Origin of the sequence: Paenibacillus sp. FSL R7-269 (assembly GCF_000517865.1) — a bacterium.
GTDB lineage: Bacteria > Bacillota > Bacilli > Paenibacillales > Paenibacillaceae > Paenibacillus_AQ.
In genome coordinates this window covers 57672-115342 of the sequence record NZ_ASPS01000020.1, presented here as the reverse complement: position 1 = coordinate 115342, position 57671 = coordinate 57672, and the positions used below count along the sequence as shown (strand labels likewise).

Below are 57671 nucleotides of genomic sequence, written 5' to 3'. Positions count from 1 at the left end.
CAGAAGGATGGAACTTATTCAGTGGTACCGAGAATCTACGGCGGGGTCACTTCTCCGGCGGAGCTGATCAAGATAGCGGAGGTCGCGGTGAAATACGATGTGCCCCTGGTCAAGTTCACCGGCGGGCAACGCCTGGATCTGCTGGGCGTGAAGAAGGAGGATCTGCCGAAGATGTGGGAGGAGCTGGATATGCCTTCCGGCCATGCCTACGGCAAGACGCTGCGCACCGTGAAGACCTGCGTAGGCTCCACCTTCTGCCGGTTCGGGACCCAGGATGCGCTGGGGATGGGGATTCGGCTGGAGAAGGCTTTTGAACGGCTGAATGCTCCGGGGAAGGTGAAGCTGGCTGTATCCGGGTGTCCGCGCAACTGTGCGGAAGCGACAATTAAGGACTTCGGGGTGGTGGCGATAGACGGCGGCTGGGAGCTGCATGTCGGCGGCAACGGCGGCGTACATGTCCGGGCGACCGATCTGCTCTGCGTGGTGAAGACCGATGATGAGGTCCTGGAATGGGCAAGTGCGTTCCTGCAGTATTACCGCGAGCAAGCCGGATGGAATGAACGGACTGCACAGTGGATCGAGCGCGTGGGTCTGGACAGCATCAAGCAGGCGCTGGAATCCCCGGAGGAACGGGCGTCGCTGGTGGAGAGAATTCAGAAGACGCTCAGCCTGACTACCGATCCATGGAAGCAGATTGTAAATACGCCGGAGCTGCGAAAGAATTTCGAAGCGATCTCGTTACCCGAGACGGTCTAAGGAGGAACCGAAATGACAATGACCAAACTGCTAATCGGCAATCTGAATGAAGTAGATATCAAAGGATCACGTAAATTGCGGGTAGGCGATACCGAGATTGCCTTGTTCCGGCTAAGCAGCGGAGAGGTGCTGGCGGTGGAGAACCGTTGTCCGCACAAGGGCGGGCAGCTCTCGGAGGGCATGGTCTGCGGTTCCAAGGTGCACTGCCCGCTCCATGACTGGCGGATCGAGCTGCATACGGGTGAGGTGCAGGCCCCCGATACGGGACATGTGACCACCTACGAGGTGGAAGTCGATCACGCCACAGGCAGCTTGTACTTAACGATCTGATTCATTCACACAGGTACACGTATAAAGGGGGATTCATAATGGACTATGTCAAACCAGGCGAAGTGCTAGGCTCCATGATTGAAGCGGGAAAAACCAAAGCAGAACTGGGCATCATGCAGCTCATTGTCCGCGGCGGTCTCGGCGGTGCCATTCTGGCCTGTGCAACTACACTGGCCTTCACCGCAGCGGCACAGACCAAGATCCCTATGGTGGGCGCGATTCTTTTTCCGGTAGGCTTCGTGATGATTATTCTCCTCGGGCTGGAGCTTGTCACCGGCAGCTTCGCCTTGATTCCGCTGGCCGTGCTGGAGAAGCAGACCACCGTCAGGCGCATGCTGGGGAACTATTTCTGGGTCATTCTCGGGCATTTGATCGGGTGTGCCATCTATGCCGCCTTATATGGGCTGACGATCACGAAGATGGGCACTGATCTGTCGAACCCCATGGTACAGACGCTGATTACGGCAAGTGAAGGGAAGACGACGGCTTATCAGAGCCTGGGGGCAGAGGGACTGGGGTTGGCCTTTATCAAGGCGATGCTCTGTAACTGGATGGTTACGCTGGGCGCGGTGATGGCGATGACGTCGAAATCCACTTCCGGCAAAATCCTCGCCATGTGGCTCCCCATCCTGACCTTCTTCGGCCAGGGCTTCGAGCACACGGTTGTCAATTTCTTCGTCATTCCGGCGGGGATGATGCTTGGAGCGAATGTGACTATGGCGGACTGGTGGATCTGGAACGGCATTCCGGTGCTGCTGGGCAACTTCGCCGGAGGACTGTTGTTCACGGGCCTGTTATTCTACTTGTCGCAAAAAAGCAGCAAACCCGGCGCAACTACGGCAGCAGAGCTTCTGGGACGCGGAGAAACGGGGCTCCCGGGCACACCTGTCCTGGAGAAAAGCCTATGAAGCAGGGCAGCATATCCATTGTAGGTGCAGGTCCGGGTGATCCCGAGCTGATTACATTGAAGGCGCTGCGGCGCATTCAATGTGCCGATGTGATTCTGTACGACCGGCTGGTGAATGAGGACCTGTTGGACTATGCCAGGGGTGATGCCGTACGCATCTACTGCGGCAAAGCGCCGGGCCTGCATTCGATGCCGCAAGAGGCGACAGAGCGGCTGATGATCCGCCATGCCGCAGCCGGAAGCCATGTAGTCCGGCTAAAGGGCGGCGACCCGTTCGTGTTCGGCAGGGGCGGGGAAGAAGCGTTGTCCGCAGCCGCAGCCGGTATTCCCTATGAGGTGATTCCGGGAATCACCTCGGCGGTGGGTGCAGCCGCTTCTGCGGGCATTCCGCTGACCCATCGCGGTGTGGCGGCTTCCTTCGCCATCGTGACCGGCAGCCGCTGCCAGACCCAGGATTCGCCGCTGCGCTGGGATGCGCTGGCTCATGGTGTAGATACACTTGTGATTTATATGGGCGTAAGCAAGCTAGGGGAGATCTGCAAGGAACTGCTGGTACACGGCAAAGATTCACAGACCCCGGTTGCATTAATAGAGAACGGAACAACGGTGCGCGAACGGATCGTGACCGGCACGCTTGGCAATATAGACAAGGTCGCCGCCGCGATGAAGATCAGCAATCCGGCCATGATCATTATCGGCGAGGTAGTCCAGGTCAGAGCGGAGCTGCTGAATCTGGAGGAAGTCGTACGTTCGCAGATTGGGTGAAGCAGCATAGGCAGGTGTTGACATCTCCGGGCCGTGGGCCGGGTTATGGCAGCGCCTGTTTCTGTGTTATATTCAGGGAGGCGAATTTATCGATGATGTGGCATGCTGCACTGAAAGTCATATTTTCACATTCACAGTGACTGCTGTCACACGGGTCTGCGCAGATTAGGGACTATACTTGTCGCCTACAGATACAGCATAACGGACAGGTTGTCCTGAGAGGAGTAATTACAGATGCAGATTGAGCTTAATGCAATGACCCGCGAACGCCTGGAGCAGAGTCTGGACGGGAAGCCCGGGCAATTCAAAATGTTCTATGATACGGAGGACTGCGGCTGTAACGGCATGCTGGTCATCCGGGTAGTCAGCGAGCCTTCGCCGACAGATATTGTGTTTCAGACCGAGCCGTTCACCTTCCTGTGTGACCGCCAGCAGGAATTGCTGTTCGATGACGTTATGCGCCTCGAAGCAGAGGCCGGGTATCCTGCCTACAAGCTGACAAGTGATTCCACCTTGTTCGGGAGCAATATCAGGGTGCAGGATGCGCGGGGTTGAAGGAGATTTATAAAAAGGCCATCTACCCGCAGAGGGGAGATGGTCTTTATTAAAGGGAAAACCGAACATATAGGGCATGGCTAAGACTCGTGAGCTGATTGTAATCGAAAAACCGATTACAATTGGACTGGGCACGCCGCGTAGGCCGAATGTAATCGAAAAACCGATTACAATTGGACTGGGAACACCGTGTAGGCCGAATGTAATCGAAAAACCGATTACAATTGGAATGGGCACGCCGCAGCATCTGGCCCTGATGCGGCCCAAAGGTTGCTAATGAGGGTGCTATTTCGCAATAGTGCCCCTCATTTCGCTTGAGGCCCTCAGCTTAATAAGCAGTCCATCCGCCGTCTGCGGTAATGACTGCTCCATTCACAAAGCCTGCTTCCTCTGAAGCCAGGAATAAGGCGAGCTGTGCAATTTCGGCGGGCTGGCCCATCCGTGGATTAAGCGCCATGCCCGGCTGTGTGCGTTCCATGCCAAATGGATTGATATGGGTCATGGTTGAACCAATATTGGTCTCCACACCGCCCGGCGCAATTGCATTGCAGCGGATTCCCTTGGCAGCATACATGAATCCGGTATTCTTGGTAAAGCCGATAACCGCATGCTTCGAAGCTGTATAAGCCGCACCTGCCCGGGCACCGAACAGACCGCCTACCGAGGCAACGTTAATAATTACACCCTGTTGTTTTTCCAGAAAAATAGGCAGTACCTTGCGCGTAGCACGCATCACCGAAGTTGTATTAACGGCGAGCACCCGCTCCCAGCTCTCATCCTCAATATCACCCGCCGGTTCAAAGTTATCCATGATCCCTGCATTATTCACCAGAATATCTACAGTGCCGTAGGTGTTGACTGTACTGTCGATCAGATTCTGGATGTCAGACTCGTCTGCAACATTTGCTTGTACCGCTAGGGCTTCCCCGCCGCCAGCTTTAATGTCACCGGCCACTGTCTCCGCAGCTTCCAAATGAATATCCGCGACTACCACCTTGGCCCCTTCCTTCGCATACAGGACGGCAATCGCCTTTCCCATCCCGGACGCCGCCCCGGTAACTACTGCCACTTTGTTGTGTAGTCTCATATACATGCCTCCGTTTATAGTGATATTTCCTCTGTTCTAAATTGATTGAACTTGAAAATGTACTGTAAGGGAAACGTGACGGAGGAGAATTTTGGAACTGTAGGAGCGATAGCGTCCGCCTTTGTCACCGGATTTCAACCGCTAGGCACGGTTAAATTTAGAAATCTGGGGACAACAGCGGCCAGAGGGCCAAACATTCTCTGAAGTCACGGCAATCCCATAACAGGAAAAAACAAGTGAACCTATTTAGTATCTTTTGCTTCATAGTGTTTTATGCGCCGGGTTGACGCTGTCCTTCGCGAAGGCTTAACATATGGGCTATACAAGAGGGAAGAGGATGGAGCCTATGATTACGGCCGGACTAGATATCGGAACCACTTCCATCTCCGGGCTGCTATACGATCTGGAGAAGCGTACGATTCTGCATAGCCTTACGGAAGCGCAAGCGAGCCGGCCTTTCAGCCTGAATCAGAAATGGGAGCGGCTGCAGGACCCGGAATTGATTATGAAGCAGGTGGAACGTATAGTTGAACGTCTGCTGGCGCACCAGCCGGAAGTAACGGGAATTGGCTTAACCGGGCAGATGCATGGGATTGTCTATTTGGATAAAAGCGGGAGGGCAATAGGTCCGCTGTATACCTGGCAGGACGGACGGGCCGGACAGCTCACCGGAGGGGCGGGCAGTCCTACCTATGCGCAGCAGTTCAGTGACCTTACCGGTTACACTGTAGCTCCCGGCTTTGGACTCGCCACCCATTACTATAATGTGTGCCGACAGCTTGTCCCTGAGCGCGCAGTCGGCTTCTGCACGATTGCGGACTATATCGCGATGAGGCTGGCGAACGGTGATATTCCCCTGATCGATGCAACGCAGGCAGCGGGGATTGGAGGCTTCAGTCTGCGGACAGGAGATTTCGATAGAACCGCGATTCATTTAGCCGGGATCGAGCCTGCGTTTTTGCCGCAGGTCGTATCCTCCGGGACGGCGATCGGTAGCACATCACAAGGCATTCCCGTGTATACCTCGCTCGGGGATAATCAGGCCAGCTTCCTGGGCAGTGTGCCCCAGCTAGGAGATTCTCTGCTGCTGAACATCGGCACAGGGAGCCAGCTTTCGGCCTGGGTACCTGACTGTGATAACGCTCCTTCCGCGATGGAAGTACGCCCGTTCCCTGGCGGCGGGGTGCTGATGGTTGGCGCAGCCTTGAGCGGCGGCAAATCGTATGCCTTGCTGGAGGGATTCTTCCGGCAGGTGATCACCGCATACACCGGAGAAGCGCCGGCGGATGTCTATTCCGTGATGTCCAGGCTGCTCAGTGAACAGGTTCCGGGCAGCGGCAGCACAGCGCTTACGGTGAATACACAGTTCCTGGGGACAAGGACAGCCCCGGAGAAGCGCGGCAGTGTAGAAGGAATCACGCTGGAGAATTTTACTCCCGGCGGGCTGGCCCATGCTTTTCTACAAGGAATGGTAGATGAACTGCACGGCTTCCTGACAGAAATGGAACCGCAGGGTGCGAACACATTCACCCGTCTTATAGGCTCAGGCAATGCGCTGCGGACGAATCCGGTGCTGTGCGCCAAGGCCGAAGCAGCCTTCGGGCTATCGCTTGAGCTTGGTGAACATGCTGAAGAAGCGGCGGTAGGAGCGGCGCTCTGTGCCGCTGTGGGCAGCGGGGAGATCACCAGCTTCAGTGAAGCTGGTGCTTACCTTAGAGCAGAGCCCAGCTGAGTTAACAGGAAGGGGGCGGACCCGAAAGTGATTTACTATGAGCGGCGATAGCCCCTTGCAGAAATCGCCGGAAGCCCTGCTTGTTCTCCAGTTGTCGCAAGTTTTGGTTTGCTTTTAGAGGATGGAAGAGCCAACTCTCGGTTAAACAGTGGAGCGGGCAGAACGATCCGCGGACAAGCAAAGCGTTCGCCTTTGTGTCCGGATTTTCACCGCTAAGGGGGATGAAAAAAATCTGGATACAACAGCGATGGGAACAACGTTCTGTTTGCGGAGCGTCCACCCAAGTGCTCACATAGATTCTACCCATCTTCCCTGACACCGTCTGTCAGGGGAGTTTTACTATAATAGGCTATATCAAATAGTGATGGGAGAGTTGCAATATGCAAAACAGAAAAGCTTACCTATATGTATTCAATACGATGTCAGACTGGGAATACGGGTATTTGACCGCTGAACTGAATACAGGAAGATACTTCAAAAAGGGGACAGCATCATTAAGAGTCATCACAGTATCCGCAACCAAAGAATCGGTTACAACTATGGGCGGACTCACAGTACAGCCGGATTTAACCCTGGATGAGTGTAGATTGGCCAGCGGCGATCTTTTGATTTTACCTGGAGGGAATACGTGGGGAGAGGCGGAGAATCAGCCGGTCTTGGATAGGGCTCACGAAGCGCTCAAGCTCGGAGTGGCCGTTGCTGCTATTTGCGGGGCGACCACGGCGCTGGCGGATAAGGGGTATCTGGATGGTGTGCCGCATACAAGCAACAACCTGGATTACCTGAAAATGGTCAGCCCCGGCTATAAAGGGGAAGCTTATCATGAAGATGGGCCTGTAGCTGTCAGCGGGAAGCTGGTCACGGCATCAGGCATCGCTCCGCTGGAGTTCGCGAGGGAAGTGCTAAGGGTCTTAGAGGTATTTGCTCCAGCAACCTTGGACGCATGGTACAATCTTAACAAGACACAGGAGACCGAATACTTTTTCCAGCTCATGGGCTCGTTAGATCAGGGATAAACAGGAAATATTGTAACATCTATCATTGACAAAAAATATTATATATGCTATAATTTACATATTAATATTTTGTGTATATAATAAGGTTCTCCCGGCCGGGGGAATCTTATTTTTTATGGAGGAACCACCAATGAAGCAGAACGAGTCCAGCATGACTGCCTTAGTGGCCGCTTTTGGCCGAGCTTATCACAGTCAGTATGACAGTCCCAAGATTTTCAATGATGATGTGGTGCAAAAGCTGATATCACCGCAAGAGTTCGCGGATATCCGCGGGCATATGGTGCAGGGAATTGCGTTCTTCAGTCCCGAGATATCGGAGAGGTACCCGGATGATCCTGAAGCCATCTTGCGATGGATTGTCCAGGTTCAGTTATCCCCCATGCCGTTGGCACGTGCTGCCTACTGTGAGGCTATTGTGCTGCATGAACTGAGTCTCGGGCTGAAGCAGTATGTAATTCTTGGTGCGGGGCTGGACAGCTTTGCCTATCGTTATCCTGAACTAGGGGAGCAGCTGGAAATCTTTGAAGTGGACGCTCCTGCTACCCAGGCATCCAAACAGCTGAGGCTTAAGGAAGCACAGCTTGCGGTTCCCGGCAATCTTCATCTTGTTCCCATGGACTTCACGGGCGAATTCTCGTATTCCGGCCTTTATGAGCAGGGGTTCGATCCTGAGGTGAAGACGTTATTTAGTCTGCTGGGGGTATCCTACTACCTCACCAAGGAGGAGAATGCCCGCCTGATTACGGAGCTGCTCGCAAGGGTTCCCTCAGGAAGCTCTATCGTTCTGGATTATGCAGATGAGTATCTCATGGAAGAGCAGGGCGTGTCCGGCCGGGTGGCCAAAATGGTGCAAATGGCTGCTGCCAGCGGCGAGCCCATGCAGTCCTGGTTCAGTTATCCGGAGATGGAGGAGCTGCTGGCCGGGGCCGGTCTGCTGGTTTATGAGCACTTGTCACCGGCAGAGATCAACGAGAGGTTTTTCAGCGGCCGGAGTGATGCGCTATGCGCTTTTGAGACGATTCATTATATTCATGCGGTTAAGCGGTAGCATCCAGATGTCATAATCCTGTATTAAGTCGTCTCTTCATATATAAAAGCTTCCACCGCCGCTACCGCGACATTCCGGTCAGGATGGGAATTGTCGATCTGCGCCACCTGTGCAGGCGGAAGCGGCCAGGCTACGGTGCGGGGGCCTAGCGAAGCGCTGAAGTTCTCCCAATGAGCGAACTTCCAGGCGTCGAGTGCGGAATGTCTGCCTTCAAGCCGTTCACGGAATATGGCCGCATCCGCAAGTCCTACCATGACTACCTTGACCTCAACTTCCTCTAAAGTGCGCCCTACGCGCGCCAGTTCGCGGCCGATCCACTCCGGATCGGCCGCTTCTTTGGTGAAGGGACCCACCACATAGATATCGCTGGACAGGCCGATATTATCGAGCGCGGCATCCATAGTGATGCGGTAGCCAAGATCACGACATAGTCTTTTATACTCATCGGAATCTCTATCGTCAGGATCAAGCCCATACATAGTCATGATCGCGGTTGCTGCCGGACGCAGCAGAATATCCATATCGAACACCGCCGCCGGACGCCTGGCTGCAACAGCCTTGGCTAATGTGGTTTTGCCCGCGCCTCCGGGCCCGAGGAAAAAAACCAGCTTGTTCATCTGTCTCACTCCTTAAATTCCCTATAGTTACGCTGTATACGAATTTTAGTATAGCAGGAAGGGTAGCTTGCAACATTTTAATAATCAGTTTCAAATATTTTTTTGTTTTCAATACTTAAGAAAGTGATTTTTAGCTGAGCAGTAGGGTTCCATATTCTATTATCCTTGATGATTAGATATTTCTCTCCTCCGTATTGATACTCTCTAGTTTTTCCATCTATGAGTACTACATAGGTCTTAGCATCCCTCAAGACTTGTAAATTATTTATAATCAGTCCTATTGAGCCCTTCTCTAGCCCCCCGATGACAATCCCTTCTTTAATTAATCCCGTTGATTTAACATAATCAGAGGAACTTCGAAAAATATAAACATACGGTGAGCTAAAAATATAATACTCGTTGTTATCTAATTTCTGTATCGACACATGATCGAGGTTCTTGCTGTTAATAAATTGATCAATTTCTTTTTGGGTGATATCTTCTCTAACGCTACATCCAACTAACAGTAATAATAAACAAAAAAAGATTAGGTTTCTCCATTTAAAATTCATGTATCCTCCAACTATTTTATTGAATAAATTGTAATTTATTCACCCTTAAAGTATAGACACACAAAGTTGCATTTTACAAGGTTGCCCACTATCACTACTCTCAGCAAGTACTTATCATTGTGACAGCGATACGAAGGAAATGATATGATAGATTAACTATACATTGAAGCAGGAAACGAAGCAGATAGAGGGTAAAAGGAGGACAACTATATGATTACCATCCGTCCCATTGAGCGCAAGGATAATGCGGCCATTGAGGGGATTATCCGGGAGTGCCTGATTGAATTCGGCGGCAACCGCGAAGGGTTGGCCTGGGCAGATGACAGCCTGCATGACTTATATACCTATTATAATAGCGCGGCGAACCGTGCTTATTGGATTATAGAAGTGGACGGACAGGTGCTTGGCGGTTGCGGGATTGCGGCTTTTGATGAAACGCAGCAGATCTGTGAATTGCAGAAAATGTACCTGTCCGCAGCCATCCGCGGCCAAGGCGTTGCAGCAGAGCTGCTGGATACGGCGCTTGCCTTCGCTAAGCAGCATTACCGCAAGTGTTACCTGGAGACGCTGCTGACGATGCAGGCCGCTGGACGCTTCTATGTCAAGCACGGGTTCAGCACGCTCGATGGCCCGCTTGCCGGTTCCGAGCACTATGCCTGCGATGCATGGTATATCCGGGACTTACATGAACTTAATATTCTATGAACACATTTACATTCTATTGAAAAGGTCAATTATGGTGGTCAGATTCTGCCATAGTTGATCTTTTTTTATTCTTGGCTGCTCTCAATGATCACTTTCATTGAATTACCTATCTTTTCCGTAGAAATAGCTATTAAAGAGTGCTCTGCATTAAACCTATAATGAGTGTGTATTGCAGAGAGGGGAGGGTGGAGGCTGAGATATTCTTCGATTTTGTAATAGTTGTAATCGCTATCATTAGAGGGCTGTGAATATCACTGTGTGTCGTTCCACATCAGATTAAGGAGGAATAGAATGCGCAACAAGTATGTTACATGGTCGCTTGTAGTTACACTGCTCATCTCAACACTCTTCATGGCGGCCGGTCCGCTGACCCGTTCGTCGGCTGCTGGCGGAACGAATCTGGTACTCAACAAAACCATTACCGCCAGCGGGCAATCCCAGAATTATACGCCGGATAACATTAAGGACAGCAATCAGGGTACGTATTGGGAGAGTACAAATAATGCTTTTCCCCAGTGGATTCAGGTGGATCTGGGGACGCTCACCAGTATAGACCAGCTTGTATTGAAGTTACCGGTCAGCTGGGAGACGCGGACGCAGACACTGGCGGTACAGGGTGGTACGAATGGCACTAGCTTTACAGATATTGCTGGTGCGTCTGCGTACGAATTCAATCCTTCGGTGGCAGGCAATACGGTCACAATTAACTTCACCGCTGTCAGCACGCGTTATGTCCGTCTGCTGTTCAGTGCGAATACTACATGGCCTGCGGGCCAATTGTCCGAGCTTGAAATCTACGGTGCCAGCAGCCCAACTCCTGCGCCTACAGCCGGGCCTACTGCATCACCGGTTCCAGCGGGCACCTATGAAGCAGAGGCTGCTGCCTTATCCGGCGGAGCGCAAGTGAACACGGACCATGCCGGATACTCCGGCGCAGGCTTTGTTGACAACTATTTGGCTCCAGGTCCGGCTACCACCTTCACGGTCAATGTGCCTGCGGCGGGTACACGGAACGTTACACTGAAGTATGCTAATGCAAGCGGTAGTGACAAGACGATCAGTATCTACGTGAACGGAGTTAAGCAGCGCCAGACCACCTTGCCGAACCTGGCGAACTGGGATACCTGGAGCACGAAGATTGAAGCCCTCCCGCTGAATGCTGGCAGTAATAGTATTGCTTACAAATACGATGCGGGGGATACGGGCAATGTCAATTTGGATCTAATTACGGTAGCGTCTGCAATCATCGCCACGCCCGCACCTTCACCTACAACAACTCCAACACCTGTACCTACAGCGACCCCGGTATCTACTCCGGTCCCTACAGCTACAGTAGCACCTACTCCAACACCAACTCCTACCCCGGTGCCAACAGTAGCTCCAACACCAACTCCAACAGCGACGGCTTCCCCTGGTGGTAATATTGCGCTTGGTAAAATGATCAATGCCTCCTCCAGCACACAGAATTTCGTTGCTGCCAATGCGAACGATACCAACACGGCTACTTATTGGGAAGGCAGCGGGAATCCCAGCGCTCTTACGCTCGACCTTGGAGCCAACTATACAATCTCATCGATTGTGCTGAAGCTGAATCCGGCGGCCGAATGGGCGACCCGGACCCAGAACATTCAAGTACTCGGACACAATCAGTCAACGACGACCTTCAGTAGCCTCGTTTCAGCTCAAAGCTACAACTTCAATCCGGCTTCGGGCAACACGGTGACCATTCCCGTGACGGCAACCGTTAAGCGGCTGCAGCTGTCCATTACTGCCAACTCCGGTGCGCCAGCTGGACAGATCGCTGAATTCCAGGTATACGGCACACCGGCAGCGAACCCGGATCTGACGATTACAGGCATGAGCTGGACTCCTGCTTCTCCGGTAGAGACAGGCAGTGTAACTCTGAATGCAACGGTAAAAAACATTGGCAATGCCGCAGCAGCAGCCACCACTGTCAATTTCTATCTGAACAACGAGCTGGCGGGTTCGGCACCGGTAACGGCTTTGGCAGCAGGAGCTTCGGCATCCGTCTCCTACAATGCAGGGACGCTAACAGCCGGAACTTATCCGCTGAGTGCCAAGGTCGATGAAGCGAGCCAGATTATGGAGCAGAATGAAAGCAATAATAGCTATACTAATCCTGCTTCCTTAGTCATTGCTCCTGTGTCCAGCTCCGACTTGACCGCAGCGACCTCCTGGTCACCGGGAACACCGGCTGCGGGGAGTAACGTGGCCTTCAATGTCAGTCTCAAAAATCAGGGCAACCTTGCTTCCGCAGGCAGTGCCCATGGAATAACTGTAGCCCTGAAGAATGCCGCAGGCTCTACCTTGCAGACCTTCACAGGCTCCTACACCGGCGTAATTGCAGCCGGAGCTTTGGTAGAGGTGTCTTTCCCGGGCACCTGGAATGCAGTGAACGGCAATTACACGGTCACTACAACGATTGCCGCAGATGCGAATGAGGTAACAACCAAGCAGGCCAACAACGTGAACAATGCTAACCTGGTCGTATATGCTTTACGCGGCGCAAGTGTTCCGTACAGCCGGTATGATACGGAGGATGCAACCCGCGGCGGCTCGGCGGCGCTCAGATCTGCACCGAATTTCGATCAGACGCTGACTGCCTCCGAGGCTTCGGGACAGAGTTATGTGGCCTTGCCTTCTAACGGAGCGTATGCCCAGTGGACAGTGAAGGCGGGGCAAGGCGGGGCGGGAGTCACCATGAGATTCACGATGCCGGATTCGGCAGACGGAATGGGTCTTACCGGTGCGCTTGACGTATATGTGAATGGAACCAAGGCCAAGACTATCCCGCTTACCTCTTATTATGGTTGGCAATACTTTTCTGGAGATCAGCCGGGGGATGCGCCGGGTGCCGGACGTCCGCTGTTCCGGTTCGATGAAGTCCACTGGAAGCTGGACACACCGCTTCAGCCCGGGGATGTAATCCGCATTCAGAAGAATAACGGAGACAGTCTGGAGTATGGTGTGGACTTCCTGGAGATTGAACCTGTACCGGCAGCCATCGCCCGTCCGGCCAACTCGGTGTCGGTCACCGATTACGGCGCAGTGGCAGGAGACGGACAGGACGACCTGGCCGCCTTCAACAGTGCGGTTACAGACGCCGTCGCCAGCGGGAAATCTCTCTATATTCCGGCGGGAACTTTTAATCTGAGCAGCATGTGGGTCATTGGCTCGGTCAGCAATATGATTAACAACTTCACGGTCACCGGTGCAGGCTATTGGCACACCAATCTGCAATTTACGAATCCCAATGCAGCTGGCGGGGGCATCTCCTTCCGTGTTCAAGGCAAGCTGGATTTCAGCAATGTCTATATGAACTCGAATCTGAGATCACGGTACAACCAGAATGCCATCTATAAAGGCCTGATGGATAACTTCGGCAACCATTCGGTCATCCATGACGTTTGGATTGAACATTTTGAGTGCGGCATGTGGGTGGGGGATTATGCGCGGACGCCGGCGATCTATGCGAACAATCTGCTTGTAGAGAACAGCCGCATCCGTAACAATCTGGCTGACGGTATCAACTTCTCCCAGGGGACCAGCAACTCTACCGTCCGTAATACCAATGTGCGCAATAACGGGGACGACGGACTGGCCGTCTGGCCGAGCAATACGTTCGGGGCGCCAGATGGGGTGAATAATACTTTTTCGTACAATACGATTGAGAATAACTGGCGTGCTGGCGCTATCGGCATCTTCGGGGGCAGCGGTCACAAGGCGGATCACAACTACATTATCGACACGGTGGGCGGCTCCGGTATTCGGCTAAATACAACCTTCCCGGGGGCGCATTTCAACAGCAATACGGGGATGGTTTTCTCGGATACGACGATTATGAACAGCGGCACCAGCCGTGACTTGTATGACGGAGAACGCGGGGCAATTGACCTTGAAGCTTCCTCTGACCCGATCAAGAATGTAACCTTCACGAACATCGACATCATCAACACCCAGCGCGATGCGATCCAGTTCGGATATGGCGGCGGCTTCTCAGGTATCGTATTTAACAACATTAACATTAACGGCACCGGCCTCGATGGAGTAACCACTTCACGGTTCTCCGGCGCTCATAAGGGAACGGCCATCTACACGTATACCGGCAACGGCTCGGCGACCTTCAACAACCTGACGACCAGCAATATTGCGTATCCAAGCTTGTATTATATTCAGAGCGGGTTTGGACTGGTGATTCAGTAGGCAGGGTGAAGAGTGTAGAGGTGAAGGAGGGGCCCAAACGGGCTCCTCTTTTGGCTTTTGATGAATTGTGACAAAAATACAACAGTACTTCCTTGCTATGGAACGCACTCTAAGATTGTTGTACCTAATACAGACATTAGCGCATATCTATGTTAATATACTGTATGAATGAATATAATATTATTCATTCATAATCAGCGAAGAGAGGAATTGGAGTCACTATTATATATTCTAATCTGGAGGGACAATCATGAAGAAGGTTATCGCAATCATCGGCAATCAGCAAAAGAACAATACGTACAGAGCGGTCTGCGAATTTGAGGCTCAGCTCAGAAACTTTGGGGAGGTAGAGGTTGAGTATATTTTTCTGAAGGATTACAGGCTTGAGTTCTGCCGGGGGTGCAAGGTGTGCTTCAATAAAGGCGAAGAATATTGCCCGCTGAGGGACGACCGGGATGTACTGGTGGAGAAAATGGAGAGCGCGGATGGTGTGATTATGGCGGCTCCCAATTACGCGTTCCATGTTCCGGCAGCGATGAAGAATCTGCTCGACCGGCTGGCGTATGTGTTCCATCGGCCTCAGTTCTTCGGTAAGACCTATACGTCGATCGTCAATCAGGGGATTCACGGCGGGAATGCGATCCGCAAATATCTAAGCAGTATGGGCGAGAACTTCGGGTTCCAGGTGACCCGGGGCTGTGGGCTTAGTACGATGGAGCCAGTTAGCGCGGCAGCCGCGCAGAAGAATGCTGTGAGAATCCGCAAGGCTGCGGCCCGCTTCTACAAAGGCCTGATGCGTCCGGCACCGCCGACTCCGACATTGTTCCGCTTGCTGATGTTCCGGCTATCCCGGACCAGTATTCAGCATATGCTGGATGAGCGGTCGAAGGATTTCCGTCATTACCAGGCTAACGGCTGGTTTGAAGCGGCATATTATTATCCGGTCTCGCTGGGTCCTGTTAAGAGCTTGGCCGGACATCTGTTTGACAGACTCGGTAAAAGAATGGCTAAACGCGCTTAATTATGAATGAATGAAAATATATTCATTCACGTCAAGGAGAGTAAATATGCAAAAAAAGTGGAAACGCAACCTGCTGCTGCTGTGCCTAACCGTGATTCTCGTGGGACTAATCGGTTCAGGCGCGGCCTTGCTCTATACTGAGAAAGAGCGCAGTGAAGCGCGGAACGTAGAGATTGATCAAGTGAACTTCAACAAACTGCATGAGGGTGAGTATACAGGTGAATATGCTGGCGGAATGTATAAATGGAGGGCGAAGTTTCTCAATTAACGTTTTCGCCATTGTATCAATCACATCCAGGCTGATCCCTGCTTCAAGCGGCCCTTTGTCCAGTATAGTGTGCATATTCCCATAAGTATCGTATTTGGTAAGCTGCCCAGAATCAGTTCCATAGTTCCTTGTGTGCCATTTTGTTCATTCGTCATCTTAGTAGTTCCTTAGAATCGTATGTAAAATTAAGCTCTGAGCTTATATTCGGGAAGCATGCGGGTATCCCCTCTATTGACTTACAGATTTTGCTATAACATAATTCTATTGAATAGTTAAAGAATATTTAAAGGAGCAGAGATTTATGCACCCACAGTTATTATATGTTTATATCAAGGATATCGGTAGAGCCTTTGAAGATCAAAGCTTCACCTTAACGAACGATTTCCAAATTGATTATATTCAAGGGAAGCTGACAATTAATACGAAAGAAAATCCGTATGATGATTTGTGGGGAGAAAATATCAATAATATCAATTTAATCGTCGGAAAAAATGGGGCAGGCAAGACAACTTTACTGGAGTTGTTGGGTTCTACAGAATTAAGACGCAGCCGATTGTTTAAACAGCCCGAGTGGTTTGCACTATATTTTCTTGAAGCGAATACATTTGTGATTGAAGGTAATCAAGTATTGCCCAGAAATGTGAGTGGAATTTCCACACCGGTTGACAAGGATTATAGTATCAGTGTGAAGTATAATTACAAAACACAAAATATGCAGTGGGATAATTATATTCATAACCAAATGTACTTATCGGCAGAGGGAAAAGAAACCTTGTTAAATGAATCACTGAGGATACTCTATCAACCGAAAGAGGCAGACCGACTGTGGCTTAAGAATCTTAATGTAATAGATGGCAAAGATAATACTAATAGTTTTAAAAGAAGTTACCTCAATAAACCCACTTTTTCCAGCCTGTATCGGTTTATGAGCAATGAATATAGTCTATTGGAAGATGTATTCACGTTTGATCAGGCGGAATTTGAAATTAGCCAGCATGTTGGTATCAATCCGGATATAGCAAGCAAATATGATATGTTCAATATTCTGGGTTTTGCTCTATATCAAGACCAGCTTGACTTGCTGCTTTTCAGTGAAAGGGACTCCAATTCTTCTCAACGATTAAATCCTTCTTCACCTAAATGGGCTAACAAAGACAAATTCATTCTAGTTTACCTGGAAGCTCTAATTATTGATTTTGCCTATCGGTCTTCTAATTATCCAGCTTCTGACGGCTATTCAGATCATATTGACCTGATACATAAAGAATTCATGGAGAAAAACACTTATCAAGACAGAAAATCCTACTTATTGAAGATTTTAAATATCATTGGAAAAACTATTGCGCCAAAACTGAAAAAACATGAAGCTGTAGATTTTAATGTAGATATATTCACCGCAATTATAATCGCACTTGAAGAAATCGAACCTAGTCTATTTGAATCTCATGCCACAATAAGAATTCCGGTGAGCGGGGGCATTCATCATTCAGTTGAAGATTTCTTAAAGATTTATGATCGTTTCTTTAACAGGTACGGTGTTTCATATAGCTTGGATATTTCTTATAAATATCTTAGTTCAGGGGAAATGGATTTTATCCGTGCTTTTAGCAGTTTACATGACATGATAAATATGTCTTTAGAGGACAAGAAGGCCAAAAGCGTTCTTCTGATTATGGACGAACCCGATGTATCCTTTCATCCCGAGTGGTCTAGACAATACATTTATTATCTCACGAGGTACATTTCAAAGATTAGTATTGGCAGTGACATCCATTATCAAATTCTATTTTCAACTCATTCTCCCTTCATCGTATCCGATATTCCCAAGGAACATATCACTTGTATTAATATCCTTTATAAGGAAGAGAAGCTTTATCGAATCGTTAAGGCAGCTGAATTTGGGCTAATGAGCAATTTTTATGACATTGTTAAAAGCGACTTTTTCCTTGGAGCACCAATGGGGGCGTTTGCGAAGCAACTCTTTTCGGATCTGATGAAGCGGATGAACGACTGGACAGAGTATGACCCTAGCGAGATTAAAAAGGTACATACGATTATTGCCGGTATCGGTGAGGCAGTAATCCGTATAAAACTCCAATCCCATCTTGAAGCACAGGTCATTCGTATACAGGCGAACATGAATTTTAAAGATGAGGTGCGTATCGCTGAACTGGAAAAGGAGCTTGAACTACTTAAGAAAAAAAGAGGTGGAAAGAGTAATGATTAAGATCAGTCCTAACCGAATAACCAGCGTAGCGGATTTGTATCTAGCCGAGATGGAGGACGGGATCAAGAAGCGGTACAAGGATTGTATCCACTCTATTAATACATTCACACAACAGCCTGTATCCGCTTTACTTGAAAATGGGACGGGTATTCTGGACGACCAGCTTGTGCGAAAGCTACTCACAGCCTCTTTGGAAGATATACAGAACCAATATCCTGATATCGATAGTTATATGAGAACCTGTCAACTTGTCTATTACAGCGGCTTTCGAATTAACAAAGAACTTGAACGACGAGAAACATCCTGTAAACAAGTTAAGCGGATGGAATACAGGGAGAAATATGTTGACACTTATCGTTCAGATTGGATAGAACCTATATTGAAGAAACATCATAATTATAGTAAAAGCAAGCTTTTCTTTGACCGTTTCATTGATGAGATAAGAAGAGGTATAGAAGTGTTAAATATTAATCTTAACAATATATTCAATTACGAAAAATATATAAAAGCAGAGTTCCGGCATCATCTTCTGAATCGAATAGGAATCGATGTTTGTCCTTATTGCAATCGGCAATTTATTACTCAATTTTTAGATAAAAACAAATTCAAAACTACAGCAGATCTGGATCACTTTTATCCAAAATCTCAATTCACACTGTTCTCATTATCCATATTTAATTTTGTTCCTTCTTGTCAAATATGCAACTCCAGATTCAAATTGGATAAGGGCATCAAAATTCTTAATCCTTATACTGCTGGTTTTGATCAAGATACTTATTTTCAGATCCTGCTTGGGCCAAATATGAAGATTGATTCATTATTGGGGGAGGATACTGATTTTGAACTGGAATTGGTTACTTCCATAACGGGGCTGGAATCCATCCCTATACATAACAACATTGAATTATTTAATCTAAATAAGGTCTATCAGAGCCATAAAGATTATGTACGGGAATTATTGTACAAGAAGAATGCCTATAGTGAAGCATACAAGGCAGATCTGAAGGAACTTCTAAGCAGTCTTAATCTGAGTGATAAGGAACTAAATCTATTTCAATATGGCTTCGCATTGGAGCCGCACGAATTTGGAAAGAGGCCTTTATCCAAACTAGCATATGACATCATTCATCGAAACAGTTAGAGCCTCACATCTTAATACAATCTTAATGCCACAGCCGAATCCGTAATACTATGCTCATTATGCACATGCTATACTAACGCTAAAGTGTACAATGGCTGCTCTATAGATGGGCTTAGAGGGAAGGAAACCTTCAGATGATAGGGGAAAATACAGCGAAGAAGCAGCGCGGCAGGCTGAGGATATTCTTCAGTTATGTACCGGGAGCAGGGAAGACCCGGGCGATGCTGGAGGCTGCCCGTGCGGAGCAGAAGAACGGCCAACAGGTGCTGGCGGGCTATATGGTAGCCCATGACACAGCAGATATTGCGGAGCTTATTAATGGACTGGAGCTGTTGCCGCCGCTGGACATTCCTGTAAACGGGACCACCCTGCGGGAATTCGATCTTGACCAGGCGATCGGCAGGAGGCCGGACCTGATTGTGCTGGATGAGTTGGCCCACATCAATGCTCCGGAAGTACGCCACAAGCGGCGGTATCAGGATGTGGAGGAGCTGTTGCGCGCGGGAATAGATGTCTATACTTCAGTTAGCATAGAACAGCTGGAAAGCATGACCGATGTTGTAGCATCTATGACCGGAATGCCTGTAACAGCGCGCATTCCCGACAGTGTGTTCGATCGTGCCGACCAGGTCGAGTTCATTGATATCAGTCCGGACATTTGGCTGAAGCGTCTGCATGAGGGGCTAATCTTTTCCACGGAACTACTCCGGCAGGAGGCGGGGGATCTGTACACTCCCCAGAAGCTGAGCGCTTTGCGGGAAATGGCTCTAAGGTACAGGGCTGATCAGTTCAAACGTTTTGAGGGCAGGTTAGGAGAACGGGCAGTGGAGGCCAGCTTGTACAGCAGAGAACATATTCTGGTCTGCCTGTCATCGGCAATATCCAATAAGAAGGTCATCCGCACAGCGGCGAGAATGGCCGAAGCCCTTCAGGGGGAATTCACTGCACTCTACGTGGAGACCTCCCGAACGAAAGAGTTAACGGCAAGGAACAAGTCGGAGCTGCGGGAGAATCTGCGGCTGGCCGAACAGCTTGGTGCGCAGGTTGCCACTGTGTACGGGGAGGATGTGCCGGGACAGATTGCCGAATATGCCAAAACCAGCCGGGTCTCCAAAATCATCCTGGGCCGGTCGCAGAATCGCAGCCATTGGCCGGCCGCTTCCAATTTCATAGACAAACTGACGGCTGCTGCCCCGAATATCGACATGTATATCATCCCGGATCAGGAGTCTGCCTTGCAATCCAAAATTCCGCAATATGCCAGACCTCCGCTTCTCTCCCTGGCTGATACGGGCAAAACCCTGGGGATTCTGCTGGTCTGCACGATCATCGGATTATGGTTCAAGGTTCTCGGCTTCAGTGAAGCGAACATTATCACAGTCTATATTCTGGGTGTTCTGCTCGATGCGATGGTTACAAAAGGACGGCTGTACAGCGCGGTGACATCGATTTTGAGCGTGCTGGTCTTTAACTATTTTTTCACCGAGCCTTATTTCTCGCTTCAGGCCTATGATTCCGGGTATCCGGTGACCTTCCTCGTGATGCTGGCCGCCTCGTTCATCACCAGTACGTTGACGCTGCGGGTGAAGGAGCAGGCCAGAGAATCGGCGCAAAAAGCGTACCGCACCGAGGTGCTCCTGGAGACCAGCCGGAAGCTCCAGCAGGCCAAAGACACACCCGCCATCCTGAGCGAGACCGCGCTGCAAATGCTCAAGCTGCTGGACCGGAGCATCATCATCTATGAGGTTGAGGGCGATGGACTGTCGGAGCCGCTCGTGTACAGCAAGGATGGGAGTGCAGTGAATAACGAAAAGGATAGGCTGGAATCGGAGCGCGAGGTAGCGGAATGGGTGCTGCGGAATAATAAACGGGCTGGAGCGTCTACCGATACCTTCTCGGCGGCCCAATGTATGTATCATGCGGTGCGAAGCGGCGATACGGTGTTTGCGGTGGCAGGAATTGTGATGCAGCAGGAAGAGCCGCTGGAGGTGTTCGAGTCGAGTCTGATGATTGCTATGCTAGGCGAATGCGCCCTCGCTCTGGAGAAAGACAAGCTGAACGAGCTGCAAAAGGAAAGCTCCCTGCAAATCCGGCAGGAGCAGCTGCGCGCCAATCTGCTGCGCGGCATCTCGCATGATCTGCGCACGCCGCTTACCAGTATTTCCGGCAATGCGGGCATTCTGATCGGCAACTCGGCGGTGCTGAGCGAGGAGCAGAAGCAGGAGTTATACAGCGATATCTATGACGATTCGATCTGGCTGATCAATCTGGTGGAGAATCTGCTGTCGATTACCCGGATTGACAATGGGGCGCTTCATTTGAATTTTCAGGCGGAGCTGCTGGAGGAAGTGATCGCGGAAGCGCTGCTGCATGTGAACCGCAACAAGGAGGATCATGTGATCCGGGTGGTGCTCGAAGAGGAGCTGCTGATGGCCAGGATGGATTCACGGCTGATCATTCAGGTGATCATCAACCTGGTGGATAATGCGATTAAGTATAGCGGGTCTGGTTCACATATTACGCTATCTGCCAGACAGGAGCAGGGGCTTGTTGTGGTCGAGGTCGCTGATGACGGGCCGGGAATATCCCCGGAAGCGAAGTCCAAAGTCTTCGAAATGTTCTATACGGCGGATAACGTGCGGGGAGATGGCAGGCGCGGTCTGGGCCTGGGCCTTGCGCTCTGCAAATCAATTATTCATGCCCATGGCGGGCATATTGAAGTACAAGATCATGCACCGCAGGGAACGGTCTTCCGCTTCACCCTGCTGGCAGAGGAGGTGAATGTCCATGAATAAACCCATGATTCTGGTCGTCGAAGACGACAAGCCGATCCGCAAGCTGATTACCACAACCCTGGAGACTCAGGGCTATAAATACCATACCGCAGAGACAGGGGAGGCATCCATCCTGGAGGCGGTATCCAGTCAGCCGGATCTGATGATCCTAGACCTTGGTCTGCCCGATATGGACGGTGTGGATATTATCCGGAAAATCCGGGCCTGGTCGAACCTTCCGATCATCGTGGTCAGTGCCCGCAGTGAGGACCGCGACAAGATCGAAGCGCTGGATGCCGGAGCCGATGATTATCTGACCAAGCCCTTCAGCGTGGAGGAGCTGCTCGCCCGGCTGCGGGTCAGTCTGCGGCGGATCCGGGGGGACGGCGAGAAGCTGATGAAGGATTCAGCCTTTTTTGCGAACGGAAATCTGCGGATTGACTATGCGGCGGGCTGTGTCTGGCTGGAGGGTGATGAGATCCACCTGACGCCGATTGAGTATAAGCTGCTGTGTCTGCTGGCGAAGAATGTCGGCAAGGTCTTGACCCATAATTATATCCTGCATGAAATCTGGGGCAGTCCTACCTATGATATTCCCGCGCTCCGTGTATTCATGGCTACGCTCCGCAAGAAGATTGAGCGCAGCCCTTCCCAGCCCAAGGTGATCCAGACCCATATAGGTGTGGGCTACCGGATGCTGCAAGCGGGAGACGATAGCAGAGTGATTTGAACCGGCTTACGGAAGCCGTATAGCGCGCAAAAGTAATTCATAGTGTTCCTAACCATGCCTGAGCAGGCATGGTTTTTTTGCTGTTCCGGGGGATGCTGCAAGAGCTGCTGGAGCGGCGTGCCGGCGGTATTTTAACGTAATCTTAATCTGCTGAAGCAAACCCTAATCCTGAACTAATGGCGGGAGTGGTACGCTGAATTCTGAAGTTAACCTACTGGAGAGAAGGCTTGGAGATGGATGTGTGGGTGAGGAATATCGGATGGGTGAGCGTGCTGACGGCGCTGCTGGTGCTGATCAAGCGGCATTATGACCGGATCTGTCTGCTGCAAGAGTGCACCTATGAGAATAGCGGGGTGTATGCTGCTGCGGCCCGTTTTGCCGGCGGGGCTTCGGCCCGTGAGGTCAGTGAGCTGCTGGTGATCAGCTTCGAGTTCGATCGTCAGGAGACGGAAGTAATCCTTGCCTGGGCGCTGCCGCACCGGATGGAGGCGGACGGGGGTTATGGTGCTTTTATCGGGGCAGTCAACAGGGTGCTGGGTGAAGAGATTTACCATCCCTCCTAAGTCTTAATACAATCTTAATGCGCCTGAGGAAACCCTTACCCTGAACTAATGGGAGAAATGATACGCTAGACCGGAAGTTACAAGAGAGCGATTACCATAAGGTGAGGAGTGGCAAAGACGATGATGGATGTGTATATGATGGCAATGCTGGCAGCAATATTCACCGTGTTCTACGCGTTTGTACAATGGTGCAGCCGTGTGACCGATGAGCAAGGGGGGACGGAGTAATGGCGGTTGTCCTCGCAGCTACTGCACTGCTGTTTCTGTATTTGGGCTATGCTTTGATTCATCCTGAGAAATTCTAACTACTAAGGAGGGCCATCCGTGGGGATTGTACAGATTCTAGTCGTCATCTTAATACTCGTACTGCTGGTGAAGCCGGTGGGCACTTATCTATATCATGTATTCTCGAATGAACCGAACCGGACAGACCGGGTGTTCGGTGCAGCGGAGAAGGGGATTTATCGTCTGATCGGGCTGAAGCAGCGGGGCGGGATGTCCTGGAAGAAATATGCGCTCAGCTTCATCGTAACGAACATTGTACTGGTGGTATTCAGTTATCTCTTTCTGCGGCTGCAAAAGGGGCTTCCGCTCAACCCGGGCGGGATTGGCAATATGGAAGAGACCCTAACCTTCAACACGGTGATCAGCTTCATCACCAATACGAATCTGCAGCATTACAGCGGGGAGACGGGCGTGTCCTACTTCTCACAGATGGCGGTCATGACGATGCTGATGTTCACCTCGGCTGCCAGCGGCTTCTCGGTCGCGGTTGCTTTTGTCAGAGGGATTACAGGCCGCCGCTCGGTGGGGAACTTCTTCGAGGACTTCGTCAAAGCGCATATCCGGATCTTCATTCCGCTGGCACTGCTTGTAACAATGGCGCTTGTAGCTCTTCATGTGCCGCAAACCCTGAAACCTACGCTGGAAGTGAACACGCTCGAAGGGCAGACCCAGCAGATTGCGATCGGTCCGGTGGCCTCCCTGGAGTCCATTAAGCACATCGGCACGAACGGCGGGGGCTTCTTCGGAGCCAACGCTGCGCATCCATTTGAGAATCCGGGACCGCTGAGCAATGTGCTGGAGATCCTCTCCATGTGGCTGCTGCCCGCATCTCTGCCGTATATGTACGGGAAGTTCGCCGGGAACAAGCGGCAGGGCTGGATGATTTTTGGCGCGATGATGACGCTGTTCGTGGTATTGCTCGGAGTGAATTACGCTGCGGAAAGTGCAGGCAACCCGGCGATTAACGCCATGGGCATAGACGCTTCACAGGGCAGCATGGAGGGCAAAGAGGTCCGGTTCGGCATCGCACAGTCGGCGCTGTTCACCACCGTTACAACGGCGGCCACCACCGGCAGTGTGAACAATATGCATGATACGCTGACGCCGCTCGGCAGTATTACCCCGCTGACCCTCATGATGCTGAATAACGTGTTCGGCGGCAAAGGTGTCGGGCTGATCAATATGCTCATGTATGCGATCCTCGGCGTGTTCCTCTGCGGGCTGATGGTGGGCCGGACGCCGGAGTTCCTGGGCCGCAAAATTGAAGCACGGGAGATGAAGCTGATCGCCATCGCGATTCTGATTCATCCGCTGATTATACTGGTGCCTACGGCTGCTGCTTTTCTGACGGAGCTCGGTAAAGGCAGTATCAGTAACCCCGGCTTCCACGGAATGACCCAGGTGCTGTATGAATACGTATCGGCTGCGGCCAATAACGGCTCAGGCTTCGAAGGGCTGGCGGATAATACCTCCTTCTGGAATATCACCACCGGGGTTGTCATGCTGCTGGGCCGGTATGTCTCGATGATCGCCATGCTGGCGGTGGCCGGTTCCCTGCTGCGCAAGAAGCCGGTGCCTGAGACCATTGGAACCTTCCGCACAGACAACGGCCTGTTCACTGGCATCCTGATTGGTACGGTGCTGATTATCGGCGCGCTGACCTTCCTGCCGGTGATTGTCCTCGGTCCGGTTGCTGAATATTTGACTTTACGGTAGGGAGAGGGAGAGAAGAGAATGAGTACTGTACACAAAAAGAAGCTGCTGACGGGTCCCATCCTGCTAAGTGCTGCCAAGGATAGTCTGGTGAAGCTGAACCCGGTGACGTTAATGAAGAATCCGGTCATGTTCGTCGTGGAGGTTGGGACGGTTATCGTCTTGCTCATGGTGCTTGTGCCCGGGTATTTCCATGCGGAGCATGCGGTGGGCTTCAATATAACCGTGTTCTTCATCCTGCTGTTTACCGTGCTGTTCGCTAACTTCGCAGAAGCGCTGGCGGAGGGCCGGGGCAAGGCGCAAGCCGATTCGCTCAAAAAAACCAAGCAGGACATCACCGCCAATAAGCTGGCAGGACCCTCGGTCAAGCAGGTGCCGGCCTCTGAGCTGCGCAAAGGCGATATCGTAATCGTCAGCCAGGGCGAACTGATTCCCGGCGACGGGGAAGTGACCGAGGGGCTGGCTTCTGTGGACGAATCGGCCATCACCGGGGAGTCGGCTCCGGTCATTAAGGAAGCTGGAGGCGACTTCGGCTCCGTGACCGGCGGTACCCGCGTAGTCAGCGACCAGATCAAGGTGCGGATCACCAGTGATCCGGGGGAATCGTTCCTGGACCGGATGATCTCGCTGGTCGAAGGCGCGAAGCGCCAGAAGACACCGAATGAGATTGCTCTGAACACGCTGCTGATCAGCCTCACGATTATTTTCCTGATTGTCGTCGTCACCCTGCGTCCCATCGCGGATTATATCGGGGTGAAGCTGGAGATTCCGGTCATGATCGCACTGCTCGTCTGCCTGATTCCGACCACCATCGGCGGGCTGCTGTCGGCCATCGGGATTGCGGGAATGGACCGGGTGACGCAGTTCAACGTCCTGGCGATGTCCGGGAAGGCGGTGGAAGCCGCCGGGGATATCAATACGATGATTCTGGATAAGACGGGGACGATTACCTTCGGGAACCGGATGGCCAGTGAGTTCGCTGCGGTAGGCGAAGCAACTGTAGCCGAGCTTGCGTCCTGGGCGGCGGTCAGCTCGCTGAAGGATGAGACGCCGGAAGGGCGCTCTGTCCTGGAGCTGGCGAAGAAGCTGGAACTCCAATATGACAGCAGCCTCGCGGACGGCGGGGAGTTCATTGAGTTCAAGGCAGAGAGCCGGATGAGCGGGATGGATCTGCGGGACGGGCGCTCAGTGCGTAAGGGAGCGGTCGATTCCGTGAAGAAGTGGGTGCTGTCCCGGGGCGGGGCCGTACCGTCCGATCTGGATACCAACTCGGATGCCATTGCACGGCTGGGCGGCACTCCGCTCGCGGTTGCCGTAGACAACCGGATTTATGGGCTGATCTATCTGAAGGATACGGTGAAGCCCGGGATGAAGGAGCGCTTCGACGAGCTGCGCAGCATGGGGATCAAGACGATCATGTGTACCGGGGACAACCCGCTGACCGCCGCTACGATTGCCCGTGAAGCCGGAGTCGATGATTTCATTGCCGAGAGTACCCCGGAAGATAAGATTGCGGTAATCCGCCGGGAGCAGAACGAGGGCAAGCTAGTAGCTATGACTGGAGACGGAACCAACGATGCTCCGGCGCTGGCTCAGGCCGATGTGGGGCTGGCGATGAACAGCGGGACAACCGCTGCCAAGGAAGCAGCCAATATGGTCGATCTGGATTCTGATCCGTCCAAGATCATCGAGGTTGTAGCCATCGGGAAGCAGCTCCTTATGACACGCGGAGCGCTGACCACGTTCAGTATCGCTAACGATATTGCCAAATATTTTGCGATTATACCGGCGATGTTCACGCTCGCTATTCCTGAGATGGAAGCCCTGAACGTCATGGGGCTGGGTTCCCCAAGCTCGGCGATCATCTCGGCGCTGATCTTCAACGCCATCATCATCCCGCTGCTGATTCCGCTCGCTATGCGCGGGGTCTCCTACAAGCCGATGAGCTCCTCCAGGCTGCTGACGCGCAACATTGTCATTTATGGTCTGGGCGGGGTCGCTGTTCCCTTCGCCGGGATCAAGCTGATTGATATGCTCGTCAGTATATGGATCTAGAAGGTGCGGCAGACGATTGACTATACAAGGAGGGCGTAATCATCATGGTACAATCTACTCATGAGACAGACGGAGAGCAGGTCTCCGCTTCAAAAGCTGCTTTTTTCTTCACTACAGTGAGGTTAAGCATCGTATTCATTATTCTCTGCGGAATGATCTATCCGCTGGCTTCCACCGCGCTTGCCCAGGTGCTGATGCCTGCCCAGGCGAACGGCAGCCTGCTGAAGGATGCGTCCGGGAAGGTGGTCGGTTCTGCGCTGATCGGGCAGAGCTTCACGAACCAGGCTATGTTCCAAAGCCGTGTGTCGAGTATCGGGTACAAGGCTGAGGCTTCGGGATCGAATAACTACGGGCCATCGAATCCCGATATGCTTCAGCGGACCAAGGATTCCATTGCCCAGTGGAAGCTGGATAATCCCGGCGTCCCTGTAAGTCAGCTGCCTGTGGATCTGATTTCGAATTCCGGCTCGGGTCTTGATCCGCATATTTCACCGGCTGCGGCGCTCGTGCAGATTCCCCGGATCAGCAAGCTGACCGGCATTCCGGCAGATACCCTTGAAGCGCTGGTGAAGGAGCATACCGAAGGGCGAGATTTGGGGCTTTTCGGAGAGAAACGGGTGAATGTCCTGAAGCTGAATCTGGCGCTGACGGAGATGGGGAAATAAGCAGGAGCGGACTGTCCCCCATATGTGAGCTATGTTGCAGTTCCTTAGCCTTTAGCAGTAAGTGTTATTTTGGGAGAAAGGATGCAAACAAGCCCGGAGCATCACGAGGACACTGCCGGGCTTCCCACATTCTTTTTGGGGATATGCGCTAGCGGATTTTTTTCCAGGTCAAGCCGTTCTCCGAAAGGGAAATTCCGCCCTGATAGCCAATGCCGATAAACCATTGGCCCGCCTGAATGACATTCATGTTATTAGGTACGGTTAAGCCAAGGTCCGTCATCGTCCATTTTACCCGGTCTGACGAAATTCCAGCTTTGCTGCGAATCACACCGGGGCTGTACCAGTACTTAACAAAGGTATAGTATTTGCTGCCCTTCTTATAGATCGGGCTTCGGCCAAACGGATTCACGATAGCGGAGGGAGCCTTCTGAATGGCAAACAGAATTCCGTTCTTGGAGGTATAGGTATTTCGCGCATCATACAAGGTGATGACGCCATCAAGCGTGTATCCTTCCTGATTTAAATTGTAGCTCGTTTGGGGAACGTCATTCACACTAAACTTGTAGTTGAGGTCCTTTTTGACTGTTCCCGTTTGCTGGGTCCAGCTTGCCAAATTGGCCGACGTATACAGAACAAGCTCCGCATAGCGATTGTCATTGGCATCCGTCAGGAACTGGTTGCGGGACAACGTCATGGCCTGTCTTGATAAGAACTCATACTCCCCACAGTAGGCAGAGTATATGTTGCCGTTCCAGGTCAAGTAGTGCACTTCGACGGGCAACAGGCTGGCTTCCTTCCAATTCACTCCATTAGAGGACGTATATATGGGACTGATATCATCCGCTTGGCTGCCGGTCAGCACATATTGTCCATTTAAAAACTGAACATTGCCGATAGTTGTCGCTTTCCCGTTGCTTGATTCTAGGATAAAGGGAGTCCATTTGTCGCCATTCGCAGACGTGTAGTTGCCAATCGCGGAATTGTATGAATTCACATGAATGACGGATAGGAAGAACCGTCCCTTGGCATAAAAAACGTTGTACATGTCACTGGAAGGCAGTTTTCGGGAAACCCACTTTTTCCCGTTGTCGTTTGTGACATTCAAGTAGGACGAGTTGGACACGACGATGATTGTACCTTGTCCATCCGCTGCGATGGCGGTAATTCCATCGCCCGTTGCCCGGTCAAAGGCTAACGGAAACTCCACTTCTTTGGCGGCTGCTTCCGGAGAGGGACTTGTTCCCTCTGCAAATGAAGCCGGGGCCAGCGACACCAGTAAACAAAGAATCAAAAGACCAAATAGCCACTTTTTCAAATTGTGCATGATTTTCCTCCTATGGTTGGTAAAGCGTTCAGAAGAAAATTATAGCATATATGGAGGATGTGCAGAGACTATTGAAAGAAGGTGAGCCGGTGCCAACCTATAAACGCAAGTCCCCGGAGGACATCTTATATTCGATCTACCAGCTCCAGCGGGGGCGGCTGAAGATCATCATCGGCTCCGTTAGCGGCTCCGGCAAAACCTATCATATGCTGGAGGAAGGCAAGCTGCTGAAGCATCAGGGGATTGATGTGGTGATTAGTGCGGTCTCCACTATGGGCCGGGCGGAGACGGTTCAGCAGCTTGGCGATCTGGAGCGCGTGCCCAGTATTCACTGGCTCAAGGACGGCAAGGAGGAGAAGGATCTGCCGCTTGAGGCTCTGGTGGAGCGTAACCCTGAGGTGCTGCTGGTCGATGGTCTGGCCCACCGCAACCGTGCGCAGGCCCGCTTCCCTACAAGGCTTGCGGACATCCGTTATCTGATGGATCAGGGAATCAGCGTAATCACTACTATTAATGTCTATGAGCTGGCCGGTGTGGGGGAGCAAATCTATGAAATGACCGGCATCCGCGCGGAGGAAACTGTGCCGCTGAATACACTGGAACTCGCCGATGAGGTACGGCTGATCGATGTGTCGCCGGAGACTATTCTCAAGCGGCTGGAGGAGGGGGTGCTTGGTGAGGGCGCGCATCCGGCACTATCCCTCAGGGGTAACCTTGGCGTACTTCGTGAGGTGTCACTGCGGCTGATGGCCGAAGGGGTCAATGACTCCCTGGAAAAGCACCGCGAGGCCGAGGGACTGATCGGCCCGTCAGGCGCGACAGAGCGGATACTGGTATCCGCGCAGTATCACTGGAATGGCTCCCTCTATATTAGAAGGGGACAGCAAATTGCGAAGCGGCTGAACGGAGACCTCCTTATCGTTACCTTCCTGTTGCGGGGCCGTCCGCTGACCAAAGATCAGCAGGTATTCAAGCGCTCCATCCGCAAGCTGACCGAGCGGATTCAGGCCCGGTTCGAGGAGCTGGAGCTGCTGCGCCTGCGGATGCTGCCCACCATGCTTGTGCGCTATGCCATTCAGAACAATGTCACCCGGATTGTGATGGGTCATTCGCAGAAAAGCCGCTGGCAGGAGAAGTGGCAAGGCTCCATAGCCAGCCGTGTCCTGCGGCGTACGCGGAATATCGATGTGTTCCTGATGGCTGACCGTGCCGAGCAGGAAGGAGAACGGGTGCTGCCGGTCCGCCCCGCCGTGAAGATGGCGGCAGAACCGTTCCACCGGCTGACCGGCCGGGAGCTGGAGCGGCGGATCGAGGATATCCGCCGGGGCACTTTCAAGGTGTACATCGGCGCAACCCCCGGCGTAGGCAAAACCTACAAGATGCTCCAGGAAGGAAATCTGCTGCTGGGCAGGGGCATCGATGTGGTCATCGGGCTGCTGGAGACCCATGGGAGAGAAGAAACCGGCAACCAGGTGGGCGGGTTAACGATGATTCCGAGAGCACGCATTGCCTACCAGTCCACGGAGCTTACAGAGATGGATACAGCGGCCATTATCGCCCGCCATCCCGAGGTGGTGCTGGTGGATGAGCTGGCTCACACCAATGTTCCCGGAAGCCTCACCCGGAAGCGTTACGAGGATGTCATCCAGTTGCTGGAGAACGGGATCTCTGTCATTACCACGGTCAATGTGCAGCATCTGGAGAGCCTGAACGATGCGGTGGAGCAGTTAACCGGTGTGCGTGTGCGCGAGACGGTGCCGGATGCCATCCTGCGAATGGCGAGTGAGGTGGAGCTGATTGATGTGACTCCGCAGATGCTGCAGCAGCGGATGCGTGAAGGGAAGATCTACGCGCGGGAGAAAGTCAATCAAGCGCTGGAGTCTTTTTTCAAAATCGGCAATCTGATCGCCCTGCGTGAGCTGGCCCTGCGCGAGATTGCCGACGATGTGGATGAGCGGCTGGAGGCCTGGGAACGGGAGCCTGCCTTGCGCGGACCTTGGAGCAGACGGGAGGTCATCTTCGTCTGTGTAGACACAGGACCGCAGGCGGAACGGCTGGTCCGCCGCGGCTTCCGCATTGCACACCGCCTGAAGGCGGAGTGGCATGTACACTACGTACACTGTGCCCGCATGAAGACGGCGGAGGAGCAAAAGAGGCTGGATACGCTGAAGGCTCTGACCGAACGGCTGGGCGGGGTAATGGACATTACGGAGGCGGGAAGCCGCAAGCATCTCTATAAGCATCTGCTCCAGCAGATGAATGACATGCAGACTACACAGGTTATCATCGGCCAATCCCGCAGACACTTCCTGCGCAGCCTGTTCTCGGTGAGCTTCGTTCAATATCTCCTGCGGCATGCCCGGCATATGGATATGCTGATCGTGGCCGTTCATACGCAGATGATGGAATGAACCTGTCTGCATACAGCCCTGCGGCACTGTGCGGGTAATGTACAATTTACACGGGTTTGTTCAGTAATTGACATCCTCGGCGTCATTGGCAATTGCGCGATTGAGTCCCCGCTGCTAACCTAATGAACAGATGTTCATTTAACAAGTAGAAACGGCTTTGCCGTCCTTTTAAAGGACGGTACCGTTTCAGCGAAATAGAAGGATAAATTATCGTGTACAACAGATAAATCCTTATATTTGAACAACTGTTTGAAGCGGAGAGGGGATATGAGATGCGTATATTAGTGATGGGTGCAGGGGTAATAGGCAGTTATTTGGCACATGTGCTGGTACGGGGCGGGAATGAGGTCACCATACTGGCCAGAACGAAGCGGGCGGGCCAATTGCAGAAAGACGGACTGGTCCTCCGGCATTATTTTCAGCGCAAAACGACTGTGGATCAGGTGAAGGTAATATCCGAGCTGCGGAGGGACGACGTCTATGATCTGATCTTCGTAGTGATGAAATACAATGACTTCCCGGCGGTGCTGCCAGCACTGGCGGACAACGACAGTAAGAATATTGTGCTTGTCGGCAATAACGGGGATACCCGCGGGATGCAGCAGTTCTTCAACGAGAATAGCCGGATACCCCAGAATATTGCGTTTGGCTTCCAGATTAACGGGGGGACCCGTGAGGAAGACGGGCGTGTTATCGTTGTAAGCGGTGGCGGCAAGATGGTGCTGGGCAGTCTGGAGGGTGACATTCCGTTCAAGACGGAGCTTGCGGAGGCCTTCCATCAGACGAAGTATAAGCTGGATTATTCGCAGGATATTAACGCCTGGCTCCTGAGTCACATAGTTTCAATTATCCCGGTGATGTCGGTCATTTATCTTTATGATTTTGATTTGGCAAAAGCAAGCAAAGACTCCGCCCTCTGGAAACAGGCGGTTGCCTTAATGGATGAAGGGTTCAGCGTGCTCTCTGCGCTGGGCTTACCCGTTAATCCCGCCTCCCTGGTTAACGGGGCGAAGAAGCACCCGGCACTGCTCGCCCAAGGGTTGAGATTGTTACAAAAGCTGCCCTTCATGAAGCTGATCGATGGCTCATTCAGCGAGATTGCAGCGCTCTATCAAGCCTTCGAACCTCTGATGCTTCAAGCCCGTCTGTCCACACCGGCGTGGGATGACTTCAAGCAGCAGACGATGAGGAAATATGCGCTGGAGCAGGCCTAGGATGAACGGATGAACGGAGAACAAATCGACTCCTCCAACGAACAGCTCAGGAAGCTCCGCTTAGGCGGAGTTTGCTGGGCTGTTTTTGCTCTTGCGAGTAGGTGAAGGCACAATGGATGCGGAAAACCGAATACATTGCGCTCGTGAGAGGGCAGATGACCAGATGTAATCGAAAAACCGATTACAATGTGCTCGCGAGAGGATAGATGGCTGGATGTAATCGAAAAACCGATTACATTGCGCTGGTTAGAGGGCGGATGGCCAAATGTAATCGGAAAACCGATTACAATGTGCTCGCGAGAGGACAGATGACTGGATGTAATCGAAAAACTGATTACATTGCGCTGGTGAGAGGACAGATGGGTAAGGCTGTTTTTGCCCAGGAGCCCATTCACTTTCAGCATAAAAAAATCATTAACACCATATACATAATGTTCCAATCTACTTATAAAGTATTGTAATTTAACGTGCTAAAGAGATATGCTTATTACCATGTGGATACAAATACAACCGAAGGAGTGGACCAACTATGACTATCATCGATACTATTCAAACGCGAAGAACGATTAAGGCCTTCAGGCCAGACCCGATTAACGAGGAGGAGCTGAATACTTGGCTGGAGGCTGCCAGCTATGCTCCGAACCACCGTATGAATGAGCCGTGGGAGCTGCTGTTCATTGGGCCGAAGACTCGTGCAGCGCTGAACCATAAGACTGATTTTGGCGGCGCTCCAATGCTGATTGGAGTCTTATCCAAGTCTGCCGCTACGTCAGTGGAGCGTGAAGAGAATATCATGGCCGTATCCTGCTATATCCAGAATTTCATGCTGGCCGCCCATGAGGCGGGAGCAGGTGTGTTCTGGTCCTCACTCGGCGGTACGGCCAAGGGCCGTGAGGTGCTGGCCGTTCCTGAAGAACAGGATGTTATTGGGGTGCTTGCCGTAGGTTATCCTTCGGAAGTGCCTGCTGCCAAGCAGAGAATACCAATGACTGACAAAATCACATATTTGCCCTAAATGGAAGAACGGATGCAACGACTGATGAGATGAAGGTGAACTGAATGTGGAAGCTCAGGGGCTTCATGAAGCCGTACGCCCTCTGGAGCGTGCTTGCCCCGCTGTTAATGGTAGTTGAAGTAGTGATGGACCTGCTGCAGCCTGCACTTATGGCCAGCATTGTGGATAAAGGCCTGATGAAGAATGATTTATCGCATATCCTATCAACAGGCGGAATAATGATTGGGATCGCTGTCATCGGGATGACCGGCGGTGTAGGCTGTGCGATATGTGCAAGTATTGCCTCACAGAATTTCGGCAATGATCTGCGTCTCAAGCTGTTTGAGCATATCCAGACCTTCTCGAACCGCAATCTGGACCGGATGAAGACCGGCTCGCTGATCACCCGGCTGACGAACGATGTGGTGCAGCTCCAGACCTTCGTGCAGATGATTCTGCGGAGCTTCGTGCGGTCACCGCTGCTGCTGATCGGCAGTCTGGTCATGGCGGTCCGGATCAGCCCGTCCCTGGCGATGATCCTACTGGCTGCGGTGCCGCTGCTGTTCATCCTGCTGTTTGTGCTGATCCGGCTTTCTTTTCCGTTATTTGCCCGGATGCAGGAGAAGCTGGATGGGGTGAGCAATGTGCTGCAGGAGAATCTCACCGGCATTCGTGTAATCAAAGCCTTCGTCCGTGGAGACCATGAGCAGAAGCGCTTCGATACCGCCAATAAAGGCTATACCGATACCGGAATCCGGGCGATCCGCCTGATGGCGCTGAATATGCCGCTTATGATGCTTATTCTGAATGCCAGCATTATAGCCGTGCTCTGGTTCGGGGGCCTACAGAACTGGAACGGGGCACTGCCCGTTGGTGAACTAATTGCCTTCATTAATTATGTTACTCAATTGCTCATGTCGATGATGATGATGAGCACGATGCTTGCCTTCGTATCACGGGCCAAGGTGTCGGGAGACCGCGTGAATGAAGTGTTCGCCGCCACAAGTGAAATTACCGAAGCGCCTGCGGCGGATCAAGCAGCCATTACGCTCGGACGGATTGAATTCAGCAAGGTCTCCTTCGCCTATAACCGCGGGGATGAGAATCTTGTGCTGGAGGATATCAGCTTTGCAGCCAGTCCCGGAGAGACGATCGCTATTCTGGGGGCTACCGGAGCAGGAAAGTCTACCCTGGTTAGTCTGATTCCCAGATTCTACGAGGTCTTGTCCGGTGCGGTTATGATCGACGGAACAGACATCCGTGAGATTGGCATAGAGCATCTGCGGAGCCGGATCGGGTTCGTAATGCAGCAGTCCCTGCTGTTCAGCGGCAGTATCAGGGATAATATCCGTTACGGACGGCCGGAAGCAACAGATGAAGAAGTGGAGCAGGCGGCTGTGGCCGCAGAAGCACATGGGTTCATCACAGCTATGCCGCAAGGCTACGACACGCTGCTCGGGCAGCGCGGGGTGAACCTGTCAGGCGGGCAAAAGCAGCGTCTGTCCATTGCACGCGCGCTGCTGATCAAACCGTCTATTCTGATCCTGGATGACAGCACCAGCGCTCTGGATGCGGTTACCGAAGCAAGCATCCGCCTGCTGCTGAAGACGGAGCTTCAGAATTGCACTGTCGTTATGATTGCCCAGCGGGTGTCTTCTATTATAGATGCCGACCGGATCTTGATTCTGGAGAACGGGCGGATCGCTGCGCAGGGTACACATAGCGAGCTGATGGCAGGCAGCGAGATCTACCGGGACATCCGCCATTCCCAGCTGAAGGAAGAGGAGGAGCCCTATGTCCAGTCAACGTAAAAGAGAGCAGGCTCCCGTCGGACCTGGAGCGTTAGGCGGCGGGCCTCCGGGCCGGGCTGGCGTTACACCCAAGGTACGCCCGAAGAACAGTAAGGCAACGGTCATCCGCATCTGGTCCTATCTGAACCGTCAGCGGACAGGGCTGATTATGGTCTATGTATTCACGATTCTGAATGCTGTGCTTGCCCTGATCGGTCCCTACCTGCTGGGAAAAGCCATTGATACCGCGATCCTCCCGCAGGATTACAGTCTGCTCGTCCGGTTCTGTCTCCTGCTGGGCGGCATTTATCTGCTGGGGAGCGCCGTCTCTTGGGTGCAGGCTTATGTAATGACCTCCGTCTCCCAACGCACGGTATATGAGCTGCGGCGTGATTTGTTCGCCAAATACCAGGAGCTGCCGGTCAGCTTCTTCGATACCCATGCTAACGGCGAGCTGATGAGCCGTGCAACCAATGACATCGACAACGTATCCAACTCGCTCAATCAGAGTGTAACCCAGCTGCTGAACAGTCTGATTACACTTAGCGGCTCTCTGGTCATTATGCTGATGCTGAATGTGCCGTTGACGGGAGTTGCAATGGTAACCATTCCGCTGGTCGTGCTGGCGAGCCGCCGGATTACCGGATTAAGCCGGATCTACTTCAAGGATCAGCAGCAGCATCTGGGTGAGCTGAACGGCTTCATTGAAGAAGCAGTCAGCGGCCAGAAGGTGATTAAGCAATACCGCAGAGAACAGGCGGAGGTTACCAGATTCCGCGGAATAAGCGGGGAACTTAACAAAGCGAGCATTAAGGCGCAGATTGTATCCGGCCTGGTAGGCCCGGTAATGAACCTGATTAACAATCTGAACTTTGCACTGATTGCCGGAATTGGCGGCTGGATGGCTTATCGTGAGCTGCTTACCGTGGGGGTCATCGTCAGTATGCTGAATTATGCCAAGCAGTTCGGCCGGCCCATCTCCGACCTTGCGAACCAGTATAACCTGATCCAATCGGCAATTGCCGGAGCGGAGCGCGTATTCGAAGTGATGGATATGCCCTCCGAGTACAGCGGGGAGCAGCCTCAGGAGCTGGAGCGGATACGCGGGGAAGTTATGTTCCGGGATGTAGTGTTCGGCTATAAGCCGACCGATCCTATTCTGAACGGTGTAAGCTTCACCGCACAGCCGGGTGAGACTATCGCCTTGGTCGGGCCGACCGGAGCGGGGAAGACGACCATTGTCAACCTGCTGACGCGCTTCTATGAAGTGAGCGGCGGTGAGGTGCTGATCGACGGCAGAGATATCCGGGAGTTCAATAAAAACGGGCTGCGCCGCCAGCTCGGAATGGTGCTGCAGGACGCCCATGTCTTCTCGGGAACCATTCGCGAGAATATCCGCTTCGGCCGCCTGGAGGCCACGGACCGTGAAGTGGAAGAGGCGGCCAATCTGGCCAACGTCAGCGGCTTCATTGCGCGTATGCCTCAGGGGTACGATACGCTGCTGGGTACAGAAGGGACCACCTTGAGCCACGGCCAGCGCCAGCTGTTGACCATTGCCCGCGCCATCCTGGCTGATCCGGCCATCCTCATTCTGGATGAGGCAACGAGCAGCGTGGATACCCGGACAGAGATGCATATCCAGCAGGCCATGCGGACACTGATGAAGGGCCGCACCAGCTTCGTGATTGCCCACCGGCTCAGCACCATTCAAGATGCTGACCGGATTCTGGTCATCCAGGGCGGCCAGATCGCTGAGCAAGGAAGCCACAGCCAGCTCCTAGCGCTGCAAGGGATATATTCCGAGCTGTATAACAGCCAATTCAAGCAAGCCTTTGAAGCCGGGTAAGCAAGGCGCGCCGATAAGGTACGATGATTAAATAGCAGACAGCGATCCTCCGTTTAGTAGAGAATCGCTGTTTTGCGTTTTGGATTCAGCCGATATTAAATTTGTGACCGGTCACGCTTTCGTTTTCTTCCTATGGTCATATTGGTCACAAAGTGCAACAATGCGCATAATCCAGCACCACGCTGGGGAATTCCTGCACTAATTACAACAATGTGTGTTCCTTAAGGGTTAAGTTGACGGAATTCCTGCACAGAATGCAACAATGTGTGTTCCTCAGCTGCATAACTCACCGAATTCCTGCAATAAATACAACAATGTGCATGATCTGAACTCAAACGGACGAAGTTCCTGCAAAAAGTACAACATTTATCCAGCGCGGTGTTCAGTGAGGTGTTTAATGAGGCGTTTAATGAGGCGTTCAGTGAGTTGTTTAGTGGAGCGTTTGCTGAGATACTTTACCTTTCAAATTTGTGTTCTGTGGGACCACAGCGATTGTAACAACGTTCCGTTTGCGCAGCGTCCATCCGTGCTGAGACGTATATCATACTTGAAACCAAGGGCCTTCCTGAGTAACTCAAATATGCTTTTCAAAACACACTTCGCACCCATTTATCTGCTAATTTCACCCCAGGACACATAAAGGACATAACACTCGACTATGCTGAGAGGTATAAACGGGTTGAAAGCAGGGAGTACATTGAAGAAAAAGTTACTGCTTGTCGAAGACGAGCTGCGTATCCGTGAGCTGGTGTCGGATTACTTCATACAGGACGGCTGGGAGGTGCGCGAAGCCGATAATGGGCAGGACGCGCTCTTATGGTTCGATTCGCTGGTGCCGGATCTGCTGATTCTGGATATTATGATGCCCAAAATGGACGGATTTCAGGTATGCCGGGAGATCCGCAAGAAATCGGCAACCCCGATCATTCTGCTGACCGCCAAATCCGCCGATGATGACAAAATACACGGCTTCGAGCTGGGAGCCGATGATTATGTGACCAAGCCCTTCAGTCCCAAGGTGCTGGTGGCCCGGGCTGCGGCGCTGATGAAACGGGTCGAAGGCGCACATCAGCCTGAATCCGGTGTAGTGAGATTCGGCTCGGCCATTTTCAATACTATGGCGCACCGTCTAGAGGTGGAGGGTGCCGATGTCGAGCTGACCCCGAAGGAATATGATCTTCTGTGGCTGCTGATCCGCAACAAGGGCCATGTGGTCTCTCGGGATACTATCCTCAGCCGGGTCTGGGGAATTGAATTCGAGGGGGACTCCCGGGTTGTGGACAGTCACATCAAGAAACTGCGCAGCAAGCTGGGGTATGAATCCCGTCATATCCGCACGGTCATTGGAACCGGCTACAGATTCGAGGACGAAGAATGAAGAGATGGGGAATTACCTTCAAGCTGTTCGTGATGACCGTGATCTTCTTCGTCTGCTTCTACGGGATGGTAATCCTCAGCCAGTTCCTGCTGTTCGACCGCTTCTACCAGATACAGAAGGAGTCCCGTGTGGAGAAGCATCTGAAGAGCTTCGGGACAAGCTACACCAAAGAAGCCTGGGGCAGAACCCGCACTTCCCGCGAGCTGGTCCGGTTCATGCTGCGCAACAAGACACAGATGGTCATTATGAAGCTTGACGGCCGGATGAAGTCGGAAGATCCGTTCCGCATGAAGCTGATCGATGAGAAGGGCCAGACTCAGGTGATTCCCATGTCCCTGTTCATGAATCAGTTCGGCGACATGCTGAGATCGGCCCATCTGAAGGAGAATGACCGGGTGACTATACAGGGAGAGCATGTCGTCAGCGCAAGCGAGCTCGGGCATCTGTTCTATCCGGTTAATATTACTAAACAAGGGGGAACGCCGGTAGGCGAGGAGGCGGATTCGGACAATACCAGCATTACCGGAACCATTACGGAGCTGGTCCTGCCGGATCTGAAAATATGGAACCCGCGCCAGGGCATCCTTTTCGAGGCCATAGAGGACTGGTTCCCGTTAAATCCGGGTCAGTTGGAGAGCCTGAGTAATCTGAACATGGTCAAGGAAGAGTGGACGGCTCCCTGGAGCGGTATCCGCAATTCCATAATGATTCTGCCCGTGAAGCAGGCCAGCGGGGAGATTGAGCTGTTGTTCTCGGTGACCTCGCTGCAGGATGTTAAGGATTCCAATGAAGCGCTGCGCTGGTTCTTTTTATACCTGGGACTTGGCGGGTTCGTGCTGATTCTGGTCCTGTCGCTGTTCTATTCCAAGATGGTGACCCGGCCCTTAATCAAGCTTAATAATACGGCCAAACGGATGGTAGCGCTCGATTTCACCGGTCATAACTCCATTCGCCAGAAGGATGAGCTGGGTAACCTGTCCAAAAGCATGTTCACCTTGTCCCAAAGTCTGGACACTGCACTGGGCGAGCTTCGGGAGACGAATCAGCAGCTGGTGGAGGAGATGGAGCAGAAGAAGAAGCTGGAGCAGATGCAGCAGGACTTTTTTGCCAGTGCTTCTCATGAGCTGAAGACGCCTCTTAGCATTATCAAGGGCTTCGCCGAGGGGTTGGAGGACGGGGTGAGCGCCGGCAAGCAGGATCATTACATCAAGGTCATTATCGAAGAGGCCGACAAGATGGAGTTCCTGGTAAAAGATATGCTGGACCTGGCCCGGCTGGAGTCCGGCACGATCAAGCTGCGCAAAAGCTCCTTCATGCTAAGCGAAATGACGGAGAAGGTGACCGATAAACTGGTGCATTCTCTTCAAAGTAAGCAGCTGGATGTGGTCATTATTCCGGCGAATGAATTGCCCGTGTATGCGGATGCTACATGGATTGAACAGGTGCTCAGCAATCTGCTGACCAACGCAATCCGTCATGCCGAAGAGGGCAGTACCATAACCGTTAGACTGGAGAGTCAGCCCAAGAAGCTTCTGTTCACCATACACAATAAAGGGGAGCGAATCCCCGAGGATCAACTGGCGCATATCTGGGAGCGGTTCTACCGGATCGAGGCTTCACGCAGCCGTCTGACGGGCGGGACCGGACTCGGATTATCCATTGCGAAGCAAATTTTAGATATGCATGGCTGCCGGTATGCAGTGATGAACACCACGGACGGCGTCTGTTTTAGTGTAACCTTTGGAGGCTGAGCCGCCCTAATACTAACTTGTCAGGAAAGGAGTGAACAGCATGAAATGGAGCTGGCTGCCTTCAATGTGCACACTGGGAAACCTGGGCTTCGGATCAATTTCCCTGCTATTCACGATTCAAGAACGTTATGATCTTGCTTTATTAATGATACTGCTGGCTGCGATATGCGATGTTATGGACGGATTGCTTGCCCGGATGCTGCATTGCACCAGTGATTTTGGTAAACAACTGGACTCTTTGGCGGATATTATTTCTTTTGGTATTGCTCCCGTCTTTCTTATTCTGTTATACCGGCTGGAGAACGTGCAGTGGGTCGGACCTGTGGCTGCGGTCGCATTCCTGATCTGCGGGGCGCTGCGGCTGGCCAGATTCAATATCTCGGCTCCTTCCAAGGGCTTCGTGGGCATGCCGATTACGGCAGCGGGATTGCTTCTGTCGATGACCACGCTTATAGGTGAACGACTGAAGCCGGAAATGCTCATTTTAATTATGGGACTGTTGTCTATACTGATGATAAGCAGGGTTCCGTTCCCTTCGTTCAAAAAATTCGTTAACAGGAAGTGATTGTTCATGCCATGGGTCATCGAGATGATCTCACAATACGGTTATATAGCTATATTCGCGCTGCTGGCGCTCGGGCTTGTCGGACTTCCCGTTCCCGATGAGCTGCTGACGCTGTTCGTTGGCTATCTATCCTCTACCATGGTGCTGGATTTCTCGCTTTCGGTTCTGGTCTGCTTCATAGGTTCGATTACAGGCATGCTGATCAGCTACACCATCGGTCTCAGAGTAGGGCAGCCTGTCGTGGACCGGTACGGGAAATGGGTAGGCCTGACGCCCAAAAGGTTTGCCTATGTCAAACGCTGGTTTTTCCGGTTCGGCAACTGGACGATCTTCATCGCTTATTTTGTTCCGGGCATCCGGCATGTGACCAGCTACATCTCGGGCATCAGTGCCATGTCCTTCCGAAAATATTTAGTGGTTACCCTGGCTGGTGCCTTTATCTGGTCACTCCTGTTTGTCTCCATCGGCTATCTGATCGGATCGAAGCTAACCTTTGTCTAATTAAGTAATAATCTTTTATAATCAAACAGGAACTTACAGCGGCTGAACGTTCTGTTATATACTGCAAGTAGTATTATTGCTATGAAGCTAGGAATTATAGCGATCTTAGGAGGTATGACTGTAATGCCCGAATTACAAGAGATAGTGATTGAAGAATATGTGCCAGCTAAGCATGCCGCTTCCATTGCCGAGATGTGGAACAAAAGCGCAGAGAGCTGGGGCGGAGACGGAGCGTACCGGACCGAGGAAAGCGTGCTGCGTGAACACGAGAACAGCCCGATGCTAAAGTTGTTCCTGGCGGTAAGCGGCTCAGAGGTCATCGGATATTGCAGCTTCTCCCACTATAAAGAGGATACCGGGGCGCTCTATATCGCTCTGCTCAACGTGAGACCGGATTACCATGGACGCAAGGTGGGCAAGGCGCTGGTAAGGCGTTCGATTGAAGAGACGATTAAGCTAGGCTGGCCGCGGCTGGATCTCTATACTTGGCCCGGTAATGTCAAGGCGGTGCCTACGTACAAGAAAAGCGGGTTCTTCTGGGAAAACCGGGATGATACCACTCACCTGATGAACTTCATTCCCTCTGTGCTTCAGACCGGAGCGGTGAAGTCTTATTTCGAGAAGATAGACTGGTATAACGACAGCGTCCGTGAAATCAAGGTGGAGCCTGACGGTCATGGGGAAAACGGCTTTGACTATTTTACATATGAATGGCTGAAGGATGGCCTGTCGCTGAAAATGGAATATGAGCGGACCGGCCGTGGCCTGCGCCTGATTGAGACGGAGGATTACCGGATACAGGTAACGATTCCTGCGCAGCATGAACTGCCGTTTGGAGCGGAATACCCTGTCATTTACGAAGCTGTTAATAAAAGCGGAAAGCCCCTGTCGCTCCAGATTAGCGGTAAAAGCAATGCGCAAATCCGCATGGACCTGGACGCTGCTCAGAATATCGAATCCGAGGCACGGATTGAAGGCCGTTTCTTCATCCATCCGGTGAAGGAGGAGCAGGATCTCTATCAGACCCACCCTGTGGTGGAGGCTGAACTGCTCATTAACGGCTTGCCTGCCGTATTCAAGCTGGGCATTAAGCCGAAATTCCCGGTCAAGGTCAAGCTCCAGGTACCTGACAGAACGCTTTTCGCAGGCGAAGAGGTCGAACTGGATGTAACAGTAGAGAATGAGTATAGCAAGGACACCGTGTTCAGCTTTGAGCTGCCGGAGGACGAGATTCTGTCGTTCAGTCAAAAGCGTTACACCGTAGAGGTTCCGGCAAAGAGCCGGAGAACCGTCACCGCAGCGGCCCAGCTGCTCGGGTACGGCATTTGGCACCATACGGTGAGCATCCGCAGTGTAGAAGAAGGAGCCGATTCAGCTATACTGGAACAGGAGCTGAGCCTGGTCTTCTCCGGAGCAGAGACGGCCTTCGGCGGTCCGACCGACAAGGACTGGATCATCAGCAATGGCCGCTATTCGGCCGTACTCAACAAAACAAATCATTGGCTTACTTTTTTCCAGAACCGTAAATATCTGATGAACCTGCCTTATCCTAAGCTTGGATTACCTTATACGAATGAATTCAACAAATTCTCGGCGCTGGATGTGAAGATCTTCAGAGATCAAGAGGCCATCGTGCTCGAAGCCACTTATGAGGCCGGCATCCGGGAAGGCTTGCTGCTGACGATGGTTGTGAAGCTGTTCAGCAACGGGATGGTCTCCCGTTATTTCAGAATCGACAACCCGCAGGCTACTGGTCAGGAGGAAGAGCTGTTCCTGAAGGACTGCTTCCGCTTCAACCTGCATGGCGGCGTCATCCCTTACCGCGGCAAATATATAGATCTGAGTGCAGGGCCTGAAGCCTCCGGCATGGATTACTGGGAAGCGCAGGAATTCACGGAGAACTGGATGTTCGCTGCGGATGAAGGCTTCTCCAGAGGGATTAGCTGGCCGGCAGAGCTTAAGCTGATCCAGGAGTCGTGGATGCATGCTGTGGAGCATTCCCTGGGACGAATTCCCGCTGGCGGGCATAAGGAGACGCCGCCGCTGAGGATCGCTCTGGGCACCTGGGACCATTGGCAGGATTTCCGTGCCTATGCGCTGCAAAGCGGTAACAGCAATGCTGAGGAACTGACCACTACAGAGCAGTTGGAGCTGAATCTGAATAACGGAAATCCGTTCATAAGCGGAGAGGCTAAGCTTCTCCTTCAGGAGCAGAAGAAGAGCTATCTGGCGGGTGAGATTCGGGTCTCTTCCGAAGCAGGCAGTGTGGAGGAAGCCCGGCTAACAGTGCAAGAGGAAGAGAAGCTCAGAGAAGCAGCTCTGCCGCTGACAGTACCATCGGGCGCTGTCCCGGATGTGCTGACCCTGCATCTGGATATGGACAGTTATGTTCAGGATCAATCCTTCTTGGTCTTGCCTGTCGCGGATGAACGTGTCCGGCAGGAGAGACTCACAGCAGAAGGGGCACAGGTACTGGCTGTGGACAACGGCATTCTGCGGATACAGGCCAGCCCTGACTTCGCGCCGGGATTGTTCTCGCTTGCCTATCAGGGCGAGGAATGGCTGGAATCTTCTTTTCCGCAGCCGGTTGCGAGATCCTGGTGGAATCCTTGGGTGGGCGGTATCGTAACCAGTGTAGGCGACATTGCCTTGCGCAGCTTCATGGAGGAGCCGTTAACGGCTGATTTCGCCGAATTAACCGATAATAAGGGGAACCGCTGGTCGGGGATACGGATGAGCGTAACCATTCAGAAGAATGATAAATATAAAGGACTCGTACTGCATCAGTATTTCATGCTGCTGCCGGGCGTTCCAGTTCTTGTCTCTACGGTACATGTGGAGCAGAATACAGGCGGGCCGCTATGCCCACTTACGCTTGAGACTTCAACTTTCTATACTGCCGCTTCCGATATGAAGGATGGAAGAGCGTATCTTAAGAACAGCAGAGGTCAAGAGCTCACCTACAAATCAGGCCGTGGACAGGCAGAGGATGCGAGCCATAACGGGATTCTGCAAGCGGGTTCCATGGAACGCCAGCAGCGTCTGTCATTAGTTACATCATTTAAGCATCCGTCACCTTCCCTGTTAGTCAATTCCGTCGCTTTGACGTCTTATGCGGAGGAGTACCTGCATCTGCAGGATGGCAAGGAGCAGTTCACCAAGCCGCAATTCTATCTGATCTCGGATCTCCAGGTACCTGAGCAGGCCTATGGCGATCTGCTGTCGATCCGGTTCAAGAAGTGAGTTAGAGAAAGGAAGCTTCTATGAAAATCATTGACGCACATGTGCATTATTCCAATATTGCAGCCTTCCACGAAACGGCGCAGACCTTGGCGCATATCGATTATACCGGCAAGGGACTCCTGGAGGAGTTCCGCCGCAGCGGTGTCATTGCCGGAGTCGGCATGGGAGTGACCGAGACGGTTGCCGGAGCTTTTCCCGATTCCGCTGCGCTCAATCCTATGCTGCTTGACTTGAGCGAGACGCTGCCGGACAATCTCTTCACCAGCGTGGGTATTAACCCGCTTACCCTTCATCTGGAGGGGCAGCTAGAAGCCCTGGAGCAATCGCTGCAACGCTCCGATGTCGTTGGCATTAAGCTGTATGCCGGGTACTACCACTTCAATGTGGGGGATGAGATTTATGATCCGGTCTACAAGCTGGCTGCCGCTTACAGCCTACCTGTGGTCATTCATGGCGGACTGACATACGCGGATCAGGGGCTGCTGAAGTATTCGCACCCGCTGTCCATGGAGGAGACCTTCCTGAAGCACCGGGAGATAACCTTCATGCTCTGCCACCTGGGCGATCCCTGGGTCATGGACACGGCAGCCCTGCTGGAGAAGAACCCTAACCTCTACACGGATCTGTCTGGCTGGATTGTCGGCGATCAGGCCAAGGTGGACCGGCTGCTGACTGAGCAGACCTATACCGATCATTTCCGCCGGGCGCTGGTGTTCGCCGAGAAATACGACCGTCTGGTCTTCGGCACCGACTGGCCGCTGGTCCCGCTCGACGCTTATATTACCTTCGTGAAGCACCTGGTACCGGAAGCCTATCATGAGGATGTATTTTATAACAACGCACTCCGCGTGTTCCCTAAGCTTGCGGAGCGGATCAGAGAACTGAATTTGTAAGGCTTGTAAGCTTCCCCCGGAATGGTGTTCCGGGGGTTTTTGGTTTGTTGCGCGGGGCAGCGGGGCAGGCTACTACTTCTGACGAATGACCTGTGGTAAGCTGAGTGTAGTGCTGCAACAGTTTTACAAGTGTTAGAATGAACTTTAGGGTGTTAAAGTCTGAGTATGAACATCGAGCTGATATTGGGCTGATATTGGGCTGATACTGGGTTGATCCTGCACCCTTTACCGTCTTCTACTCTTAAATTCAACTAGCTGATTGTATTTCCTGCAATAGAAAAGGCATAGCTGACCGTATAATGAGAGTCTATTGTATTTCATACAGTGGAATGTTGTGTTTGGGTTGAAAAATAGCCTTTTTTCAACATTCAATTGTACGGAATACACTAGATGCTATTTCGAAGCCTTTTTTACAGCTTTCTGTTGTATAAAATGCAGTTGCTATCGTTCCAGCGCCTTCAGTATCCGAATGAATGCTGCGGGAATGCGACGCTGGCTCGTAAAGGTCCGGTAATGGTTTAATTACAGAGGGAGGGGTATTATGCCATACATACAGGTAGATGATCTTGAAATGTTCTATGAACAGATGGGCACCGGAGAACCGGTGATCTTCCTGCACAGTCATTATTCCCGCAGCATGCTGGCCTTCAGCAGCCAGGTTCTGGACTTCCAGAACCAATACAGATGTTACTTCCCGGATCTGAGAGGGCATGGCAGGACCCGCTGCCGGGATCTGGACTGGTCTACTCCGCGAATAGCTGAGGATGTCGCCGGATTCATGGATCGAATGAACATTGAACGAGCACACCTTATTGGATATAGTATGGGAGCGGGCGTAGGGCTGTACCTGGCGGTGTACCATCCGGGACGGGTCGCTTCGCTGACTACGATTGGAACCAGCGGATTCTGTGAACCGGCTGGAGCGGGGGAGTACGAGCCTGAACAGCTGCTCGCGAATCAGCAGCAAGCCTTCATTGATCAGATGATCGAGAGGCATCAGGAGTCCCATCAGGGGAATTGGCAACACTATCTGCGGCAAACGGTGCAGGACTGGATCAGGTACCCGGATCTCACGGAGGAGCAGTTAAGCAGTATAAGTTGCCCGGCACTGCTCATTACCGGTGAGCATGACCCGTTCGCAGGCCAGGACAGAACGGCGAAGCTCGCTTCCCTCCTTACGGATGCAAGGACGCTAATCGTTCAGGGCGCGGGTCACCGCCCGCATATGCTAAGGGAACAGCCCATCCTGGTGAACGATACGATTCTCGAATTCCTTGCACAGAAGCGTATCCACTAACACAAGGGGAAATCCACATCCAGAAAGGACATACAGATGAAGAAAGTCATCGTGATCGGAGCAGGTATTCTCGGAGCCTCGGCAGCCTACCAGCTGGCAGGGATGGGGGCAGAGGTGCTGATTGTAGACCGTCAAGACAATGGACAAGCTACGGATGCAGCGGCAGGCATTATCTGTCCCTGGCTGTCGCAGCGGCGCAATCAGGCGTGGTACCGGCTTGCCAAGGCGGGGGCGCGGTTCTATCCTGAGCTGATTAGCCAGCTTATGGAAGGCGGCGAAGCGCATACCGGTTATGCCCGGGTAGGAGCGCTTAGTATACATACGGATGAGAGTAAGCTCGACAAAATAGAAGAGCGGGCACGGATGCGGCTGGCAGATGCCCCGGAGATCGGAGTCATTACGCGGCTTAGCGCACAGGAGACCCGTGAACGGTTCCCGCTGCTGGCGGAAGGATACGCCTCGGTTCATATCAGCGGGGCTGCCCGAGTGGATGGCCGCGCCTTGCGGGACGCTCTGCTTCATTCTGCACAGCAGCAAGGTGCGGTCATGGTTACCGGTGACGCTGCGCTTGCCTTTGAACCGGGCCGGGTAACCGGAGTCAACGCAGGGGGGCACTTTTATCCGGCGGATGAAGTGATTATCTGTGCAGGCGCATGGGCGAACCCGCTGCTCCGGCCGCTGGGCATTGACTTTATGGTAAGCTACCAGAAGGGGCAAATCATGCATTTGCAGGTATCTGACCACAAGGATACGGAAGTCTGGCCGGTGGTGATCCCGCCAAGCGATCAATATCTGCTCGCTTTTGCCCGCCAGCAGATGGTTATCGGAGCTACTCATGAGAATGACGTAGAAGGATATAATACCAGAGTGACCGCCGGCGGGATGCAGGAGATTCTGACTAAGGGGCTGGAAGTTGCGCCTGGACTTGCGGATGGTACCTATAATGAAGTGAGGGTCGGCTTCCGGCCGTTCACTCCCGGATTCCTGCCGGTCATAGGGGCTGTTCCCGGATGGAGCGGGGTCCTCGCGGCCAATGGTCTGGGAGCTTCCGGACTTACGATGGGGCCGTATATCGGTTATCAGCTGGCGAAGTTGGCACTCGGCAGAGAGCCTGATCTGGAGCTGGACGATTATACTCTCCAGAGAGCTATAACGGGCGGATGATTACGAATACATTTCCTTCATTGGAACATTATGATTCAATTCGGCTGACCGGATGAATTTTTGTTTGACAGAAGTGAAGGTCTGATCCATAATACAATCCATACTAAACATATATGATTTATAGGAAGGGTGGATCACACGTGATAAATTTAAAAGCTTCTATGAGAAAAACAGCAGGGCTGGGCACACTTGCGGTATTGTTCGTATCGCTGCTTGCCGGCTGCTCCGGGTCTGCTAATCCTGCGGATTCCAGTAATGGAACTAAGGCCAGTACGGCTCCAGCGGCAACGGAAAGTGCAAGCACAGCAGAGCCTGCAACTGGAGGCACCTTCGTGTATGGCCGCCCGGCTTCCGTAACCTCATTTGATCTGCATAACCAGATTACATCGAATAACGCATTTGCGATTGATAAAGTGTTTGAGTCGCTGGTTGCTTTTGACAGCAAAGGTGAGATTACGGATCAGCTCGCAGCCTCGCATACGATTAGCGAAGACGGCTTAACGTATACATTCGTACTCCGTGACGGTTTGAAGTTCTCGAACGGTACGCCGGTAACCGCAGAGGATGCGGTATTCTCTCTCCAGCGGCATCTGAAGGTTGGCGGTCCCCTGGCCATCTCGGCCAAGGTGGATACGGTGAAGGCACAGGATGAGAAGACACTCGTAATCACGTTAAAAGAACCCTACACCCCGTTCATCTCGGAGCTGTCGAACTTCTCGAACGGGATACTCCCGAATAACTTCGGCGGCGTAACCGAAGAGGAATTCTTCAAGAAGCCGGTAGGCACCGGGCCGTTCGTGATCGAGACATGGGACCCGGCAGGTGATGTTACCTTCACCAAGAATACTAACTACTGGAAGGAAGGCCAGCCTTATATCGACAAGCTTGTCTATAAGCTGATCCAGGACGACAGCCAGGCGATCAACCAGCTTAAAGCTGGAGCGGTGAATGCAGTTGAAGCCCTGTCATTACAGAATGCGGGTGAAATCAAGGACGGTGCAGACACTACAGTAGTGACGAACGGCAGCTGGGTGACAGAACAGCTATTCTTCAACACACTGGATAAGCACTTCTCCGATGTACATGTCCGCCGGGCACTGGCCCTGGCGCTTGACCGTGACGGACTCACCAAGGCCCTGACCTTCGGCTATGCGCAGACGGCGACTTCCCTGTTGCCGACAACGATTCCTTACAATGCCAATGATAAGATCAAGGCGCTGAGCTTCGATCCGGCGGCTGCCAAGGCAGAGCTGGCCAAATCGGCCTTCCCAGACGGCTTCTCCACCAAGCTGCTGGTTGCTTCCGGCAACAGTACCCGGGCCCAGGAAGCCCAGATTATCCAGGCTGCCGGCCAGGCGATCGGGATCAAGATTGAGATTGAATCAGTGGAGCTGGCTACCTTCCGCGAACGCTTCTTCGCTTATGATTTCGCGGCGATGCTGAACAGCGGTCAGGCGGATTCCCCGGAAGCGAACTCGATTCTGGCGTTCCAGACCGACCCGGAAGGCTTCAGCAAATCGTACTGGACGCATTACACGAATGAGAAGGTAACCAAGCTGCTATATGAAGGCCAGAAGACAGCTGACGGTGAAGGACGGGCTACCATCTACACGGAGCTTTTACAGACGCTGGCAGATGAAGTTCCTTACATTCCGCTGTACTATCCGGATATCCTGATCGGCGCCCGTTCTTCTGTTGACGGACTTGTGGTTCTGCCTAACGGCAGCGTCCGTCTGGAAGATGTCCGGCTAACTAAATGATGAAATCCAAGCTGACCCTGAGCGGTGCAGCTGAAAACAACGGTTCTTACAAGTGGCTGGCCCTAGCCCTTGTAAGAGCCTTACTTGTTATCCTCTGCGTGATGACGGCGGTCTTTTTCCTGATCCGAATGGTACCCGGCGATCCCGCCAAAATGATTCTCGGTGAATACAGCACACCTGAAGCGCTTAAGAATATGCACCACACACTGGGACTTGATCTCTCCTTATGGGAGCAGTTCACCCGGTTCGTGAAGCTGCTGTTCACTCAGGGAGATACCGGAAACTCTATTATTGCCGGCACCTCGTCCAGAGAGCTGATTGCAGAGCGTGCTCCGGTCACACTACTGCTGATTGTAATCGCCTCGGGCCTTGCGATAATTACAGCACTACTGCTGGCAACGGTTGCTGCCACCCACAAGGACAAGCTGCTAGACCATCTGATCCGCATTATTCCAGCGGTCACCCTCGGGATGCCGGTCTTCTGGGTGGGGATTCTGTTCATTCTGTTCTTCAGCGTGCGGCTGGGCTGGTTCCCCGTAGGGGGAATCGGCGAGGGCTGGTCGGGTACGCTCCATAGTCTGGTACTTCCGGCAATCACGATTGCTTTTTCGCAGATTCCTACGCTGGTCCGCTCGCTGCGTGCGCAAATGCTGGAGGTGCTGGAATCCGAATTCGTTGTCACTCTCCGGGCAGCAGGAATCCCGTCCAGAGTCATCCTGTTCAAGCATGTGCTGCGCAATTCGGCGCTGCCGACGCTGATGCTGCTTGGAGTGAATGTGTCCTACCTGATCGGAGGAACGCTCGTTGTGGAGCAGGTCTTCGGCATCAAGGGCATAGGCAGCCTGCTGTTCACCTCTATCTCGAACAGGGATTTCCCGGTGATTCAGGGGATTGCGCTCTATTGTGCGCTGGCTGTTGTAATCATCAGTCTGCTGATTGAAATTATCTCCGGGGGGCTTGATCCCAGAACGAAGGGGAAATCATGAATACTACACAGATAGACACAACCTTACCGGACCTCGGGAAGCCCGCAAGCGGACTCCGAAGAGTACTTAACACCCCGTCACTGCTGATCGGGATCATTATGTTCGCAATACTTATACTGCTCGCCATATTCATCCCTTACTTAAGTCCCTATAACCCGACAGAGCAGAATCTGAGCGCCTTCCTGCAGCCGCCTTCCGCAGCCCACTGGCTCGGTACCGACCAGCTTGGCCGTGATTTGTTCACCAGACTGATCTATGCCGCCCGGACGGATCTGACGATCATGGTGCTGGCTGAGATTATTCCGTTCTGCACGGGCGTCATGCTGGGCATGATCTCGGGGTACTATGGCAAATGGACCGATAGAATTATATCGCTGATCACGGACACTTTTATTGCCTTTCCGTTCTATCTGATCGTTATCATCGTGGCCTTCGCCAGCGGGGCAGGGGAGCGCGGAATCTATATTACCTTCATTCTGGTAGGCTGGATTGTATTCGCCCGTGTGGTCAGAGGACTGAGTGCTTCCTTCCGGAAGCAGGAATGGATCGCCTCGGCGCAGACACTTGGTCTGCCTGGATACCGTATCCTTCTGCGCCATCTTCTGCCGAATGTATTGCCGCAAGCCGTTGTCGTGCTGATGACGGATATGATCGGACTCTTGGTAGCCATTGTTACGCTGGGTTATCTGGGCATCGGAATTGCCCCGCCTACGCCGGATTGGGGAACGATGATCGCAGACGGACAACCCTTCATTACCACAGCCTGGTGGCTGTCGGCGGTTCCCGGCTTCGCAGTCGTGTATACGGGAATTGCGTTGTCTCTTCTGGGAGACGGACTGGCCGATATCTGGAGGAGAAAAGGATGACAACACAATCTGTACTTGAACTCGAAGAACTGACACTCACGGCCCCGTCCACAGAAATTCTGGTCAACAGTGTCAGCTTCTCCCTTGAACACGGCGAAAGCCTGGGACTAGTGGGCGAATCCGGCTCAGGAAAATCGCTGACGTTGCGGGCCATTCTCGGCCTGCTTCCACGTGGTGTGGAGCAGACCGGGGGAGCGGTCCGCAGCAAGGTAAGCAGTGCAATGGTGTTCCAGGACCCCAGAGGAGCGCTGGACCCGCTCTGCCCGGTAGTGAAGCAACTGACCGAGGTTGTATATTACAGACAGAGAACCAGCCATAAGGCTGCGCGGCGCATCGCCCTGGAACTGCTTGAGCGGCTCGGTCTCCCAGATTCGCTGAAGACAAAAGACCGCTATCCGGGGCAGCTCTCCGGCGGCCAGTGCCAGCGTATCGTCATTGCTCTGGCGCTGGCCTGCAAGCCGGGCATTCTACTCTGTGATGAGCCGACCACCGCGCTGGATGTGACGGTTCAGCGCCAGATTATAGATACGATTACGAGTCTACAGCTAGAGCTGGGCTTCGCTATGGTCTTTGTGACCCACAACCTGGCAATCGCAGCCAATCTCTGCTCCAGACTGGTTGTGATGAAGCAGGGCCGGATCATTGAGCAAGGCGAGACGCATAGCCTGCTGCGGCATCCGGCTGAGGCGTACACACAGATGTTAATGGATTCGGTGCTCCCTCTGCCGGAGCTGGAAGGAGGCGGGGCCCTATGGAAGTAGCATTACAGGTACAGGATGTAACCGTCCGTTATGGCGGGTTCACCGCCCTCGATCAGATCCGGCTGGAGCTTGCGCGGCATACCACCCTGGGGCTTGTCGGTGAGTCCGGCTCCGGGAAGTCTACGCTGGCCCGGGTCATTGCCGGACTGATCACCCCGGATGAAGGACAGCTTCTGCTGGGTGCGGAGCTGTTAGGCAAGAAGCGGAGCAAGCCGCAGCATAAGCAGATTCAGATGATCTTCCAGAACCCGGATTCTTCGCTGAATCCCCGGCATACCGTCCGGGAGATTCTGGCTGAAGCCTTGCTGTTCCACGGGATTGTAGAGCGTTCGCAGGTTGAGCGCAGTAGTAAGGAGCTGCTTAGCCGGGTGCAGCTCGATTCCAAGTCACTGGACAGATATCCACATGAATTCTCAGGTGGACAACGCCAGCGGATCGCTATTGCCCGCGCGCTTAGCGTGGAGCCTAGCCTGCTGATCGCCGATGAGCCTACAAGCGCACTGGATGTCTCGGTGCAGCGCAGCGTGCTTGAGCTATTCCATACGCTGCAAGCCGAGCTTAATCTTACGATGCTGTTCATCTCCCATGATCTGGGAGTCATTCATGCCGTCAGCGATACCGTCGCTGTCATGCGTCAGGGGCAGCTGGTCGAAGTGAACGCCAAGGATGAATTCTTCGTCCGGCCCCAGCATGAATACAGCCGTGAGCTACTGTCTGCGGTACCCAAGATGCCGCAATATTGAACATTCAACACATCAGGAGGATTATATGAACCGTCAAACAACAGGATTCGTACCATTGACGCTATCTGAACTGGACACATTAACACAGCAGCTGTCCCGGCTATTAGGGACACAGCATCCTCCGGTAATCATTCCGGGGGAGGCGATTCTAGGCATTGAGGCGGTAGCAGCAGGAATTGCAGCACCGGGACGTACGATTCTGAACGTAGTAACCGGACCTTACGGCAGCTTGTTCGGAGAGTGGCTTACGCGCGGCGGAGCTACAGTGGCGGAAGTGAAGGTTCCCTTTGACCAGGTGGTTACGGTAGAGGAGGTTGCCGCAGCGATTGAGCTGCACCAGCCGGTTGCGATTTCTTTGGTGCAGGCAGAGGTGGTTACAGGCGGCTCGAACCCTGCGGAAGAGATCTTCAAGCTGGCTCGCAGTCATGACCTGATTACGATAACGGATTCCGTGTCTGCTGTCGGAGGAGAAGCGCTGTCTGTGGATGAGTGGGCAGTGGATTTCGCTGTAATGGGTGCGCAAAAAGCGCTCGCCGGTCCTAACGGAATCAGCGCGGTCAGTATTTCTCCACGCGGCTGGGCCTTCCTGGAGTCGAACGAACGGGCTCCGCGCAATTCCATTCTGTCCTTGCTGGATCTGCAGCCGTCACAGGATGGCGCAGCGCCGCTCCGCGTCCCGCCGAATATTCCGGTCCTGGAAGCCAGAGCCCTGATCGAAGCCCTGGAGGCTGTTGCCGAAGAGGGGCTGTCACAAGTGATTCAACGGCATGAACGCGCAGCGGCCTCTGCTGTCGCCGGGATCGCGGAGCTTGGGCTTACCCCTTGGCAGAAGGACAGCAGACATTATTCCACGCTGACTACGACTGTCCGGATTGACGAGCAGCCGCTTCTGCTGATCAAGCAGCCTATCGGTATCGTAGCTCCAGGGGACGGGGAGTTATTCGGTCAACTGCTGCGGATGAACCATTTCGGAAGTAATGCCAGCCGCGAGAGTGTGGAAGCAGCGGTACAGACGCTGGCCAGACTGCTGAAGCTGGATGCTGAACCGGCAGTTCAAGCCGTCCGCCAAGTCTGGGGGGAAGCGGAATGATCCTCAAACAGCCGCAATTTCAGGCATACAATGGAATCCATATTGCAGGTATAGAGGGGAAACGCTTCGATATCGAGATTACGAACGGGCGGTTCACCGCCGTGGCAGAAGCGGGTCCACAGCCGGAACAGGCAGACGGCTCCCGGCAGCAGCAGCTATGGATCAGTCCGGGCATTCTGGATCTGCACACCCATCTGGCCTGGACTGACTTCGACCATGAGGATCAGCTCCGCCGGGACCCCCGCGAGATTGAGGTGATGCAGGCGGAGGCCTTCGCCGCTACCTTGCGGACGGGGGTAACTACAGCCCGCGATGCGGGCGGTATTCTGCCTGCCACGATCCGGCATCTCGTGAAGTATTACCAGCAGCCGCTGCGGGTGGAGACCAGCAGTGAAATGCTGGGAGCTGCCGATGCCAAGGGGATCAAGCATCTGGAGAACCGCCTGACGGAGATCTACGCGACCGGGGCAGGCTGGGTCAAAATCATGGCAACCGGAGGTCTTGGAGCACCGACCGAGAAGGTTACAGAGCCGAACTTCTCCGGGGAGGAATTTGCCTTCATCGTCCGTCATGCCCATGCGAACAGCAAGAAGGTATTGGTGCATACCTGGGGCGGGGTGACGATTGACTGGTCGATCCAGGCAGGTGTGGAATCTATTGAGCACGGGATGTTCATGACCTGGGATCAGGCCGGAAGACTGGCCGAATCCGGCGTGGCTTACGTGCCGACCACTTCCATCTACCGGATCGCTGCCGATCCGAAGGGAGTGCTGGCGCTGCCGCCAGTCATCTGTGATCGAGCAGCCCGGGCGGCCGATGCGCACGCCATCGCGCTCGGATATGCCAGAGAGGCAGGGGTGCGGCTGGGCTTCGGCACCGATTACGCCACGCCTGCGTTGCATGGCTACAACCTGCAGGAATTCGACACCCTGCTGGACTATGGCCTGAGCCGTGCGGAAGCATGGCGGTCGGCTACAGAAGACGCGGCCGGGATTCTCGGAAGCGGCCATGAGCTGGGCCGGATTGCGGAAGGCTATATTGCCGATGCGGTCATCTACGCCGCCGATCCGTATCAGGCCAAGAATGCAGATCAACTGCGCACAAGCATTGTTACGGTCATTACCGGCGCGCAGGAAGAGGATTTGCTGTAACAAATGTGTGAAGAGGCTGTCCTTTCTGATGAAGGACAGCCTCTTTGCGGTCTGATGGCCCGAAGCCTACGTAGACGGATGTGCCAATGTAATCGAAAAACTGATCACATTGGGGCGATACGTAGGCATGTGACCAAATGTAATCGAAAAACCGATCACATTCCGCCCCGCAGAGCAGCCCCCCCGCTTTGCACTCGCCAACGTATTCAATTCAAATTGTAACCATTTATAGCTCCGTATATTGCTTAACCACTTGATCCAGGTAGGATTCAAGCGCAGGCGTCTTTTGATTACCAAAAGTATTCAGAAGCGTTACCAGCTTGACCAGGATGTTCAGCACTTTGTTATCTCCTGTACCCTCCATCAGTGCTTGCTCGTAGGCCCGGCGCAGCTCAGGGTCGATTTCATTAGTATCGTAATCGTAGGCTGGGGTATTATCCGAGCCGAGCAGTACTAGGGGAACGGTATAGGATAGTTCATTGCGGATGGCCGCCGTCCGGTTCGACTTCGGATAATCCTGGACATAATCACTCATAATGGCCGCTCTGCCGATCAGCTCATCCCAGGTAATCACAATGCCGGCGTCGAAGGTGGACGGCTTGTTGCTCTCAGTGGCCATGATATCAATATAAGCGGCAATGTCCTTGCTAATATAGGGCTTGAATACCTTGAATCCTTCATAATGCATAACCGCATAATACATACCTTCGCTAGTCTCCAGCTTGTAGCCCTTATCCCATATTTCTTCCATCAGCTTGCGGACCGCAGGTGCTTTTACCCGCTTCAGGATCTCCGTATAGGTCATGTCGTTGTTAATTTCGGCATCCATTAGCGCCTTTTGCACAGAATCTGTGTATAGCTTCTCAGAGAACCGCTCAAGGCCCGCCTTCTGGGCATTCTCCAATTGAAGGGTCATTACCGTGCCGTACCAGGAGCCAACTTTGGAGATATGGTTCATAAGATATTTGCGTGCCTGCGCGAGGCTTGCGGGATTGCTGACATACTTGCGGAACTGGTTATAGACCGCCTGGGTATCCGATGTGGATGCCGCAGCTACTGGCTGTGCACCTGCAAACACTGTAACTCCTGCCAGAGTCAGAGCTGTACCGAGCAGCACCGCTCTTGCTGTTTTTGTTAAGGATTCTGGTAATGTTCTCATTATGTACCTCCCACGGGATAAGATGCGTGCTAAGATGCGCTATCCTATTTATTTGTACAAATTTAGGGTAAGTGAATCGCACGGCCCCTTCTGAAATAACGCTTGACTTGGAACGCATTTCATAACCTATAGTTCAGTGGAAGACTAGACAAAGGGGAGAAGAGCATATGAAACAGACCGGCAGAAAGATTATTTTCATCGATATTGACGGAACGCTTCTCATGGAGAATGGAATGGTCCCGGAATCGGCAGTGCAGGCATGCCAGCAGGCACGGAAGAACGGGCATTTGCTGTACCTGTGCACCGGACGTTCCAAGGCTGAAATCTATGATTATATCTGGGAGATCGGGTTCGACGGGTTGATTGGAGCGGCCGGCGGATATGTGGAGAGTCGTGGTGAAATGCTCTATCATAAAAAAGTGACCCCGGAGGATGCGAAGCATTTGATCGATTATTTTAACGCGAACGGGGTCGATTTCATTCTGGAATCCAATACGGCGCTTCACGGCAGCCGCCATTTACAGCCGCATCTGGAACGCAGAATCTATGGCGATTTACTGAATGATCCCGAAGCCCAGGAGAGAAGACGGCAATCGCCCCATCCTTATATCGCAACACTCACTTACGGGGACGAGGAGTTATATCTGGATGATGTCAACAAGGTATGCTTCTTGGAGAGCAGCCTGCCCTTTGATCAGATTCAGGAGGAATTACAGGACCGGTTCACGGCGATTCAGTGCTCCATCCCGATCTTTGGCGAGAACAGCGGAGAGCTTATGATGCCAGGCGTTCATAAAGCTGCGGCTATTGCCGATGTCCTGCAGCATTTGAGTATCCCGCTTGAGAGCAGTATGGCGATTGGTGACGGGCTTAACGATCTGGAGATGCTGGAATATGTCCAGGTTGGAATTGCGATGGGCAATGCCCGCGAGCCGCTCAAGGCAATTGCTGATCATATCACCGATTCGATTGAGGATAACGGACTGTATAACGCCTTCCTGAAGCACGGACTGATCTGACTAACGGGTTGATCTCCAGGAAGAGCTGTG

General features: G+C 52.7%; 47 protein-coding genes (1 of these 47 only partly in view). 42 read left to right on the top strand and 5 right to left on the bottom strand.

Annotated features, from left to right (window positions below):
* From nirB to C162_RS09860, 5 genes are all read left to right on the top strand, one after another.
* On the top strand, positions 1-756 hold the end of the coding sequence (gene nirB / locus C162_RS09880; RefSeq protein ID WP_036693959.1) for a nitrite reductase large subunit NirB. 1674 nt of this gene lie to the left of the window's left edge; only the last 756 of its 2430 coding nucleotides appear in the window; its start codon lies beyond the left edge, outside the window; it ends in the stop codon at positions 754-756.
* An 18-nt stretch (positions 757-774) separates the two neighbouring features.
* Positions 775-1086, top strand: a complete 312-nt coding sequence (gene nirD, locus C162_RS09875) for a nitrite reductase small subunit NirD (protein ID WP_036694211.1) — start codon at positions 775-777, stop codon at positions 1084-1086.
* A gap of 38 nt (positions 1087-1124) precedes the next feature.
* Entirely contained in the window at positions 1125-1994 is an 870-nt protein-coding gene (locus C162_RS09870; protein WP_036693956.1) for a formate/nitrite transporter family protein, read from the top strand.
* The gene (cobA, locus tag C162_RS09865; RefSeq protein WP_036693954.1) at positions 1991-2758 is read left to right on the top strand and encodes a uroporphyrinogen-III C-methyltransferase; all 768 of its coding nucleotides are present in this window, start codon (positions 1991-1993) and stop codon (positions 2756-2758) included. The genes C162_RS09870 and cobA overlap by 4 nt, the downstream gene beginning before the upstream one ends.
* A gap of 234 nt (positions 2759-2992) precedes the next feature.
* Positions 2993-3313, top strand: a complete 321-nt coding sequence (locus C162_RS09860; protein ID WP_036693951.1) for an iron-sulfur cluster biosynthesis family protein — start codon at positions 2993-2995, stop codon at positions 3311-3313.
* 328 nt (positions 3314-3641) lie between these two features.
* Here C162_RS09860 and C162_RS09855 read toward each other — a convergent pair whose 3' ends face one another.
* A complete protein-coding gene (locus tag C162_RS09855; protein ID WP_036693949.1) occupies positions 3642-4400 on the bottom strand; it encodes an SDR family oxidoreductase in 759 nt (252 codons plus the stop codon).
* Positions 4401-4737: 337 nt separating this feature from the next.
* On the opposite strand from C162_RS09855, the gene C162_RS09850 reads away from it, so the two are divergent.
* The 3 genes from C162_RS09850 to C162_RS09840 all read left to right on the top strand — a co-directional run bounded on the left by C162_RS09850 (position 4738) and on the right by C162_RS09840 (position 8196).
* Positions 4738-6132, top strand: a complete 1395-nt coding sequence (locus tag C162_RS09850; protein WP_051493361.1) for a sedoheptulokinase — start codon at positions 4738-4740, stop codon at positions 6130-6132.
* A 380-nt stretch (positions 6133-6512) separates the two neighbouring features.
* Positions 6513-7148 (top strand): type 1 glutamine amidotransferase family protein, encoded by a 636-nt coding sequence (locus C162_RS09845; RefSeq protein ID WP_036693948.1) that lies wholly within the window; start codon positions 6513-6515, stop codon positions 7146-7148.
* Positions 7149-7278: 130 nt separating this feature from the next.
* Positions 7279-8196 carry a class I SAM-dependent methyltransferase gene (locus C162_RS09840; protein WP_036693946.1) on the top strand — a complete coding sequence of 306 codons (918 nt, stop codon included), beginning with the start codon at positions 7279-7281 and terminating at the stop codon, positions 8194-8196.
* Between the two features lie 23 nt (positions 8197-8219).
* On the opposite strand, the gene C162_RS09835 is transcribed toward C162_RS09840, so the two are convergent.
* Both C162_RS09835 and C162_RS09830 read right to left on the bottom strand, forming a co-directional pair.
* A complete protein-coding gene (locus C162_RS09835) occupies positions 8220-8813 on the bottom strand; it encodes an AAA family ATPase (protein WP_036693944.1) in 594 nt (197 codons plus the stop codon).
* Between the two features lie 77 nt (positions 8814-8890).
* A complete protein-coding gene (locus C162_RS09830) occupies positions 8891-9364 on the bottom strand; it encodes a hypothetical protein (protein WP_036693943.1) in 474 nt (157 codons plus the stop codon).
* Between the two features lie 210 nt (positions 9365-9574).
* Here C162_RS09830 and C162_RS09825 point away from each other — a divergent pair, with 210 nt between their 5' ends.
* From C162_RS09825 to kdpC, 13 genes are all read left to right on the top strand, one after another.
* The gene (locus C162_RS09825; RefSeq protein WP_235218393.1) at positions 9575-10069 is read left to right on the top strand and encodes a GNAT family N-acetyltransferase; all 495 of its coding nucleotides are present in this window, start codon (positions 9575-9577) and stop codon (positions 10067-10069) included.
* A 291-nt stretch (positions 10070-10360) separates the two neighbouring features.
* Complete coding sequence (locus C162_RS09820; RefSeq protein WP_036693942.1) at positions 10361-14293, top strand: discoidin domain-containing protein; 3933 nt, start codon at positions 10361-10363, stop codon at positions 14291-14293.
* Between the two features lie 250 nt (positions 14294-14543).
* The gene (locus tag C162_RS09815) at positions 14544-15314 is read left to right on the top strand and encodes a flavodoxin family protein (RefSeq protein WP_036693939.1); all 771 of its coding nucleotides are present in this window, start codon (positions 14544-14546) and stop codon (positions 15312-15314) included.
* A gap of 46 nt (positions 15315-15360) precedes the next feature.
* A complete protein-coding gene (locus tag C162_RS09810; protein ID WP_051493360.1) occupies positions 15361-15582 on the top strand; it encodes a hypothetical protein in 222 nt (73 codons plus the stop codon).
* Between the two features lie 301 nt (positions 15583-15883).
* Positions 15884-17809: an AAA family ATPase gene (locus tag C162_RS09805; RefSeq protein ID WP_036693938.1), complete on the top strand. Its 1926-nt coding sequence runs from the start codon at positions 15884-15886 to the stop codon at positions 17807-17809.
* On the top strand, positions 17802-18950 hold the full coding sequence (locus C162_RS34290; RefSeq protein ID WP_051493359.1) for a hypothetical protein: 1149 nt from the start codon (positions 17802-17804) through the stop codon (positions 18948-18950). The genes C162_RS09805 and C162_RS34290 overlap by 8 nt, the downstream gene beginning before the upstream one ends.
* Before the next feature lie 134 nt (positions 18951-19084).
* Positions 19085-21745, top strand: coding sequence for a sensor histidine kinase (locus C162_RS09795; RefSeq protein WP_051493358.1), 2661 nt, complete (start codon positions 19085-19087; stop codon positions 21743-21745).
* Entirely contained in the window at positions 21738-22454 is a 717-nt protein-coding gene (locus tag C162_RS09790) for a response regulator (RefSeq protein WP_036693936.1), read from the top strand. The genes C162_RS09795 and C162_RS09790 overlap by 8 nt, the downstream gene beginning before the upstream one ends.
* 233 nt (positions 22455-22687) lie before the next feature.
* On the top strand, positions 22688-23017 hold the full coding sequence (locus tag C162_RS09785) for a hypothetical protein (RefSeq protein WP_036693935.1): 330 nt from the start codon (positions 22688-22690) through the stop codon (positions 23015-23017).
* Between the two features lie 227 nt (positions 23018-23244).
* A complete protein-coding gene (locus tag C162_RS37595; protein ID WP_076154139.1) occupies positions 23245-23322 on the top strand; it encodes a potassium-transporting ATPase subunit F in 78 nt (25 codons plus the stop codon).
* 19 nt (positions 23323-23341) lie between these two features.
* Positions 23342-25018: a potassium-transporting ATPase subunit KdpA gene (gene kdpA / locus C162_RS09780; protein ID WP_036693933.1), complete on the top strand. Its 1677-nt coding sequence runs from the start codon at positions 23342-23344 to the stop codon at positions 25016-25018.
* 18 nt (positions 25019-25036) lie between these two features.
* The gene (gene kdpB / locus C162_RS09775) at positions 25037-27070 is read left to right on the top strand and encodes a potassium-transporting ATPase subunit KdpB (RefSeq protein ID WP_036693931.1); all 2034 of its coding nucleotides are present in this window, start codon (positions 25037-25039) and stop codon (positions 27068-27070) included.
* Between the two features lie 44 nt (positions 27071-27114).
* The gene (kdpC, locus tag C162_RS09770; RefSeq protein ID WP_036693929.1) at positions 27115-27735 is read left to right on the top strand and encodes a potassium-transporting ATPase subunit KdpC; all 621 of its coding nucleotides are present in this window, start codon (positions 27115-27117) and stop codon (positions 27733-27735) included.
* A gap of 148 nt (positions 27736-27883) precedes the next feature.
* Here the strand turns inward: kdpC and C162_RS09765 are convergent, their stop codons facing one another.
* The gene (locus C162_RS09765; RefSeq protein WP_036693928.1) at positions 27884-29059 is read right to left on the bottom strand and encodes a hypothetical protein; all 1176 of its coding nucleotides are present in this window, start codon (positions 29057-29059) and stop codon (positions 27884-27886) included.
* A gap of 89 nt (positions 29060-29148) precedes the next feature.
* Between C162_RS09765 and C162_RS09760 the strand changes: the two genes are divergently transcribed.
* The 20 genes from C162_RS09760 to C162_RS09660 all read left to right on the top strand — a co-directional run bounded on the left by C162_RS09760 (position 29149) and on the right by C162_RS09660 (position 55463).
* On the top strand, positions 29149-31470 hold the full coding sequence (locus tag C162_RS09760; RefSeq protein ID WP_036694202.1) for a universal stress protein: 2322 nt from the start codon (positions 29149-29151) through the stop codon (positions 31468-31470).
* Positions 31471-31742: 272 nt separating this feature from the next.
* Positions 31743-32684: a ketopantoate reductase family protein gene (locus C162_RS09755; RefSeq protein WP_036693925.1), complete on the top strand. Its 942-nt coding sequence runs from the start codon at positions 31743-31745 to the stop codon at positions 32682-32684.
* Between the two features lie 529 nt (positions 32685-33213).
* Positions 33214-33699, top strand: coding sequence for a nitroreductase family protein (locus tag C162_RS09745; protein WP_036693921.1), 486 nt, complete (start codon positions 33214-33216; stop codon positions 33697-33699).
* 44 nt (positions 33700-33743) lie between these two features.
* Positions 33744-35489, top strand: a complete 1746-nt coding sequence (locus C162_RS09740; RefSeq protein ID WP_036693920.1) for an ABC transporter ATP-binding protein — start codon at positions 33744-33746, stop codon at positions 35487-35489.
* Positions 35473-37314, top strand: coding sequence for an ABC transporter ATP-binding protein (locus C162_RS09735; RefSeq protein WP_036693918.1), 1842 nt, complete (start codon positions 35473-35475; stop codon positions 37312-37314). Before C162_RS09740 ends, C162_RS09735 begins: the two co-directional genes overlap by 17 nt.
* Before the next feature lie 697 nt (positions 37315-38011).
* Positions 38012-38692 (top strand): response regulator transcription factor, encoded by a 681-nt coding sequence (locus tag C162_RS09730; RefSeq protein WP_036693916.1) that lies wholly within the window; start codon positions 38012-38014, stop codon positions 38690-38692.
* Positions 38689-40443, top strand: coding sequence for a sensor histidine kinase (locus tag C162_RS09725; RefSeq protein ID WP_036693915.1), 1755 nt, complete (start codon positions 38689-38691; stop codon positions 40441-40443). Before C162_RS09730 ends, C162_RS09725 begins: the two co-directional genes overlap by 4 nt.
* A 40-nt stretch (positions 40444-40483) precedes the next feature.
* Positions 40484-41008, top strand: a complete 525-nt coding sequence (gene pssA, locus C162_RS09720; RefSeq protein WP_036693913.1) for a CDP-diacylglycerol--serine O-phosphatidyltransferase — start codon at positions 40484-40486, stop codon at positions 41006-41008.
* Between the two features lie 6 nt (positions 41009-41014).
* Positions 41015-41509, top strand: a complete 495-nt coding sequence (locus C162_RS09715) for a DedA family protein (protein WP_036693911.1) — start codon at positions 41015-41017, stop codon at positions 41507-41509.
* A 123-nt stretch (positions 41510-41632) separates the two neighbouring features.
* Entirely contained in the window at positions 41633-44752 is a 3120-nt protein-coding gene (locus C162_RS09710) for a GNAT family N-acetyltransferase (protein ID WP_051493357.1), read from the top strand.
* 20 nt (positions 44753-44772) lie between these two features.
* Positions 44773-45645 carry an amidohydrolase family protein gene (locus C162_RS09705; RefSeq protein ID WP_036693907.1) on the top strand — a complete coding sequence of 291 codons (873 nt, stop codon included), beginning with the start codon at positions 44773-44775 and terminating at the stop codon, positions 45643-45645.
* Positions 45646-46186: 541 nt separating this feature from the next.
* Positions 46187-46942, top strand: a complete 756-nt coding sequence (locus C162_RS09700; protein WP_084648874.1) for an alpha/beta fold hydrolase — start codon at positions 46187-46189, stop codon at positions 46940-46942.
* 36 nt (positions 46943-46978) lie between these two features.
* Entirely contained in the window at positions 46979-48106 is a 1128-nt protein-coding gene (locus tag C162_RS09695; RefSeq protein ID WP_036693905.1) for an NAD(P)/FAD-dependent oxidoreductase, read from the top strand.
* Between the two features lie 140 nt (positions 48107-48246).
* Positions 48247-49866: an ABC transporter substrate-binding protein gene (locus C162_RS09690; RefSeq protein WP_036693903.1), complete on the top strand. Its 1620-nt coding sequence runs from the start codon at positions 48247-48249 to the stop codon at positions 49864-49866.
* The gene (locus C162_RS09685; RefSeq protein ID WP_063829004.1) at positions 49863-50852 is read left to right on the top strand and encodes an ABC transporter permease; all 990 of its coding nucleotides are present in this window, start codon (positions 49863-49865) and stop codon (positions 50850-50852) included. Before C162_RS09690 ends, C162_RS09685 begins: the two co-directional genes overlap by 4 nt.
* Complete coding sequence (locus tag C162_RS09680) at positions 50849-51718, top strand: ABC transporter permease (RefSeq protein WP_156949596.1); 870 nt, start codon at positions 50849-50851, stop codon at positions 51716-51718. The genes C162_RS09685 and C162_RS09680 overlap by 4 nt, the downstream gene beginning before the upstream one ends.
* Positions 51715-52479, top strand: a complete 765-nt coding sequence (locus tag C162_RS09675) for an ABC transporter ATP-binding protein (protein ID WP_036693902.1) — start codon at positions 51715-51717, stop codon at positions 52477-52479. The genes C162_RS09680 and C162_RS09675 overlap by 4 nt, the downstream gene beginning before the upstream one ends.
* Positions 52470-53222, top strand: coding sequence for an ABC transporter ATP-binding protein (locus C162_RS09670; protein WP_036693900.1), 753 nt, complete (start codon positions 52470-52472; stop codon positions 53220-53222). Before C162_RS09675 ends, C162_RS09670 begins: the two co-directional genes overlap by 10 nt.
* Positions 53223-53247: 25 nt before the next feature.
* Complete coding sequence (locus C162_RS09665) at positions 53248-54312, top strand: pyridoxal-phosphate-dependent aminotransferase family protein (RefSeq protein ID WP_036693899.1); 1065 nt, start codon at positions 53248-53250, stop codon at positions 54310-54312.
* Positions 54309-55463 (top strand): amidohydrolase family protein, encoded by a 1155-nt coding sequence (locus C162_RS09660; protein WP_036693898.1) that lies wholly within the window; start codon positions 54309-54311, stop codon positions 55461-55463. Before C162_RS09665 ends, C162_RS09660 begins: the two co-directional genes overlap by 4 nt.
* A gap of 226 nt (positions 55464-55689) precedes the next feature.
* On the opposite strand, the gene C162_RS09655 is transcribed toward C162_RS09660, so the two are convergent.
* Positions 55690-56622, bottom strand: coding sequence for a hypothetical protein (locus C162_RS09655; RefSeq protein ID WP_036693896.1), 933 nt, complete (start codon positions 56620-56622; stop codon positions 55690-55692).
* 167 nt (positions 56623-56789) lie between these two features.
* On the opposite strand from C162_RS09655, the gene C162_RS09650 reads away from it, so the two are divergent.
* Positions 56790-57641 carry a Cof-type HAD-IIB family hydrolase gene (locus tag C162_RS09650; protein ID WP_036693895.1) on the top strand — a complete coding sequence of 284 codons (852 nt, stop codon included), beginning with the start codon at positions 56790-56792 and terminating at the stop codon, positions 57639-57641.
* Positions 57642-57671 lie beyond the last annotated feature (30 nt).

What these genes read in the sequence shown, in the direction of transcription:
- nirD (WP_036694211.1), top strand. Translation starts at nt 775, where the DNA reads ATGACCAAACTGCTAATCGGCAATCTGAATGAAGTAGATATCAAAGGA.
- C162_RS09870 (WP_036693956.1), top strand. Translation starts at nt 1,125, where the DNA reads ATGGACTATGTCAAACCAGGCGAAGTGCTAGGCTCCATGATTGAAGCG.
- cobA (WP_036693954.1), top strand. Translation starts at nt 1,991, where the DNA reads ATGAAGCAGGGCAGCATATCCATTGTAGGTGCAGGTCCGGGTGATCCC.
- C162_RS09860 (WP_036693951.1), top strand. Translation starts at nt 2,993, where the DNA reads ATGCAGATTGAGCTTAATGCAATGACCCGCGAACGCCTGGAGCAGAGT.
- C162_RS09855 (WP_036693949.1), bottom strand. Translation starts at nt 4,400, where the DNA reads ATGAGACTACACAACAAAGTGGCAGTAGTTACCGGGGCGGCGTCCGGG.
- C162_RS09850 (WP_051493361.1), top strand. Translation starts at nt 4,738, where the DNA reads ATGGAGCCTATGATTACGGCCGGACTAGATATCGGAACCACTTCCATC.
- C162_RS09845 (WP_036693948.1), top strand. Translation starts at nt 6,513, where the DNA reads ATGCAAAACAGAAAAGCTTACCTATATGTATTCAATACGATGTCAGAC.
- C162_RS09840 (WP_036693946.1), top strand. Translation starts at nt 7,279, where the DNA reads ATGAAGCAGAACGAGTCCAGCATGACTGCCTTAGTGGCCGCTTTTGGC.
- C162_RS09835 (WP_036693944.1), bottom strand. Translation starts at nt 8,813, where the DNA reads ATGAACAAGCTGGTTTTTTTCCTCGGGCCCGGAGGCGCGGGCAAAACC.
- C162_RS09830 (WP_036693943.1), bottom strand. Translation starts at nt 9,364, where the DNA reads ATGAATTTTAAATGGAGAAACCTAATCTTTTTTTGTTTATTATTACTG.
- C162_RS09825 (WP_235218393.1), top strand. Translation starts at nt 9,575, where the DNA reads ATGATTACCATCCGTCCCATTGAGCGCAAGGATAATGCGGCCATTGAG.
- C162_RS09820 (WP_036693942.1), top strand. Translation starts at nt 10,361, where the DNA reads ATGCGCAACAAGTATGTTACATGGTCGCTTGTAGTTACACTGCTCATC.
- C162_RS09815 (WP_036693939.1), top strand. Translation starts at nt 14,544, where the DNA reads ATGAAGAAGGTTATCGCAATCATCGGCAATCAGCAAAAGAACAATACG.
- C162_RS09810 (WP_051493360.1), top strand. Translation starts at nt 15,361, where the DNA reads ATGCAAAAAAAGTGGAAACGCAACCTGCTGCTGCTGTGCCTAACCGTG.
- C162_RS09805 (WP_036693938.1), top strand. Translation starts at nt 15,884, where the DNA reads ATGCACCCACAGTTATTATATGTTTATATCAAGGATATCGGTAGAGCC.
- C162_RS34290 (WP_051493359.1), top strand. Translation starts at nt 17,802, where the DNA reads ATGATTAAGATCAGTCCTAACCGAATAACCAGCGTAGCGGATTTGTAT.
- C162_RS09795 (WP_051493358.1), top strand. Translation starts at nt 19,085, where the DNA reads ATGATAGGGGAAAATACAGCGAAGAAGCAGCGCGGCAGGCTGAGGATA.
- C162_RS09790 (WP_036693936.1), top strand. Translation starts at nt 21,738, where the DNA reads ATGAATAAACCCATGATTCTGGTCGTCGAAGACGACAAGCCGATCCGC.
- C162_RS09785 (WP_036693935.1), top strand. Translation starts at nt 22,688, where the DNA reads ATGGATGTGTGGGTGAGGAATATCGGATGGGTGAGCGTGCTGACGGCG.
- C162_RS37595 (WP_076154139.1), top strand. Translation starts at nt 23,245, where the DNA reads ATGGCGGTTGTCCTCGCAGCTACTGCACTGCTGTTTCTGTATTTGGGC.
- kdpB (WP_036693931.1), top strand. Translation starts at nt 25,037, where the DNA reads ATGAGTACTGTACACAAAAAGAAGCTGCTGACGGGTCCCATCCTGCTA.
- kdpC (WP_036693929.1), top strand. Translation starts at nt 27,115, where the DNA reads ATGGTACAATCTACTCATGAGACAGACGGAGAGCAGGTCTCCGCTTCA.
- C162_RS09765 (WP_036693928.1), bottom strand. Translation starts at nt 29,059, where the DNA reads ATGCACAATTTGAAAAAGTGGCTATTTGGTCTTTTGATTCTTTGTTTA.
- C162_RS09755 (WP_036693925.1), top strand. Translation starts at nt 31,743, where the DNA reads ATGCGTATATTAGTGATGGGTGCAGGGGTAATAGGCAGTTATTTGGCA.
- C162_RS09745 (WP_036693921.1), top strand. Translation starts at nt 33,214, where the DNA reads ATGACTATCATCGATACTATTCAAACGCGAAGAACGATTAAGGCCTTC.
- C162_RS09740 (WP_036693920.1), top strand. Translation starts at nt 33,744, where the DNA reads ATGTGGAAGCTCAGGGGCTTCATGAAGCCGTACGCCCTCTGGAGCGTG.
- C162_RS09735 (WP_036693918.1), top strand. Translation starts at nt 35,473, where the DNA reads ATGTCCAGTCAACGTAAAAGAGAGCAGGCTCCCGTCGGACCTGGAGCG.
- C162_RS09725 (WP_036693915.1), top strand. Translation starts at nt 38,689, where the DNA reads ATGAAGAGATGGGGAATTACCTTCAAGCTGTTCGTGATGACCGTGATC.
- pssA (WP_036693913.1), top strand. Translation starts at nt 40,484, where the DNA reads ATGAAATGGAGCTGGCTGCCTTCAATGTGCACACTGGGAAACCTGGGC.
- C162_RS09715 (WP_036693911.1), top strand. Translation starts at nt 41,015, where the DNA reads ATGCCATGGGTCATCGAGATGATCTCACAATACGGTTATATAGCTATA.
- C162_RS09710 (WP_051493357.1), top strand. Translation starts at nt 41,633, where the DNA reads ATGCCCGAATTACAAGAGATAGTGATTGAAGAATATGTGCCAGCTAAG.
- C162_RS09705 (WP_036693907.1), top strand. Translation starts at nt 44,773, where the DNA reads ATGAAAATCATTGACGCACATGTGCATTATTCCAATATTGCAGCCTTC.
- C162_RS09700 (WP_084648874.1), top strand. Translation starts at nt 46,187, where the DNA reads ATGCCATACATACAGGTAGATGATCTTGAAATGTTCTATGAACAGATG.
- C162_RS09695 (WP_036693905.1), top strand. Translation starts at nt 46,979, where the DNA reads ATGAAGAAAGTCATCGTGATCGGAGCAGGTATTCTCGGAGCCTCGGCA.
- C162_RS09685 (WP_063829004.1), top strand. Translation starts at nt 49,863, where the DNA reads ATGATGAAATCCAAGCTGACCCTGAGCGGTGCAGCTGAAAACAACGGT.
- C162_RS09680 (WP_156949596.1), top strand. Translation starts at nt 50,849, where the DNA reads ATGAATACTACACAGATAGACACAACCTTACCGGACCTCGGGAAGCCC.
- C162_RS09675 (WP_036693902.1), top strand. Translation starts at nt 51,715, where the DNA reads ATGACAACACAATCTGTACTTGAACTCGAAGAACTGACACTCACGGCC.
- C162_RS09670 (WP_036693900.1), top strand. Translation starts at nt 52,470, where the DNA reads ATGGAAGTAGCATTACAGGTACAGGATGTAACCGTCCGTTATGGCGGG.
- C162_RS09665 (WP_036693899.1), top strand. Translation starts at nt 53,248, where the DNA reads ATGAACCGTCAAACAACAGGATTCGTACCATTGACGCTATCTGAACTG.
- C162_RS09660 (WP_036693898.1), top strand. Translation starts at nt 54,309, where the DNA reads ATGATCCTCAAACAGCCGCAATTTCAGGCATACAATGGAATCCATATT.
- C162_RS09655 (WP_036693896.1), bottom strand. Translation starts at nt 56,622, where the DNA reads ATGAGAACATTACCAGAATCCTTAACAAAAACAGCAAGAGCGGTGCTG.
- C162_RS09650 (WP_036693895.1), top strand. Translation starts at nt 56,790, where the DNA reads ATGAAACAGACCGGCAGAAAGATTATTTTCATCGATATTGACGGAACG.